The following is a 56122-nucleotide window of genomic DNA, read 5'->3' as shown; positions in this document are numbered from 1 at the left end:
CCAAGTGGGAGAAGACGAAGGCGCAGATGGAGGTGGCAGGGGGGAAGGCCATCAGGAAGTCCGCGCACGCGGTGGGCAAGGAGAAGCTGGCGGCCAAGGGCGGAGCCCTCGAAGCGAGGGGAAAGGCCCGGCACCTGAAAGAGCAGGCGAAGGACAAACTCACCTGACCTGCGGAACGAGCCGGAGTCCGCACAACCCATGCGGCGGACACGCCGCATCGAACGACATTCCACGACACGGGACAAGAAGGAATCATGGGCATACTTGCTTGGATTCTCCTCGGGCTCCTCGCGGGCATCATCGCCAAGATGCTGATGCCCGGGAAAGACCCGGGCGGGATCATCATCACCACGCTCATAGGCATAGCGGGCGGCCTGCTCGGCGGGTGGCTCGGCAAGGTCATCTTCGACGTCGACTCCGTTGACGGGTTCTTCGAACTGTCCACCTGGATAGCCGCCATCGTCGGGTCGGTCATCCTCCTCGCGGTCTACCGCCTCTTCGCACGGCGCAAGTGACGGGCGGAACACGCCCCGCCCTCGCGTCCGGCCCAGCGGGTCGCTCCGACGGCTCCCCTGCAGGGGAGCCGTCGGAGCGACAGGTTCAGGGCGGCGCAGGCCCGGTTCAGGGCGCGGGGGGAAGCAGGTGTCCGAGCGGTCCGAGGTCGATGTCCAGGTCTTCGAGGCGGTAGCCGTGCTCGGCACACAGCTCGCTCATACGATCGTGCAGGGCGAGGAGGGTGGCTCCGAGCTCCTCTTCCTGCGCGTCGGTGAGATCGCCCGAGTCGACGCGCCGCAGGGCCTGGCGTTCGATGAGCTGGCGCAGGAGCTCGACCACGGTGAGGACGAGCTTGAGCAGGTCCTCTCCGACGGTCTCGTGGTCGGTGCGCATGCGGTGGGCGGGAAGGTGAGGGGCGCCGGGAGCCTCCGGTGGGGCCTGGAGCAGCCGGAATGCCTGCGTGAGGGAGTCGCCGAGGGCGTCCAGGTCGGGACGCCGCGGAGGTGGACCCAGATCGCCGTTCACGGCTGATCCCCCGAGACGAAGGGGGCGTCGTCGGCCGTGACGGAGGTGATGAGGGCGCGCAGGGAGATGCGTACGAGATCGATGTCGGCGATGGTCAGGACGATGTCTCCCGTGATGACGACGCCGCCGGCGAGGAGCCGGTCGAGGAGGTCCACGAGGGCGACCTGCCGACCAGGCAGGGCTTCGCTGCGTTCCGTGGGAGTCATGGTCTGGTGCCGGGGAAGTCGGTCTCCGCGGACCGGTCGGAGGGCGTGGCGAAGGAGTAGGGAGCCCAGGGGCCGGTGACCTCGATGCGGATGCCGGGCAGGTCCCGGCCGACCTGCTGGAGGGCGGCGCGGAAGCCGTCGGCCTGGTCGTCGGGGACGAGATAGGAGTCGTTGAGGACGTTCTCGCCGTTCTCGCGGCGGGTGAGCGGTCCGGTCTGCGGAGGGTGGCGGACGCTCTGGGTCGCGAACCGGGCGGCCCTGGCGGCGATACGGTCCGCCGCCTGTCCGGCTTGCAGGTAGCGCTCCTCCCGGGCGTGGCGTTGGGCCCGCCGGGCGTGCAGATATGCCTTACCGGGGCTCGGGCTCGCGCTCGGGCTGGGGCTGGGGCTCGGGCTCGCGCTCGGCGGAGCAGCGGCCGGCGAGGCGGGCTCGCCATGGCCTTCGTCAGGGGAGCCGGATGACCCGACCTCTTCCGGGACGACGTACACCTTGACTCCGTACTCGGCCTGGTGGAGGAGCGTCGCGAGCTGGGCCGCGAAGGCGTCCTGTTCCGCGAGCAGGGCTTCCAGGGCACGGTCGCTGTCCTGGTACAGGGTCGCGAGCCGCAGCGGCAGGACGCTGGTGTGTTCCATGAGGACCTGAATGACGTGGTGGTGGGCTCGGGCGGTGTCCTCGAGCCAGGAGAGGTCCTCGAAGCGGAGCCTGAGGGCGTCCTCCGCCCACTGGTCGGCGGGGACCCGGCTGACGACGAACGCGGGGCCGGACGGGGTGGTGCCGGGGGAGAGGAGGGTGACCGGCGCATCGCCCACGCCACGCAGGTGGGCCAGCGGGCCGTCGAGCCGCGGTGTGAGGGCGGCCACGGCGTAGACGTAGGTGAGGCTCGGCTCGCCGGTCATGGTGCGGGCCTTTCCCGCCCGGCGTCGCCGCGGCGCCTGGCGTCGTGCCGCTCGGAGCCCTCCTCCACGTGGGGTGGGGCTTCGAGGCGGTCGCGGCGCAAGGCGTCCAGCTCGGCGCGCAGACGGCGGTTCTCCTCCGCCAGCGGGTCGCCGCTGTGGCGGGAGGACAGCGAGGGGTCGTGCTCCCACCAGTCGATGCCCATCTCCTTTGCCTTGTCCACGGACGCGATCAGAATGCGCAGTTTGATCGTCAGAAGCTCGATGTCGAGAAGGTTGATGCGGATGTCGCCGGCGATCACGATGCCCTTGTCCAGGACGCGTTCGAGGATGTCCGCCAGGCTGGCCGACGAGGACGGCGGGTACGACGCCGGTGCCGCCCGGGACGGCAACGGGGCGATCCGGTGGTCGAGCGGGTCAGTCACGGTTCCCGGCCTCCTCGGTCACGTCCGGCCTTGCCGGAAGGATGCGATCTCGTCGAGTCGGTCGAGGAGTTCGTCCTCCTGGCGGTCGAAGTCGGCCTGGTCGATCTCCCCGCTTCGCAGCCGGGCTTCGAGCTCCGCCAGGGCCGCGTAGACGGGGGCGGGGTCGTAGTACTCCTCCTCGGCCTGGTCCAGGACCCGCTGCGCCGCCCACGTCACCAGTCGCATGGGGAGCAGCGGCGCGGTCAGCAGCTTGGTCAGCATCCCCATCTCTCCTCTCCTCCTCGTCGCCGCCCGGGCCGAGCCCCGCCGGCCAGAGGCCGGCTACACGAAGCTGTAGGGGGGCAGCGGCCCGCTGAAGCGGAATTCGAGGTCCTCGGCCTGCTCGGCGAGGCGGTCCTCCGCCTGCAGGAAGTCGTGCTTGTGGTCGTCTCGGACCAGGAGGGAGAGGTTGAGGACGTCACCGTCGGCCGGTGTGCGGGCACTGTGGTCCTCCGCGTAGGAGGCCAGCGTCCGGATCAGCCCGGCGGCCAGGGCTTCCTGCCTCTCCCGCACCTCGCCGGCGACGATCTCCCCCAACTCCAGCGGCAGCCGTGGGTCGGGGTCGCCGGAACGGATCCGGTCGTTGAGCGCCCGGGCCCGGTCCGAGTCCCGGAGGATCTCCCGCAGGAGGGCATCCTGGTCCTGGGAGGCCCGCACGTGGTACTCGGCACAGCCCCGCAGCCGCGCCAGGGCCGCCAGGTAGTCGTCGGCGCGCTCCTGGAGCACGTCGGCGACCGCCTGGTCGTCCGGGGCGGTGTAGCCGAACTGCAGCGGAAGGACCGGCCCGTCGGCCATGAGTCGTTCCTGCACCGCCTGGTGGGCGGCCAGGTCGCGGCGCTTGGGCCGTATCTCCTCCTCGATGTCCGAGACGACCGCGCGCAGCCGGCCCATGGTGATGGTGGACACCGGAGCGGGCTCGGCCCCGACGCCGGCCAGCCCGTCCAGGCGGCACGGATGCGTGGCAGCCGTGATGGCGTACACGTAGCGGGGCATCGTCTACTCCCTCTCTCGCCGCGTGGGGCGCCGTGCGGGACGCCGACGGCGGGGGGCCTCTTCCTCTTCCGGCTCTTCCTCCGGCTCCTCCTCCGGCTCCTCCTCCGGCTCCTCCTCCTCGTCGGACCTGCCGGTGAGGGACTGCGTCACGGCGTCCACCACGCCGCCGATGGCACCCTTGGACTTGCCGCGGGCCCCGCTCTCCACCGCGTCGCCGACCACATCGGTCAACTGGGCGGGGGCCTTGCGCCCGGATTCGAGATCAAGGCGGTTGCACGCTTCGGCGAAGCGCAGATACGTGTCGACACTGGCGACGACGATCCGCGCGTCGATCTTCAGGATCTCGATGCCGACGAGAGAGACCCGTACGAACACGTCGATCACGAGACCGCGGTCGAGGATCAACTCCAGGACGTCGTAGAGACTCGTGCCTCCGCCGGCACTTCTGGTGACGTTGCTTCCGCCCTGCGGCACCACGGTCATGGCCGCTTCCCTTCATGGGGTCGAACCGGTCAGGTCGGCCGGTCGATCATGCTCCTGCTGTAGCGCCGGGTTCGCTCGTATGAGATCAACTCACCCTCCTCGCCGAGGACGACCTTGTAGCTCGCCAGGATGCTGGTGCTGTCAGGGATCCGCTCCAGTTCGAGTACCTCGACCTGGGCCTCCCAGCCGCCCTCGCTCGGCCGGAGGGAGGAAACCGACTCCGGTACCCGGCCCAGCAGCGCCGACAGCTGCTCCACCGCCGCGCGCACCGCCTGTGCCGTGCCCGTCACCCCGCGATGCGCCGACCGAGCCTTCTCCCGGTCTGCCGGAGGACGCCGGCTGCGTGCCGGTTTCTCTGCGGCCATGGGCCTGCTCCCCTCGCGGACTGATCCGTGCGCCTGCCCCGCGAGATCTACAGCAAACGCCCCAATTCACACAATACTTTGACTTTTCGGGCACATCATGCATATCCGGCACAGAGCGGAGCAGTCCCGTAGTGACGTGCAAGCGCTGTATGGCTGCCGCTGGCCATCGGCGAGCCCACCGGGTGAAAGGAAGGGCTCATGGAGGACACGACCAAGCTGGCCCTGGCGGCCGCCCTGGCCGGGGGCTACGTGCTGGGGCGGACGAAGAAGGGGCGCCTCGCTTTCAGCCTGATCACCTACGCCGCAGGCCGCCGTCTCGGTCTCGATCCCAAGGAGATCGCGACGCAGGGCCTGAAGAAGCTGAGTGAGATGCCGCAGGTGGCCGAGCTCGGCGAGCAGATCAGGGGCGAGGCGCTCGATGCGGGGCGCAAGGCCCTCGTGGCCACTGCGAACCGCCGCATGGGCGACCTCGCGGACTCGCTGCGCGAGCGCACTCTCACACTGGGACGGAGCGACGAGGACGAGGCCGAGGAGTACGAGGACGAGGACGAGTACGAGGAAGGCGGCTACGAGGAGGAGCCCGAGGAGGAGCCCGAGGAGGAGCCCGAGGAAGAGCCCGAGGAAGAGCCCGAGGAGGACGAGGAGCTCGGTCCAGAAGAGCCCGCGGCGGAGGAAGGCCCGGAGGAAGAGGAAGAGGCGGAGGAAGAGGAGGAAGAGCCGCCCTCTCGCCGTCGTCCTGCCCGCCGGTCCGCCCCGGCCGCGTCGTCCAAGGCCGGCCAGCGCCGCTCCGCGACCCGCAAGGCTGCCCCGGCCAAGAAGGCGCCCCCAGCCAAGAAGACCTCGGGCGCAGCGAAGAGCTCCCCGTCAAGGAAGGCGGCCGCCGGGTCGACGGGCACGCGCACAGCGAGCTCCACGAAGCGCCGCACCTCGGCCAAGGAGACCGCCCCCGCGAAGAAGACGGCTTCGAAGCCGGCCGCGAAGAAGCCGGCCGCGAAGAAAGCGGCGGCGACGAAGACGGCCGCGAGGAAGCCGGCCGCGAAGAAGCCGGCCGCGAAGAAGACGACGTCGGCAGCAGGACGCACCCCCGCCTCCAAGCGGGCGGCGAAGAAGACCACCGCGACCAAGACGGCCCGCGGCAAGTCGACCACGGGGAGGTAGACCATGGCCACCCAACGTGCGCGCGACGGTGCCCGCTCCGGGTTCGACCAGCTGATGGACGAAGCATCGGCGTATCTTGCGGCGCAGGCGGACCGCGTCGCCGACAAGGCAGTGGACAAGCTGGGCGAAGTGACCGACGGACTCCACGACGTCGCCGAGAACGGCGGCAGCCTCGGGGACCTCGGCGGGCGCCTGCTCAAGGGAGACTCTCCCGTGAAAGCCGTGCTCGGCAACGCGGTCAGCGGGCTCAAGGACAAGGTGACGCAGTCCGGGCTGCTCGGCGGCGGCAAGAAGGGCGGCCGCAAGTCCAGCGCCAAGGCCATCAACATCATCGAGGCCATCGACGTGGGCGTCCCGCTGCGCAACGCCTACGACCACTGGACCCAGTACGAGAACTTCAGCAGCTTCGCCAAGGGGGTCCGGCACGTCTCGCAGGGCGATGACACGACCAGCGACTGGAAGGTCAAGGTCGGCCCGTCCACCCGCAGCTGGAAAGCCACCGTCCAGGAACAGATACCGGACGAGAGAATCGTCTGGACGTCGGACGGGCCCAAGGGGTCCACACGCGGATGCGTCAGCTTCCACGAACTCGCCCCCTCCCTGACCCGCATCCTCCTGGTCGTCGAGTACTACCCGGCCGGGCTCTTCGAGAAGACCGGCAACCTGTGGCGCGCCCAGGGCCGGCGGATGCGCCTGGACCTGAAGAACTTCGACCGCTTCGTCACGCTCACCGACGAGGAGCCGGAGGGCTGGCGCGGCGAGATCGCGGACGGCGAGGTCGTCGTCACCCACGAGGAGGCTCTCGACCAGGAGGCGTCCGAAGACGGCGAGGAGCCGTCCGAGGACGGCTGGGAAGAGGAGGGCGAAGAGCCCGAGGACGAGTACTCCGACGAGGAGGACGGAGAAGGCGAGGACGGAGAGGGCGAGGAGGACGAGGAGGACGAGTACGAGGAGGACGCCTACGACGAAGAGGAGCCCGCTCCGGCGGGGCGACGCCGAGGCTGAGCCGACGGACCGTCGTCCCCGTGGCCGCGCTCATCTGCGCGGCCACAGGCATGCGTGGAGAGGCCGGCGAACCGAGCCGCCGGCCTTCTCACCCGCCGTCGATCAGTGCTTGAGGGTGTCCTTCGCCTTCTGCGCGGTCTGCTTCGCATCCCCTGCGATCTGCTCTGCGCGGCCCTTCGCCTCAAGACTCTCGTTGCCGACGGCCTTGCCGGTGGCCTCCTTCGCCTTGCCCTTGACGGTCTTACCCATGTTCTTGGCCTTTTTTCCCGTGGCCATCCCAGTCACCTCCAGGAGGATCTATCGATGCGCTACCCGCAGATAAAGGAAAAACACATGGAAAACGCCTTACGTGCATCCTTCCGCCGCTCCGGTGTCGCCGCGTCCGGCTCGGCCACACCGGCGGTCTGCCCACGCTGAGGGGTGTCGGGGCCTCGAGCAATGACGACCTCGCGGATGGCCTGGCGGCATGACGGAATCGGCCGCTGTCCAGCACTCTTCGCCGGCGTGGGACCAGGTGGCGCACTGCGGAGAGCTTCATCCACGGACGGACATACGCTGTTGCGGTTCCGACCGTCCGTCTCAGCAGGCAGCCGCCTCACGCACAGGGTTCCGGGTCGGCGCGCGGGCGCCCGCGGTGGTTGCCGTTCAGCAGGTCTGCCGGTAGGGGATCCTCGGCGCGTAGGTCTTCCAGTCCGCCGGGGAGAGCCCGGTGCCCAGGCGGGCGCAGAGTGATGCGGCGGTGCGGTCGGGATCGATGTCGTACGCCTGGACGAGTACGTGCGCGCCCGCCGCCCGGAGGGTGGTCCCGTTCGGGGCGAAGGCGAGGGCGCGGAGGGTGTCGCCGGGCGTCGGCAGCGGGGCGCCGAGGAGGTGGTGGGACGTCGTGTCCCACAGCTGCAGCGTGCCGGAGTTCCCCGCGACGGCGAGGACCGTGGCGTCGGGCGAGAAGGCGAGCGCCGAGACGGCCTCGTCCTCGACGTGGCGGGCTCCCGTGTGGGTCCCGGCGAGTGAGCCGAGGCGTGTGCGCAGGTTGCCGTCCCAGATGGTGACGCGGCCCAGCAGGTCGCCCGCCGCCAGACGGGTGCCGTCCGGGCTGAAGGCGAGGGCGGTGGTGTCGTCACTGCCCAGCACGCGCTGCCGGACCCGGCCGGAGGGCAGATCGGCGACCGAGTCCGCCCAGGAGACGGCCGTGCCGCCGTCGGGGCGCAGGACGAGTTCCTCCCCGCTGAAGCCGGCCAGTGTGCGCAGGCGCTTGCGGGCCGGGACGTCCCACAGTTCGAGTACGTCGCGTTCACCCGCGCGGGAGACGGCGAGCGTCCGGCCGTCGGCGCCGAGGGCGATCCCGGAGATGCCGAGGGGCAGCTCGTCCTCGGCCCGGGGCGTAGCGCCTTCGTCGAGGTTCAGCCTGGCGAGCACCCGGCGCGCGTGTACGTCCCACACGGTGATGATCGGGGGTTCGGCGGTGTCGGGGTCGATGTCCTGCAGGGCGCGGCCGTAGGCGAGGTATCCGCCGTCGGGGCTGAACGCCAGGCGGTCGGAACAGCTGCTCTCGGGCGGCGCCGTGCCGGCGGCCGGCGCAGGGCCGGCTTCCTCCGGTTCCCCGCCGGCCGCGGTGCCCTCCGGGCCCGCGGTGCCCTTCGCGCCCGGGGCGGTCCCACCGTCCGGGGCGGCCCCAGCGTCCGTCGGCCCCTCCGCAGCCGCTGGCCCTTCCGCAGCCCCCGGCCCTTCCGCGTCCGCCGGTCCTTCCGCAGCCGCCGGCCCTTCCGCGGCCGCCGTCCATTCACCGCTCGCCGCCCACTCACCGCTCGCCGTGCCCTCCCCGGCTGCCGTGCCGTCGCCGTCCGCGTCCGCGGGGGAGTCCTCCGACGGCTTGTCCGCGGGGAGCGGTGGGCAGGGGACGCCCGGAAGCTCGTCGAGGAGCCGGCCGCGGTCGTCCAGCAGCCGGTATCCGGCCCGGTCACCGGCGCCGCCCACGGTGGCCAGCAGCCGGCCGTCCGGGCTCCACTCGGCCTCGCCGGTCGCCCGGTCGCGCCAGCCGCCGGTCACGGCGCGGCCCAGGGCCAGCGACCGGACGATCGCTCCGCTGCTGGAGGCGTACCGTATGGCGCCCCCGGCGACGTCCAGGCGCAGGGCGTGGGGGGTCTCGTTGACGAGCGTGTAGCGGAACACCGGGGCTGCGGGGGCCGCGACGCGCCACAGCAGGATCTCGTTGGCGAGGGTGGCCGCCACGGCGAACCGGCCGTCGGAACTGAACCCGAAGTGCTGGACCCCGGGGGCCGCCAGCCGGAACGCGGTACGGCCGCTGCGCAGGTCCCAGGCGCGGATGCCGCTGCCGGTGACCAGCGCGATGCCGCGGCTGTCGGCGGTGAACGTGAAGCCGCCCTCGAAGCAGTGGTCCTTGCCCGCGCCGGGCAGCCACGGCAGTGCCGGCTTCCCGCCGGGGCCGCGCCCGAGGCTGCGGATCTCCAGCGGCCGCTCGTCCGTGCACAGGGCCAGCCAGCGGCCGTCGGGGCTGATGACGCTGTCCTGGACGGTTTCCCTGGCCCCCAGGGGGAAGGCCAGCAGTTGACGTCGCCGCGCGACGTCCCAGACCTGTACGTCGGCCGGGTCGTCGAACCGCTCCCCCCAGCTCTGCACCAGCAGGGTCCGCCCGTCAGGGCCGAACTTCGCACTCATGGCCGACGGGACGGGGAGACGGCCCGCCCCACGACCGGTGCGCACGTCCAGGAGTCGTACGCCGTCCTCCTCCAGCAGCGCCAGCGTGCGCCCGTCCGGGCTGAGCGCCGTCCAGGGCGCGCTGTCCTGCTCGCCTGGGCGCGCCTCGGCTCGGGTGGGGGAGTGGGCGTGCGTGTGAGTGCGACGGTGCGTGCGTACGTCCCAGGTGTCCACGCGGTCCGGTCCGACGGACACCAGCGAGCGGCCGTCGGCCGTCAGATAGCGGTCGGCGGCACCGGGAGCGGCGTCCGGAAGGGTGAAGACGTCCTGCTCCTTCTGCCCGAGGACGCCCAGCAGGGCGGACCGGGTCTGAGGGGTGGGTGCGAGGCGCCAGGCGGCGACGCTCAGGCGCATCGCCTTGAGCGGGTCGGTCAGGCGCAGTCCCTCGGCGACGGCGGCCAGACGCCCGGCCTCCGCCTCGACCCGCCTGCGGTCGCTCGTACGGCTCTCCTGCCACGCGACACCGACGGCGAGCAGGGCCAGCACCAGCAGGCAGGACAGCGCTCCGGTCAGGGCGCGTCGGCGCCGGCGCTCCCGGGTGCGGCCGGCGAGGGAGGCGGTCAGGAAGGCGTCCTCGACCGCGGTGAGCGCCGCGGGCCGCCCCGGCCCGGTGCGGAAGTGCTCCTCGGCGGCGACCAGACGGGCGCCCCGGTACAGGGCGCCGTTCTCGCGGCCGAGGTCGTCCCAGGCGCGAGCGGCCTCCGTCAGCCGGCGGTGGGCGCGCAGGCGTTCGCGGTCCTCCTCGATCCAGGCACCGAGCCGGGGCCAGGCGGTGATCAGTGCCTCGTGGGCCAGGCTGACCGTGTCGTCGTCGAGCGTGACCAGCCGGGCGCCGGCCAGCCGGTCCAGCACATGGGCGACGTCCCCGGGGGCCGCGATGTCGAGCTCGGCGCGGGGTGCGGGACGGCGGGTGTCCTGGGAGCCCTCGCCCGGTGCGATCAGCCGCAGCATCAGCAGCCTGGCGAGGTCGGCCTGCGCGGGCGAGAAGCGGGAGTGGACGTCCTCGGCGCTCTGCGCGATGGCGCCTTCCAGCCCGCCCGCGGCGTGGTACGCCTCCTCCGTGAGCGCCCGGCCGCGGCGCCGCCGCCAGGTCTCGCGCAGGACGTGCGACAGCAGCGGCAGGCCGCCGGGGCGGCCCTGCACCTCCCGCACGAGCCGGGCGGTGAGGGAGCGTTCGACGATCAACCCGGCCGCCTGGGCCGGCCTGACGACGACCTCACGGAGCTCCGCCTGGCTCATGGGGCCCACGAGCACGCTCGTCTCGCGCAGCGCCCCGGCCAGGCCGCGGTGCTCGGCGCAGCGGGCGTAGAAGTCCGCCCGTACCGCGATGACGACCCGCAGGCGGCTGTCCGGACGGCGGGCGGCCAGCAGCAGGTCGATGAACGCGGCACGTTCGGCCTGGTCACGGCAGAGCGTGTACACCTCCTCGAACTGGTCCACCACGACGAGCGTGTCCCCGGCCGCGCCGTCGCCGTCGCGGGCGCGCAGCGCCGCGGCATGCGTGGCCAGCGGATGCTCGCCCGGGGTCAGGACGCGGATGGCCGCGAGGCGGACCGGCACGGCGGCGGTGACCTCGCCTGCGTGGCCGTCGCGCCGCAGCGCGGGGATGAGCCCCGCCCGCAGCAGGGAGGACTTGCCGCTGCCGGAGGGCCCGAACACGGCGGTGAAGCGGTGCTCGGCGACCGACTGCCGCAGCACGGCGGTCAGTTCGTCCCGTCCGAAGAACCTGTCGTGGTCGGCGGGTTCGAACCGGGCGAGCCCCTGGTACGGCGGAGCCTCTGAGGCGTCCTCCTCCCGGACCCTCGCGGCCAGCACCTCCGCCTCCGTCTCACGCCAGCGCCGCTCCCACGCGTGTGGATCGCCCCCGCAGGCCGCGACATAGGCGAGGGTGACCGCCAGCGAGGGCAGCTGCTCGCCGGCCGCCGCCTGCGAGAGGGACGTCACGGAATAGTGCGCGCGCCGGGCCATCTCGCGGTAGGTGAGGCCGTCGGCCTCCTGACGCAGCTTGCGCAGCTCGTACGCGAACCGCTGGACCGGTCCCGCGTTCGGATCGACCGGTGTCTCGCGACGCCCCATGGTGTGTCCCCCCGTCCCCCCGTGCGCGAGGAGGTCTGCGCACGACGGGCCAGGCTAAGGAGCCCGCCAGGGGTGCGGCAAGCGCCCATCCGGTCGCCGACCGGCGGTTTCTTCTTTGTTCGGTCCGGCGAAGGGGGCCTGCTGAACAACCGCCGGCGCTGGTGAACTCGGTGTCGCCGGCCCGGTCGGGGCCGGAGACAGCCCCGGTCACGGGGCACTCGACGGGGAGGAACCCTTCATGATCACGACACGCTCGACCAGGCCCGCGCACCGGTCCCTGAAGGCCCTGGCGACCGCGGGAGCGGCAGCCGTGGTGGTGGGGCTGGTCCCGGCGGCGGCAGGGGCGCAGGCGTCGGCGGCGGCTGCGCAGCCGGCGGCGGTGGTGTCCACGGCCAAGGCGCCCGCGGCCGCCGCCGCGAGGAGCTACACCTACCTCCAGTTCAAGAAGAACAAGAAGGACCCTTCGAACTCGCGCCTCTCGCTGATCCACGTCCGGCAGATCAGCCCCGACAAGACGCGCTCGTACGTGCTCGACAGCTGGCGCGCGGGGTCGGGCCTGGGCGACGCGAAGAACGCCAAGCGCAAGGTCGGGCAGAACCCCTGCCAGACGAACGTGGGCTGGCTGCCCAGCGGCGACTACAAGATCGAGTACTTCAAGAACAACTTCGCCGGCACCATCAACGGAATCGTCTGGAAGCTCCAGGACAAGCGGTGCAAGGCGAACGGGAAGAAGGGCACCAAGCGCGACGCGCTGTTCATCCACAGCGAGATGAAGTCCAACGGCAGGCAGGGCAGCAGCGAGCGGACGCGCTGGGACGGCAACGGCGACTACAAGTCGGCCGGCTGCATCAAGCTCAAGCCGTCCGACATCCGTGAGCTGAAGGGCTACCGGAGCAACTTCCCGAAGCCCACGCGCCTCTACGTCTCCTGACGTCACACCAGCCCGGCTCCGGCCCCGCCCCCACCCCGGGGGCGGGGCCGGACCCGTGCCGGGGCCGCACCACCCCAGCGGGCGGCCGGTCCCGCGGCAGGGGCCCCGGCGCGGACGGCAACCGCCCGCACCCTCGTCCACGCTGTCCACGTGGAAGTACGTCTCCCAGTACGGCGGGACGTCAGGCGGCAACGTGCCCAGGTGCGTCATCCCGCCCCCGCCCGCCCGCGACCTGGAACTCGACGTAGTCGCCATCGCCATCGCCATCACCACCACCGCCCACGTGACGTCGGTCCGCTGGACGATGGGCGACGGCACCACCGTCACTCGCACCAGTCCCGGCACCCCTTACACAGCCCGGTACGGCGCGCGGGACCCACCCACGTGCGGCCACCGCCACACCCGCCCCGCCGAATACTCCGGCACCGCGACCGCGACCGCGACCGGGACCGCGACGCGGACGGACCAGTGGGAGGCGCCCGCCCTCGCGGATGCCGGCCCAACCACCGAGAGCCGCAGCACGCCGTTCACGACACGGCTGGGCAAGGTGCAGGCCGTCGACACCAGTCAACCGCGGTGGCGGAAAGCGGCGGACTTACCCCGATAGGGAGAACGATCTCGATCCCGCTCACCACCAGACTCACCACCGCAGGTCACGGCGCCCCACCGTCCAGAACTCTGGACGGCCCGTCAGGACAGCTGGCCCCTCAGCGACCCGCCCGCAATGGAGATGGTGGCCACGGCGTCATCACCTGCCGCCCGCAGAGGCACCGCCCAGGCAACGTCCTCCGCCTGACGCCGGGCCCTCGACTCCGGCCCCGGCCCCCGCACCCCGAAGCGGGACTCGGGGTGCACTCGGGGGCGGTTCAGGGGGATCACCGATAGCCCAAACGCTTGGTGAGGAAAGAAGGTTGGTCCAGCGCGGATACGGATCCGAGCACCCACCTTGTTCCCAGGAGCCACCGATGACCACTCGCCCCCGCGCCGCCCGCCGTCTCACCGTCACCTGTGTGGCGCTGGCGGCACTCGCCACCGGTCTGGCTGCCGCCCCCACGGCCATGGCCACGGCCGCACCCGGCGCACCCGCCTCCCACGACTCGCGCGACACCCGTGACGCGACCGCCGTCCGGGCGTTGCTGGCCACCCTGCCGGACGGGGTGACGGACGCGGCCGTGGTGCGGGTGTCCGGCCGGGGCATGCACGGCCCGTACACCGGGACGGCCGGAGAGGTGCAGGCCAACGGGCGCGTCCCGGTGGGCAGCGTGACCAAGGTCTTCACCGATGCCATGGTGCTCCAACTGGTCGCCGAGCACCGGATCGGCATCGACGAGCCCGTCCGCCGTTACCTGCCCGAGGTGCTCCCGGCGGCCTACGGCGACGTGACGGTACGCCAGCTCCTGGACCACACGAGCGACCTGCCCCGGCCGGCCCGGGTGCCGCTCGACCCCCGTGGAGTCGTGGCCGCCTCCTTCGCGGCGGACGCGGCGGACCGCCCCGGCCGCGTCCCGGCCCCGGGAACCGTCCAGCAGTACAACGGGCTGAACAGCTTCGTCGCCGGGCTGCTCGTGGAGGAGGTCACCGGTCGCTCCTACGCCCATGAGCTCGACCGGCGGATACTCCGCCCGCTGGCCCTGCGCCACACCGGGCTCTCCGATGAGCCGGCCATCGCCTGGGCCTGGTCGGAGGGCGGGCTGACGTCCACCCCCGGCGACCTCGACGCGTTCCTGAAAGCCCTGCTGGGAGGACGGCTCCTCGCTCCGGCCCAGCAGCGGCACCTCTTCGAGGTTCCCGCGGTTCCCGGCGCCCCCGAGAACACCAGCTGCCCCACCGGCACGGCCTGCTTCAGCGCCGGCGGGCTGATGGGAATCGAGCTGAACGGAACGAAGATCTGGGGCAAGACCGGCTCCAGCGGCGGCTGGACGAGCGGCGTCTTCGCGACCACCGACCACCGCCGCCGGACCGTCTACACCCTGCGGCCCAATCCCCTGGCCACCCCCCAGCAGCAGCGCACCCGCATCGAGGCAGTGGTCGAGGCAGCCCTCACGAACTAGACCATCTCCTTGGGAGCATCCGCTCGTTGGTTGGTGTGTCGTCGACCGCTGCCCGGGAGAAATCCAGGCCGTTCGCGCCGCGCAGCTTGGCCAGGAGCTCCTGGTGCGGCGTCTGGGCCGCGCCGTCTTGGACGGCCTGGAGTCGGCGTACGGGGAGGCATGGTTCAGCGGCCGCCGGCCCCTCGTACCAGTCCTCTCTGTCGAGGCCGTCAGCCTGGGTGAACGCCAGGTGAGCAGCTCGTCCAGAAGACGACGCGCGCCCCTGCCGGTGCGGATTCTCGGAAGTTGTCCGGTGCGCTGGGGCCGTACGGGGGTGTCCGCTGAGGTGCGGCAGCAGACACCCACGTAGGTTCCGCTCCGCGTGTTCAGGCTGCCGTGGCGGCTTTCTGAATCCGGGGGACGAAGACCTGTGCCAGAGAATGGGCGGTGGCAGGGTCCAGGGAGCTGCCTTCCCCTTCGAGCAGTACTTCCGCGACGACCGTACCGAGGCACATGGTGAGGTACAGACCGTCCAGGCCGCCGCCGTTGCGGTAGTAGGCGTGGCTCTCGGTACCTGGAACAGGTGGCACCTCTGCCTTGGTGTACTTGGCCGACCAGCTCTTCTCCTTCTGGCAGGCGTCCTGGGCCGCCTTGCTGTCCGCGAAAGCGGTGAGGTCGAACTGGGCTTGCTCGCCGGCCGCCTCGAAGTTCGCCTCGCCACGCGCGATCCTGGCGCAGTACCAGTCGCCATCGGCACCGCAACTTTGGGCAGGGGTGGGCTCCTGCTCGATCTCCGCGCCCGCGTTCCGCGGTGTCCACCCCGCCATCGACGCCGGGTCGGGCATCGCCTGCTTGAACCTCTCCTCGGTCTTGAAGACGGTGTCGAAGTCCACCTCGCTGCCCGCCGCACCACTTGATCCTGACTCAGCTCCGGCACTGGTGCCGGTGGACGGCTTCGCCGGCGCCGCGTCGGAGCCGGCGCCCCCACAGCCGGTGACGAGGGCTGCCAATGCAACCAGTGCTGCCGTGCTCCGACCTATGCGATGCTTCAAAACTGCACTCCCCGTGAGTCGTTGCCTTCCAGATCACCGACCGGCGATCTGCCGCTACAACAGATCATCTTGCATCGCGGTGGCCTCGGGCACGCAACGCACCCGCCGTCCACGGCTCTCCAGGGCTCGGAAGCGCCGGCATCAGGACGAGGCTGCCGTTCGATTCTGTGCGGTCAGACTGCCTCCCGAGGTGGTGTGAAAACGCTGCTCAAACTGTGTGAACCAAGCCGACCTCGCAGCGTCCGTCTGCCTTTCCGCGTCAGAGGGGACGGCCCCCAGCGCACCGAACGGACGCTCCCGCAGCAGCTGTTCCCCGCTCGTGCGGGGGTTGCGGTCGAGTCTGGCGTCGACTGTGGACGTGTAGGAGGGGTGCTGAGGCGGGGGACGTTGCTGCCAAGATCGGCAGTATCAAGGCTTGCTGGGGGGATGAGGCACGTTGGGCTACGACCTCCGGTGAGTGCGACAAGTCCGTCTGGCTAATAGAGGTGCAGGCCGCCCGGAAGTTCCTCTTCAATGATATCGACCAGCCAGTCGAAGGCGGTCGGGCCACGGCCGGCGCGGGCCTCCGCCAGTCTTGCGGCCATGCGTTCCTTGTTCGTCGGATGACAGCGGGCGAGCCGCATTTCGAGCTGCCGGGCAGTCTCGGGGTGCCCGAGATGCTGGCGAGAGGCTTCGTGATCACGCCACTCGATCACAAAGTCGCCGTCGTCCGGTGTTCCGAAGCCGCCGCGGAGACAGTCAGCGAAGGCGTCGAGGTTCCGGCCGAAGTAGCCGCCGCAGCCGATGCTCTCGCCGGCGACCCGCCAGAAGTCCTCCAGCGTCCTGACTTGGCTGCCGTCCAGCACATATCTCACCGTCACAGCCCACAGACTACGTCCGGCCGCGGAACGTGTGCGCTATGGAGAAGGACTCGTTGGAGGCGGTGGCGAGGCTGTTCTGCTCCTCGCGTCCGGTCATGACCAGGAGGGGTTCGGCGCCGCGGCGGGCGAGTTCCATGGAGCGGAGCTCGTCGATGCCGAGCAGGTCGTCGCGGCCGTAGCGGGCGATGGTCTGGTTCAGCTGCTTGTCTTCGGCGGCTTCGACCAGCTCGTTGAACAGCTTTGTGGCCGGCGTTCAGCGGACTCGGTAGCCCTTCACGGCCGCCTCCGTCCCGAGGGCGTTAGCATGTGGGACTTGCCGGTGCCACAGTCGTCGCCGACAGGCAGAGCGGCTGCCCCAGGTTCCGTCGCAAGCCCGCCACGCGGGCCTTTCACCACCGGCCGCCGGCCGCACCGTTGTCTGAGGATCCTCTTGTCGCCATGGGACACGCCACTCATCATGCCTAGATGGCTGCCTTAGAAGTGATCGTCGGAGTGGTCGGTGTTATCGGAGGCGCCGCCATCACCGCCGTGGGTGGCGCTCTCGTACAACGCTCCATCCGAAGGTCGAACGAACAGAAAGCGTCCCTGGACCGGCAGGCCCAGACAAGGACGCAGGCTCTCGACGCAGCGGCAGCCGCACGTACCGCCTCCAGGTCTTGCGCGCTCTTCCTGGAGCATGTCATTCAGGATCTGGAGGCCAGCCGGCCGATTGACATCGGAGTCTTCGACAGCACGCTTCGCGAACTGCTGGCTGAAGTGAATGCTGCCTTCTTCCGGATGGCCGCCGCTGAAGTGGAACTCGTCGACATCCAACCCCTGGCGAGCTCCCGTACATCTCTCACGGAGAGCGGCACTCTGATACGGAAGGTGCTCCTGCAGAAGGAGGCAGGCCAGCCGCTCGACAGGACCCCGGCAGAACTTGCTGAGCTTGTCGACAGAGCAGCATCCGACCTCAACTTGCTGATGCATGGACAGATCGTCCATCTGCGGGGTTCGGCCACGCCCGAGGTGTTCAGCGAGGCGTACGGATTTCCGGGTCCGCAGTCACTGACCCCGGAGGCCCACGGCCCCCGGGCATATGCGGGGCAGCCGGTCCCCAGTCTTCCGGTGCCTCCTCTGCAGGAAGCATCGGATCCGGCCTCGTTGCAGGTCCCCTTCTGGTTCGCCGTACCCGTGCAACGTGTGGCCACCGTGGACCGTGGCGAGCCCATCATCCTCGAACCCGGGATCTGGTATCTCGCTCTGACGCAGCAGGGAGACGTGCTGGAGGTCCAGACCAACGACGGGCGTCGCGGGACCCTACAGGGCACCAGCGGAATTCAGCGGGCCTGACCCGTTCCTCGGCGGGACGAGTTGTCCGGACAGCGCTCGCCGGCCAAGGCCCAAGGGGGCGGTCCAAGCGTGGGCGTCAGGCGTCCGCAGGCAGGCGAACCTTTGCCGGAGCGCCGCGGCGTCGACGAGCAGCGGCTCAAGGTCAGGCCGGTGTGGCCTGTTTCGCCGCCGCGGCGAGTGCCGGTCCTCCCTCACCACACGCAGAGGGGAGCGAGGCCAGGCGCTCACGTTCAGCCATCCGGGCAGGGAGCCCCTGGCATGCGGACACGAGCGGAGAAGCGCACTCTGAGGTAGTGGACGGGTCTGGAGAGCCTCCTCCTGCAGCGGCGTCGCGGGAACCGGCGCGTGAACGCTGGAACCTGCTGCTGGCCCTCGTGGCAGGGATCGTCATCGGTGCGGGCGGGGCCGGCGCCGTCTGGGCTCTGACAGACAGTGGTGGGCCGTCTCCCGAGGCCGTCAGCCCTCCGCCGTCGCCGGCCACACAGACACCCAGCCCCTCGCCGACACCGACCGTCTTTCAGCTGACCGGCACCTTCCTGCTCACCAGGAACGTGGTCAGCGACGGCGAGGGCGGCTGCGAGGGAAGCGAAGGGTTCGACGACATCGCCGAAGGCGCGGCGGTCACGGTCTACGACGCGGCCGGCACGGTCATCGCCACCGGCGCCCTGGGCGAGTCGACCAGGGCGGGGACCGCGTGCAGCTTCGAGGTGATCGTTCCGGACGTGCCCGCGGGCGAAGGTTTTCACAAAGTGGAGATCACCCACCGGGGAACCCTGCAGATCAGTGAGCCCGAGGCGATGAGCGGGTCCTTCGGAGGCAGCCTGGGATGAAAGAGCCGTCCTTCTGAGGACAACGACGGCGACGCCGGGCGACCGGCAGCGACACCGAGCAGTAGACGAAGCGTGATGTGCCATGAGTAATGCACAACCTCAGCCCCAGTGGGGGACCCCTGCGCCGCCTGCGGCGGGACATCCGCGCAGGCGCAGGCCGCGGATGTTCCTCTGGGTCTTCCTTGCCATCCAGGTGATCTTCCTGATCTGGATCATCGTCGGGGTCGCCTCAGGATCCGGGACCCCCGACGACTGCGGAACGCTCGACCGCCAGACGTGCAACGACGCCGAGAGCGTCGGTACCGCGATCGGGGTCGGAGCGATCATCTTCCTCTGGGCCGCCGTGGACATCGTCCTCGGCGTCACTTACGCGATCTACCGCTTCGCGCGACGCCCATGACCAACCGGCTTCCCTGAAGGGTCCTTTCCGCGTCCGCCGACATTCCTGCGGGGCTGCCTGACGTGCGGCCCGGCGGGCGGAACAGACGCCGCAGTCCCCGTGCCACCGCGCGGGACGGAGCGGGCCCACCAGACGGTCGCAGGCCGGAGGAGGCCCTGCACAGACCGTATGAGACGCAGCCGAGAAGAGAAGCGCACCCCATGATCTGCCGGGCGACCTGTGGCCACGCTCGGCAGGCGGCAGGAGCTCCCGATGCACGAGGCGCTCACCACAGCGGGCAGGCCACCTACCAGCACGCTCAGCATCGCAGGTCAGAGCCCTGCGCGAAGCGTCCGGAGCGGCTTACCACGCACCCGGCGGACGAGGCGGACATACCCGGCCCCCGGGCGGCCGACAGGCGAAGCACCAGGGTGCCCGCGTGCCGGCCCCGCCTCGCCGCGGGTGATCACGCCCCGGCCGTGCCGTGTGGACGACGGCTCGGCCCGTGTGTACGAGCCGCAGGACGGGGCGGCGCGGGCAGGGGCCCGGAAGGGCGCTCATGCCGTCATCGTGAGCGCGGGAGCAAACGTCCTCGGAGGGCGGACCGCAGCCGACAGGCCCGCCGGGCGGGGGGTGCGGCAGCACAGGCAGACGTTCCGGAAACCAAGATGAGTGCGGCTCATCATGGTGCATACGGATTTGAACCTGACAGGTGACACCCCCGTCGTTCCAGGTGGATGGGCCTGCTGACAGGGAACCCGAGAGGTGGTGGGGCCGTACGCGCCACGGGGTGGGGGAGCGGAGGGCGGCTGGCGGACCTGCCCGGTGTTGCCTCGCCCGTGAGGTCCTCCAGCCGCAGCCCGGCACTGCCCAGAGCGAACGGGACGAACGGCTCGCGAGAAGGCGGTTCGTCTCCCGCCGTATCTGGCGCGGCGGCCCCCGTACCGGCCGGGAGCGCCCCGGGGCCGGACTGCACTGTCCCCGTCGGCTGGGGAGGGACGGGTGGTCTATCTGTTTCGGTGAAGGCTGGTTGTGAGAGCGGGCCGCGTCGGGGTGGAACTGCTGGTCAGGAAGTCTGCTCCCCGCGTGCGGGGAGGGGTCCCACGGGTACGGGAAGGAGGAGCCCGGCAGACGACTGCTCCCCGCGCGTGCGGGGAGGGTCCGGGCGTGTCCATGCCCGACAGCGCCCGCCGCCCTGCTCCCCGGGGTGCGGGGGAGGGTCCCGCTGCGACGTTCGCGGCCCGGGTGGCCCGTTCTGTTCCTGCTCCTCTGCGTCCGCGGGGATGGTTCCGACGGTCGGCGAAGCCGGTGCCGGGCGACTCCACGGGAAGTTCACCCGGGCCGGCCCGCGGCGTAGTCCTGCGCGTGACCGAGGACGCTGGGGCCGGTGAAGATCACCGGCCCGGCAGCCGCTTCGCCTGGACGGTTCAAGGCACCCCACTCGTCGCCGTGCCCGATCGATTCACGATCAAGCTGAAGGTGAGGGGCCTCGGGTTGGCGCTGGCTGCCGTGCGCCGAGGCCGGACCGGATTCAGACTCGGTTGTGAGGCTGAGGCGGCGGAAGGGCAGGTGCGATGACGGAGGACCCGGGGGCCGCGCTGGCCGTGTTCCTGGAGCGTTCGCACACCGCGGCTCCGCTGGAGGTGTCGCAGCTGGTCGAGGAGGCGGCCCGCCGCCTGGGGATGGTGTCGGCGACCGTCTACCTGGCGGACGTGCAGGAGGACGAGCTGGTGCCGCTGCCCCGCCCAGGCGAGGCCGACGGCGGCGAGTCGCTGGCGATCGACGGCACGGTGGCCGGCTGGGCGTACCGGACGATGTCGCTGCGTTTGTCGCACTCTCGGCCGCTGGCGGTGTGGCTGCCGTTGGTCGACGGGATCGCGCGGATCGGTGTGCTGCAGGTGGTCGCCGAGCAGATCACGCCCGCGACACTGGACGGCGCCCAGCAGCTGGCGGCGGTGACCGCGCTGACGGTGGTGTCCAAGAGCGGGTTCAGCGACGTGTTCAGCCGTACCGCCCGCCAGCGTCCGATGACCACCGCGGCCGAGATGGTGTGGGCGTTCCTGCCGCCCCGTACGCTCGGCACCGGCAAGGTCACCTCCACGGCCGCGCTGGAGCCGGCCTACGAGATCGGCGGGGACGCCTTCGATCACGGCTTGGACGACGGGCGCCTGCACGTGACGGTGGTCGACGCGATGGGCCACGACCTGGCAGCGGGATTGTCCTCCGCCGTCGCACTGGCCGGCTGCCGCTCCGCCCGCCGCGCGGGGGGCTCCCTGACCGACATCACCGACCGGATCGACGAGGACCTGCACCGTTGGCAGCCCGACGGACTGCTGACGGGTGTCTTCGCGCACCTGGATCTGGAGACCGGGCAGCTGTCCTGGGTGAACGCCGGCCACCCGCCCCCGTTGCTGATCCGCGCCCACCGCGTCGTGCCGGGGGCCCTGGAAGCCCACGGCGAGCTGCCTCTGGGACTCGGCCCGGACCACGCGCACCCCCGCACCGTGCACAAGGCCCCGCTGGAACCCGGCGACCGCGTCCTGTTCCACACCGACGGCGTCACCGAGGCCCGCTCGGCCGCCGATGTGCTGTTCGGCGAGGAGCGGCTCGTCGACTTCATCAGCCGGGCGCTGGCTGCGGGCGAGCCCGCCCCCGAAGCCCTGCGCCGCCTCATCCACGCCATCCTCGACCACCACGACGGCCGGCTACAGGACGACGCCACCATCGTCCTGGTCGAGTGGCATCCCGAGACCGACGGCACCCGGCCGTGAGCGAGTCGCGCGAGGCCGCCCGGATGCTCGCCCGCGCACCCCGGTGGGAGCAGGCGCGGTGGGGAAGTGCGCGCGGGGACCGGACGCAGAGCTCCAGGACCGACTGTGCCCCGCGCCCGCGGGGATGGTGGGTTCAGGCCGGGTGCGAGAACCACGTCACGCCGGTCTGCTTCCCGCGGCTGGCGGGGCTGGTTCTCGGTGCGCGTCGCTGGCCTCGCCCAAGTCGTCGTGCTCTCCGCGTTCGTGGGTCGTCTTGGGGCGTCAGGCCGTTTCTTGCGGATCGTCTGCCGTAGCGTCGGTGAACCAGGGGTGGCCCTGGTGCCAGTGGGTCGCCCACCCGGTGAATCCGGGTGTGCCCGGCATCGGGGAGGTGCCGAAGGGGATTGCGCCGATCTCGTCGATCAGCCAGACGTGACCGCGTTGCGGGCCGGTGACGATCAAGTGCCAGTCCATGCCGCAGCCGTCGGTGCCGAGCAGCAGCGAGCCGTGGATCATCGCAGCTTCCCACAGGGCCTCGAACTCCTGCTCCGACAGCTCCTCCCCGTCCTCCTCCCACTTGCAGGACCCCGTAAGAGGAAAGGGCTCGGCGAGCTGACGCCGGGGGAGGCCCGAGTGCGGGTCGACGGGGTTGTGCGCGAAGGGCAGCAAGCCGTAAAAGGGCGGCCCGGCGCGCAGCCCGTCGCAGATCTCCGCCACGAAGGTGCGGTACGGCTCCGGGAGCAGAATGTCGTGCTCCTTCTCGAAGAACCGCACGGCCTCCCAGCCGGCCGGCGCCGCAGCCTCGGGGCGGGAGGTGACGATCTCACGGAGTGCGGCCAACTCGGCGGGGTCGCAGGTTTCCGTGTGCATGCCGATCATCATGCAAGATCCGAAAGAGACGGCCTAGCCGCCCCCTGAGCCGGCCGAGGCCGAACCTCCCGAGGTCCAGGGGGAGTTCGGCTGGGGTCGGTCGCGCGTGCTGCGCTCGGTGCGCAGCACCACCACGACCCCGGCCGGGCCGAGCAGAGCCTTCAACGCGTCAGCGAGCCGCCGCGGGTCGCCGCTGAAGGGGAGCGCGAGGCGCTCCCGGGCGTCCCGTAGGACGAGTTCCAGCGCGAGCGTGGAGACGGCCGGCTTGTGGTCCCCCTGGTACGGCTCCACCACCTTGTGCGTCAGCCGCACCTCGCGCAGGGCGTTGACGGGCAGCCAGACGTCCGGCCCGGCGGCCCGGACCAACCGCAGAGACGTGGGCACCCCGGCCGGCGCGAACTCCACCCGCAGGATGTCCCGGGCCCGGGAAAGGGCCAGTATCGGCCAGCCGATCAGGTACTCCAGCCCGGCGATCACCCCCACCACCACGAACACGGTCGACGCCCGCGCCCCGGCCAGCGCCATCCAGAAGGCGACGATCAGGGTCGGCACGCCCAGGGCGAGCGGAGTGAACAGCGCCGGCCCCGCCGAGGTCAGCGCGTTCCACACCGGCCCGGTCGGGCCGGCGCGCAGGACCAGATCCGTCGAGTCGGGGCCTTGTCTCAGCGAGGCATCGGTGGCCATGCCTCCAGCGTAGGACCGCTCCGCAAGAGCGCCTCGACCTTATCCGGCCGATGGGACACGGCTTCTGACGGCCCGTATCCCTCAGCCGGCAGGCGCGGTCGGCTCCCAGGGCCCGAATGGTGAAGTCCGTCGCCTCTCTGCCGGCAGTCGCGCGGGATTCTCCGGTTCTTCATCCGGGCGAAGGCGTGCTCGACACGGGCTCGCACCCGTCGATGCTCGGCGTTGTCCTCCTCCTGCCCGCGCAGGAGGGGACGACCGGCTCTTTTGCGGTGCGGGACGATCCGGCCGGTGCCGAGGTAGGCGCCGTCCGCGATCACCGGTGTGCCGGACGCCAGGGCGGGCAGGTCCGACTCCCGCCAGGCACGCGCGTCGGCCTTGTCACCCGGCGCCGGTTCGGGCCGCCGCGATGGCAGGCCGTTTTGCCATTCCCTGATCCGCCAGCCGGACTTGGCAGGCAGTGCCTGTCAGATGGTGCCCGGAGGTAAGGTCGAGTGCTGGTACCTCTTGGCGCAACCCCCGCCGTACGCGACGACCCTGCAGGTCGAAACCGCCCGTTGACACCGGCCGGATCGTACGGGCCCCTGGAGCAGTCGAGAGACCGATGTCCGTGGCTGGGCGAGCCGTTCGTCTCTGCATGGCCTGTGAGCCGGTCCCTGTCCGTGCCGAGGGCGGCTTTACTCCCTCAGACTGGCGCCGTCCCCCCCGGCCGCTCCGATTGGGCGTACGCGAGTGAGTCCGGTGCCGGCGGCGCTCTGGGAGCAGTACCGTTGGCCGCCGCTGCGCCGGGCAGAGCCCCTCCGTCCCGTGCGGGTGTCGTGGGCGGGACGGAGTCTGTTCGGACTGGGCGCGTCCTTGGCCCGCGGCGGCGATGCCCTTGAGCCCTGCCCCGGCCCCCCTCGGCCCGCCCCGCCCCCGGCCGGCGCTGGCCGGCGCCGCTCGTCGTCAGGGGTTCGACGGGCAGCTCGCTGCCCGTGACTGCTGTACGCGCGGTCCTCCAGGTCGGCTCGCCTTCCCCGGTCCTCGTCGTGATCCGGGCCCGGGGGGCCCGCCGCCGCGGAAGGTTGCCGGAATGGCAAGTCTGATCGCGTTGGGCAGATGCCGCGCCGCATGATCGATGGACCGCCGCGTCGCCGCGAACCGAGGAGAAGCCCATGCAGCCCGAGCCGACCACCGAGCTCCGCCATCGCATCGTCGAGGCCCCGGCCGGACGCCTCCACCTGGTCGAGCAGGGCACCGGCCCGATGGTCCTGCTCGTGCACGGCTTCCCTGAGTCCTGGTACTCCTGGCGCCACCAGCTCCCGGCCCTGGCCGCGGCCGGCTACCGGGCGGTGGCGATCGACGTACGTGGCTACGGCCGTTCCTCCAAGCCTGCGGCGACGGAGGGCTACCGGATCCTTGACCTGGTGGAGGACAACATCGCGGTCGTGCGCGCCCTCGGCGAGGTGAGCGCGGTGGTCGTCGGCCACGACTGGGGCTCCAACATCGCCTCCGCCTCCGCCCTGCTCCATCCCGAGCTCTTCCGCGCCGTCGGCCTGCTGAGTGTCCCCTATGCGCCGCCCGGCGGTCCCCGCCCCACCGACGTCTTCGGCCGGATCGGTGGCCCCGAGCAGGAGTTCTACGTCTCCTATTTCCAGGAGCCCGGCCGCGCCGAGGCAGAGATCGAGCCCGACGTCAGGGGCTGGCTCGCGGGCTTCTACGCGGCCCTGTCCGCCGACACCATGCCCGCCGAGGGTGAGCCCGACCCGCACTTCGTCACCCGGGGCGGCGGCCGGCTGCGCGACCGCTTTCCCACGGGGGCTCTCCCGGCCTGGCTGAGCGAGGGCGATCTCGACGTGTACGCCGGGGAGTTCGAGCGGACGGGTCTGACCGGCGCACTCAACCGTTACCGCAACATGGACCGCGACTGGGCAGACCTCGCCCCCTATCGTGGAGCCCCGATCAAGCAGCCGTCCCTGTTCGTCGGCGGCGCTCTGGACGCCTCCACCACCTGGATGTCCGACGCCATCGACGCCTACCCCACCACCCTCCCCGGCCTGTCGGCCTCCCATCTTCTGGACGGCTGCGGTCACTGGATCCAGCAGGAGCGCCCCGACGAGGTCAACCGTCTGCTGACCGACTGGCTTGCCACCCTCCAGAGCTGAAGCAGGCGCCCCTGGGGCAGCAGCGGCCCGTATCGGCTCGGTGCCACGTAGGGCAGGGCCGGCCGACCGGGCTGCACCCACGTATCAGCTGCCCTCCCGACCGGAACCAGCCGGTGCCCGTGTCGTCACCATGCCGATCGTCCTGCCCCACACTCCCTGCCGTCCCCGAACCAGGGCGCCCGGTGAAGGGACACGGCCGGCAGGCCCGTAAAGCGCCGCCCACGCTCCAGGGGAGCGGTGCCGGGTTCTCCACGCCGGCGCCCAGGACCGTCGTCAGGGAGGCGGTTGCTCAGTCACGGCATCGCTGTCCGGTCCGGTGGCCGGGAAACGGAAACGGGGAAACGGGGATACAGGGATACGGGGATACGAAGAATCGGGGAATCGGGGAATCGGGGAATCGGGGAAACGCGGGGCGTGCCACGGCCTCCCGTCGCCCTCCAGGGCAGGGATCAGCGCAGCAGCAGTTCGCGGATCGCCTCGGTGATCTCCTCGGGCGCCTCCTCCGCCATGAAGTGCCCCGCGCCGGTCAGCCGGTGGTCCAGGTCCGGCGCCCACGCGCGCCAGACCGATGAGGCGTCGTAGCCCAGCCGCGCGCCCCAGTCCTGCTGGACGACCGTCACGGGCATGGCCAGCTGGGAATCCGCGTCCCGGTCCGCCTGGTCGTGTGCGACGTCGATGCCCGCCGAGGCCCGGTAGTCCGCGACGATCGACGGTACGGCCGCGGCGCTGGCCCGCAGGTACGCGGCCCGGACCGATTCCGGAAGGGCCGCCGGGGTACGAGCCCAGGCGTCGAGGAAGGAGCCGAAGAAGGCGTCGGCGCTGTTGGCGATCAGCGTCTCGGGCAGGCCCGGCGGCTGTGCCATGAGAAACAGGTGGTAGCCGACCGCCGCGGGGACGCCGTGCAGGACGTTCCACATGTCCAGGGTGGGTACGACGTCGAGGATGCCCAGATGGGTGAGGGTCTCGGGATGGTCCAGTCCCGCCCGGAAGGCGACCAGGGCGCCCCGGTCGTGGCCGATCAGAGCGAAGCGCTCATGGCCGAGCGCCGCCGCCAGCGCGACGACGTCGGCGGCCATGGTGCGCTTGGAGTACACCTCAGGGCCGACGGCCGCAGGCTTGTCACTGGCGCCGTACCCGCGCAGGTCCGGGCAGATCACGGTGTGCTCGCCGGCGAGCCGCTCGGCGACGTGCCGCCACATCAGGTGGGTCTGGGGGAAGCCGTGCAGCAGCACGACCGGGCTGCCATGGCCGCCGACGGCCGCGGCCAGCTCCACTCCGTCGGCACCGGGCAGACGGACGTGGTCGAAACCGGGGAGGGTGGGAGTCATGAAGGGTCCGTTTCTCGGGTCGGGGGGACCGGCGAAAGCTCGGTCCGGGGAGCGACGCAGTCAGCGTGGACGACAGCGATCAGCAGCCGATCAGTACGCTGCGACGCCCCGGCCCCGCGGCGCGGAAGATGGAGGACATGCGAATCGACGTACTCGGTGCCGTCCGGGCGACCCACGACGACGGCACCCCGGTCGACCTGGGCGGCCCCCGCCACCGCGAGGTACTCGCCCGGCTCGTCGCCGCCGGCGGACGGATGGTCACCACCGACACCCTCGTCGCGGACCTGTGGGCCGAGCCGCCGGTCCGTGCCGTGGGCGCGCTGCGTACGTTCGTCGCCGCCCTGCGCCGCGCCCTCGAACCCGGCCGGCCGCCCCGCACCCCGCCGCGCATCCTCGTCACGGAAGGGCCCGGCTACGCTCTGCGCCTGCCGCGCCACACCGTGGACGTCCACCGATTCGAGGACGCCCTGGACCGCGCCCGGCGTACCCCCGATGCCCTGACCGACCTCGACGAGGCTCTCGCGGCGTGGCGCGGCCCCGCCTACGCCGACGTCACCGGCTCCCTGTGGGCCCAGCGCGAACGGACGCGGTTGGAGGAGCTGAGGCTGGAGGGGGTGGAGCTGCGCGCCCGCCTGCTCCTCGATTCCGGTTCGGGAGCCGAGCTGGTCGCCGAACTGGGCTCCCACGTGACCGAACACCCCTGGCGTGAACCGGCCTGGGGGCTGCTGGCCCGCGCACTGCACCGGGCGGGCCGCCAAGCGGACGCACTGGCCACTCTTCGCCGCGCCCGCACGATGCTCGCGGACCGGCTCGGGCTCGACCCCGGCGCCGACCTACGGCAGCTGGAGACGGACATCCTCCGCGGAGCGGCGACCCTCCAGCCCCAGCCGTCCGTGTGGACCGCAGGCGTACGACTCGGCCCGCGTACCACCGCCGAACTGGCCCGCACGCTGGCCCTGGCGGGTGGAGACGCCCTCATCCACTCGCGGCGCGACCGCCTCGCCGCCGCCCAGGCGGCGGAGCGCACGGGAGACATCGCGCTGACCGCCCGCGTCATCGGCGCCTACGACGTGCCCGCCCTGTGGAGCCGCGCCGACGACCCCGAGCAGTCCCGCGCCGTCGTCGCGGTGGCCGAGCGTACGCTCACCGCACTCGGCACCGACGGCCCCGCCGCACTACGCGCCCGCCTGCTGGCCACCGTCGCGGTCGAGAGCCGCAGCGCCGATCTGCCCGCAACCGAGCAGAGGCGCGCCGGCGAGGCGGCGCGCGAGGCCGAGGCGCTGGCCCGCAAGCTGGGCGATCCGGCCCTGCTGGCTTTCGCCCTCAACGGTCTGTTCCTCCAGTCCTTCACCCGGCCCGGCCTCGCGCTCGTACGGGACGCGATCGGCAGCGAGATCCTCGACCTGGCCACACGACACGAGCTGCCCGACTTCGCCGTGCTCGGCCGGCTCATCCGCCTGCAGTCCGCCTCGGCCCTCGGCGACCTCGCCTCCGCGGCCGCACACGCCGAGGCCGCCGAGCAGCTCGCCGTCAGCACCGAGGCATCCCTCGTCCCCGTGCTCACCGGCTGGTTCCGGGCCCGGGCGACCGCCGCCCACAGCGCCGAACCAGGCGGCCCGACCGCCGCCACGGCCGCGGCCCGGTACCGCGCCGCCGAAAACGCCCTCGCCGAGACGGCAGGCATGCCCGGGCTGCACCGGGGCCTCTTCGCCCTCGCCCTCCTGGGACTACGTCTCCTGCACCGCCGTCCGGCGCCCACCGATCCCGCCCTCGACTGGGGGCCGTACCGCCCCTGGACGCGCCCCCTGGTGCTCCTCGCCCACCACCGTGACGAAGAAGCCCGCACCGCCCTCGCCCTCACGCCCGACCCGCCGCTCGACCACATGCAGGAGGCACTCTGGTGCCTGACCGCCCACGCCGCCGCCCGCCTCGACGAGCGCCCCCTCGCCGCCCGCGCGGCAACAGCCCTGCACGCCGCCCGCTTCGAACACGCGGGCGGGGCGAGCGGGATGCTGACCCTGGGGCCGGTGGCGCGATACCTGACGGAGGCGGAGACGTGCGCCGACAGAGGATGACCGACACGGACCACATGCCCATGCCGCTGCCAGCACATCAGGGTCCCTGCGCGACGCATGGGGGCGACGATGAGGGCTTGACGTGCGACGCGCGTGCGGCGGCGGACGAGGTTCCGCTCGTCGGCCGGTCCGCCGAGGTGCGCCACCGCGTGGAAGCCCGCCGAAGGCCGGTCACCGCGGCGTCGGGGGCGTGTTCGGCGAGCGCTGCCACCAAGGCGGTCCTACGTGCCGCACAGGCCGTCCGCATCCGGCGCACGTGCCGATGGGAGCGGCCGGACCCGATCAGTCGCGCGAGGGCGCGCTGATCGAGCGTGGGGGACCCGCGATCGTTCAACTGCTTCTGCTCGATGCTCAGTTCGGTGAGCGCGGGCGGGAAGCATCAACGGGGGCGCAGCGGTAGCCCGTGCCGGTGACGCTCCCCGCCCGGCCTGCCGCGTCCACCCCGTCCACCCCGTCCACCCCGTCCACCTCGAAGGTGATGCCAGTGCCCCGAGCCCGACGGGCCAGGCCGGTACGCGAGGCGGGAAGGGGCGTGCCGACGTCAATCCATACGTGGCTGCGTACGCCGCGCCCCGCGCAGGCAGTGCATGGGGCAGGCAGGCCCACGAAGGGCCATTCGGCCCATGCCTGGCTCACCCCGGCCAGCCTGCGAGCCGCCCGCGTGGCAAGGTGGTCGTGACCGACGAGGACCGCAACCGTGCGGCAGGTGACAGCGTGAACGGACCCGGCATCGACTACCGCGCCGTCTTCCAGGCCCTGCCCGTCGGTGCGGCGCTGCTGACGCCCGAGCTCATGTACGTGGACGTCAACCAGGCGTACCTCGACCTGTCCGGGCGCTCCCGGAGCCGGCTCATCGGCCGTTTCCTGTTCGACGTCTTCCCTGACAGCCCGGACGATCCTGCCGCGACCGGCATGCGCAACCTGCACGCCTCGCTACGGCGGGTGGCGACCACCGGCGAACGCGACACGATGGCCCTGCAGCGCTACGACGTGGAGGATCCCGAGCGGCCCGGGGTGTGGCAGGAGCGGTACTGGAGCCCGGTCAACGTCCCCGTCCTCGCCCCCGACGGGAGCGTGGCCCTGCTGCTCCACCGGGTCGAAGAAGTCACCGAACTCATCCGCGCCCGCGGCGGCCGCTCAGGCGGGGACCGCGCGCGGGTCCTGGAAGCCGAGCTCTACACCCGCGCCCGCGAACTGCAGGAGGTCAACGAACGCCTGCGCAAGGCCCACGCCCGCGAACGCGAAGTCGCCCTCCACCTGCAAGCGGCGATGCTGCCCGCCCCCCGGCCGCTCGGCCACCACCGCGCCGCCGTACGCTACCGGCCCGCCGTGGGGGCGCTGAACGTGTGCGGCGACTGGTACGACGTCGCCGACCTGCCCGACAGCGGCCGCACCGCGGTCGCTGTCGGCGATGTCGTCGGCCACGGTCTGCGCGCCGCCGGCGTCATGGGCCAGCTCCGCAGCGCCCTGTCCGCAGCCTCCCGCGTCGCCACCGGGCCCGCCCAGGCCCTGGAGGTCCTGGGCCTGTACGCCCGCTCGGTCGACGGCGCCGAATCCACCACCGCCGCCTCCGTCTTCATCGACTGGAACGCCCACACCCTCACCTACAGCAGCGCCGGCCACCCCCCGCCCGCCCTGTGCCGCCCCGACGGCACCGTCGCCTTCCTCGACCGGGCCACCGACCCGCCGCTCGGCGCCCGCCCCGACCCCGTCCCCCGCCCCCAGGCCCAGACCACGTTCACCGACGGCTGCGTCCTCCTGCTCTACACGGACGGACTCGTCGAACGCCGCCACGAGGACATCGACACCGGACTCGCCCGCCTGGCCGACTCGCTGACCCGCCACCGCACCGCCGACCCTGAGACCCTCGGCGACGCCCTCCTGGCCGACCTCATTCCCCCGGCCGGACTCACCGACGACACTGCCCTGATCGTCATGCGGCTGTGACAGGCCGAGAGGAAGGCGACGCCCGGCCACGGGGAGCGGCTCGTCTCCTTCACCGTCCGGTTCACGACTCGTCGTCCTCGACCGCGTCCAGGCCGCGCGACACCTGTGTCCCGGATGCCGGGCTCACGCCCTTCGGCGGGCAGCGCCGCATCGCCGCCGCGTACGCCGTCGACCCTCCTCCGACGGCCGACCTCGCCGCAGCCCGCGTTGGCACCTCCGAGGACGACGCCGCACTCCTCGCCACACGCCGTACGCGGCTTCGAGGCGAGCGGCTGACCGGCGGATGCGCAGCCGTTCACGGCCCGAGAGCCCGTGGACGGGCCGCGGTGGGCGGGGCCGCCAGGGTGCGCCGCCGCGCAGGGGACGCATGAGCTGCGCCGGTGTGGAAACCCGCCAGGTATGGCCACCTCACCGAAGCCAGAGCGCGACGCAGACCACGACCACCTCGACGCGGACAGAGGCGAGGGCGCGGGACCGGATGAGCGGGTGGAGGACCGGGCGCCGGACAAGCCCACCGATCTGCCCAGACGGTCCTGGCGGGCGGTGCTGCGCGGCACCTTCAAGGAGTTCAAGGACGACGAGCTCGCCGATCGGGCGGCGGCGCTGACCTACTACGGGGTGCTGGCACTGTTCCCGGCCCTGCTGGTTCTCGTCTCCTTCTTCGGCATCGCCGGGGAGTCCGCGACCAAGCAGGTCCTGGACAACCTCCAGAAGCTCGCCCCCGGCCCGGCCCGTGATGTGCTCACCAGCGCGGTGGAGCAGTTGCAGGGCAACGCCGGCGCCGGGTCGCTCGCGGCCCTGGTGGGCCTGGCTCTCGCGGTGTGGGCCGCCTCCGGGTACGTGGCCGCTTTCATCCGTACCTCCAACACCGTCTACGACATGCCCGAAGGCCGGCCGATGTGGAAGGTCCTGCCGCTGCGCCTCGGCCTGACCGTGGTGCTGATGATCCTCGCCGTCGCCAGCGCGCTGATCGTGGTCTTCACCGGGGATCTGGCCCGGCAGGTCGGCACCGCCCTGGGAGCCGAGGACACCGCGCTGACGGTGTGGTCGATCGCCAAGTGGCCGGTCCTGGTCCTCCTCGTCACGGTCATGATCGCCCTGCTGTACTGGGCTGCTCCGAACGCCAAGGGCCGCGGGTTCAAGTGGATCACCCCGGGCAGCTTCCTGGCGCTGCTGATCTGGATGCTCGCCTCGGCCGGCTTCGCGTTCTTCGTCGCGAACTTCGCCTCCTACAACAGGACGTACGGCACTCTCGCCGGCGTGATCATCTTCCTGGTGTGGTTGTGGATCACCAACATCGCCATCCTCCTGGGACTGGAGTTCGACGCGGAGCTGGCCCGACAGCGCGCGGTCGCCGGCGGGCACCCCGAGGACGAGGAGCCCTACGTCCCGCCGCGGGACACGCGGAAATGGAGCGACGAAGACCGCCGCCGGATGAAATGACCACAGCCTGAACGCCTCCGGAGGGGAACGCTGCCGGCATGAAGCCGCGGACGTGCTCACCGCGGCTGCGGGCCGGCGCATCGCGGTGTCGCGCGATGATCCCCCTTCGTCACGCACGCGACGCAGTGTCTGCCGAACTCGTGCCGACCGCCGGGACCGCCGCCGTCGGCAGACGAGAGAACGCGTGGTGCTCAGCTGTCGCGCCACCAGCGGGGGCTGTCCAGGTGGTAGTCGACTCGCTCGCGGTCGTCGACGGCCGTCTCGGGCAGGGCGGCGACGTCGTCGATCCACTGCCGGGCCTTGGCCTCGAAGTCCACCTGCCCGATCTCGTGGTGGGCGGCGACATACCGGAGGGCCGGGGGCTTCGCCCACCAGTCCTTCTCCGTGAGGGACGCCTTTCGCAGGTAGATCTCGGCGCCGACCGCGTTGGAGTGGAGGTACAGCTCCAGGCTCCGGGGAAGGTCCGCGTCGGTCCCGGCGAGAGGGAACCCCTGTCGGCTGTAGAGGATCTCCCGCTCCGTGCGCGGGATGTACTCGGGGTCGACCCACGCACCGCGGCAGGCGTATCCGGCGGCGGCGAACGCGTCGAGGAGGGTCTCGTGCAGGGGCGTCGCCTCGATGCGGACCGGGTCGCTGTCCGTGCGGTCCGCGATGCCGTCGGCGTCGACTTCCGTGTACAGCCCGATGTGCGTCCCGGCCAACGGCAGCCCGCGCACCTCGGAGACCGGGGTCTCCCACTTCAGCCGGTATCGGAGCGGCACTCGGCGTTCCTCGCCCTTCGGGATGGTGAAGAGGCTCGTCACCTGGAAGTGCGCGAGGGTGACGCCGGTGTCCGTGTCGGCGTCCGCGGTCGTGCTCTTGGTGACGGAGGCATGAGCCGCGTTGGCGACGAGGCGCGCGTTGACCGTCCGGATGCGCACGTCCCGGTCGAGCGCGCGCAGGACGACCTCGCCGCGCAGGATCTCCCCGGGGCGCACCGGTTCGTCCGGGAGGATCGTGTCGACCTCCAGCGGTATGCCGCCTGCTGCCTTGCCGCCGCTTCCACCGCCGAGCAGTCGCTTGAGCACCATGATCCGCAGAGTAGCCCCGGCCGGGCACCCAGGGCTCGCCGCCGGACACTTTCGGGCATCCCCTGCCTGCGCCGGCCCGAGGCCGCGCGTCCCGCTGATCGAACGCCGACCATACGGGCGAGCGTCCTTCGCTCTGCTGCGGACGCTGGTCCCTGCCCAGCAGCCGTGATGTCCCGCTTCTGCCGAACCGGTGGGGCCTTCGCTGAACCGATCGTCGCGGCCACGCGATTGCCCAGGGCAACGTCACGCAATTCCCCAGGCGTCCGGTGGAGGCAGGGGCCGATGGGTGCCCGGGCCGTGCGGCGTGCTCGTGATCGGCGCGGCTTCAGGGCGCCGGGCAGTGCCTGTCCGCCGCCCGCCGCCTCTAAGCGGATAGTTCATCCGATTGTCTGCTACGGTTCCCGGGAAGCGGATGAAGTATCCGCATGGCTGGGTGGAGGAGCAGATGACGAAGACGGCTGTGGTCACGGCGGGGACGGCCGGCATCGGGCTGGAGACGGCCCTGGGGCTGGCCGGCGCCGGGTTCTCGGTCACCGTGGTCGGACGCAACGCCGACCGGGGTGCCCGGGCGGTCGACCGGATCAACGCAACGAACCCGGCGCATCCCGGACGGTTCCTGCCCGCCGACCTCGGCTCGCTCAGCCAGGTGCGCGCGCTCGCCGACCGGATCGCCGCTGAGCACGCTGCATCCGGCGACCCACTGACCGTGCTGGTCAACAACGTCGGGGCGATGTTCCCGCAGCGGCAGACCCTGGATGGCGTCGAGGCATCGTTCGTCGTCAACCACCTCTCGCCGTACCTGCTGACGGAACTGCTGCTGCCCACGCTGACAGGCGGGGCGCCGAGCAGGATCGTGAACGTGACCTCGGGCGCGGTCGGGCTCGCGAAGAGGGCCTTCGACGCCGTCGAGCCGCCCGGCGGCTACTACGGCTTCCACTGGTACGGCCGCGCCAAGCTCGCCAACCTCGCCTACACGCTCGACCTGGCGAACCGGCTGAAGGGCACGGCCGCCTCCGTCTTCGCCGCCGACCCGGGAGGCGCCGCGACCGACATGACCAACGGCACCCTGGCCGACCCGAAGGTCGTCTCACCGGCCCTGCGGCTGCTGTGGCCGCTGGTACGTCGCAAGTTCGAACGCTCCACCTCAGGTCCGGCGTCCGTGGCTGCCCGCCCCTCGATCGTCGCCGCCACCGACGAAGCCCTCGCGGGCCGGACCGGCATCGTCATCGGGGCCCAGGCGCACCCGGTGACGCCGCTGCGCGCAGCGACCGACCCCCGCATCGCCCAGGACGTGCGTCGGCTCAGTGAGCGGTACGCACCTCTCACGGTCTCCTGACCCGCCTGGAGGGTGCGGGTGCGGTCGGCAACATCATCCGGATGGAGAATCCGGTTAGCATGTCACCCATGACGACGCCCCTGCGCAAGGACGCGGCCCGCAACTGGGACCGGATCGTCGCGGTCGCCCGTGCCCTGGTCGACCAGGGCATACCCCTGCAGCTGAACGACGTCGCCGGCCGCGCCGGACTCGGAGTCGGCACCGTCTACCGGCACTTCGCCACCCCCGAGGCGCTACTGGAGACCGTCGCCACTCCCTGCCTGGAAGCCCTGGCCGACCACGGCCGGCAGGCTCTGACCGACACCGACCCCTGGCACGCGCTCGAAGGTTTCCTCTTCCGCACCGTCGAAGCGCAGGTCACCGACGCGTCCCTGGCCCCGGTCGCCGCCGCAGCCACCGACACCCTGCCGCGCACCACGGAACTCAAAGAGACGCTTCGGTCGGTCGGCACCGCACTCCTCGGCCGGGCTCGCGATGCCGGAGCGGTCCGACGTGACGTGGCCGCAGCCGACCTCGTGCCGCTCATGTGCGGCATCGCCTACGCCGTCAACGTCCACGGCGGCACACCCGCCGACCGGATCGACACCGCACACCGCTACCTGGCCACACTCCTCGAAGGACTGCACGCCACGCCGCAGCACGCGTGAGAACACCGCCCGCGCACCAACCGGGGGTGATCCACACCTGCCGTCACGACCCGTATGGCGCACCGGTCCGCGGTCGCCGTCCCCCTGGGGAATCGTGACCGTGAGGGTGGGGAATTCCGTGACCGCTGACACCGATCTCTCAGGCGGGCTGCCCTGCGAGACGACGACGCGTTCACCCGGACCGCAAGCCCCCGAAGTCGACCGCATGCTGTCGGCAGCTTCGACGTCGCACCTCACACGTCGGCATCAACGCCATAGGTATGTACGGCCAGTACAGCGCCGATGGGTCTCACCAGCTCCTGGTGAGCGACAGCCAGGAGCTGTGCCGGCACGTCGCCCGCGAGAAGCCCGGTGACATAGGCGAGGGCCTGCGTAGGGGACAGCCCGGTCACCTTCCGGCGGAGCGCGCGGACGGCCGCCATGCGCCCGCCCGCTGCTTCGGCTGCCGTCCGCAGCTCGTCGTGGAGCTCATCCATCGGAGTGCGCACCGGCAGCCCTCGGATACGGCCGCGGTAGTCGTCCTCCCATGCCCCCTCGATCTCGGAGAGGGCTCCGATCGAGTGGAGCCCGCCGTCGGCGCGGTCGACCAGATACGGACCGTGTCCCACCCGCATCGCGGCTGCCTTGGGCGTTCGTGCATACTCCTCGGACTGGACATAGACCTTCCAGACCAGCTCGTGCTCCACCACACTGACGATCACGGTGCGCGGGAACTGCTCGGCCGCGGCTGCGGCCCACGCCTGATGGCCACGCTCCAGATGATCCTCGACGATGCGTATCGCGTCATCCCGTGCGATCACAACGGCAGCATCACCCAGTGCCTCGGCTCGCCACCAGCGGATTTCCCCACATCGACCACTTCCGTCCGCAGGTGCCGAGAACGCGTCCGCGCGGGTCGACCAGGCTGCGTTCGTTCGGGAGCGACCCCGGCCCCCACCAGGCGCCGAGGTCCAACTACCCTTCCGCCCATGGCTTTGCGACCTGACGAGTTCTACGACCACGCGCTCGCCGCCGCGAACGGCGAGCGCCGCCTCCCGCTCGCGCGCATGACCGGGTGGGACATCAGCCCGTTCGAACCGGACGGACTGCGGGTCGCACCGCTGCGCCCTCCGGTGGTGCCCGAACCGCCACGCCACGGCGAGGACCCGTCGAACTGCGAAGCGTGCCGTGCCCGGGACGAGGGAATCTGGTTCAACGACAACTGGCGGCTCACCCGCATCACGGGGGTCGGTGTGCCGCTGGTGCTCATGCTGCACCCGCGTGACCACTACGACATGGCCGACCTGCCCGACGCACTGGCGGCCGAACTGGGCGTCCTGTCCGTGCACATCGTCCGCCACATGCAGGCACTGCCGCACATTTCACGGGCCCACGTCTACCGCATCGGAGACGGTGGAGCCCACCTGCACATCTGGTTCTTCGCCCGGCCCGAGGGACAGACCCAGTTGTACGGATCGTGGATGCCCGTCTGGGACGACCTGCTGCCGGAGTACCCGGCGGACGTCGCGGAGGCGGATGCGGCGATCGTGGCGGAGGCGTTGGTCGCCTCCGCCGGAGGCACCCGCCGGTCCGGCGACGAACCGTCGCAGGGCTGACCCGCCGACCACCGTCGCGGACGTCGCCGACCAGGCGAAGGAAGCCGGCCGGCAGGCTGCCAAGAGACCGGAACACTCCCGAGCGGCCGACATCACGGCACTCGCCACAGGGGGGGGCTTGTCACCAAGCTCACCGTGACGCGCGACGCGGTGAGGGCGCTTCGGGCAGGTGCGGTGCTGGGTGGGCCAGAAACCCCTCGGCGAGAATTCCTTCGCCCCCCCGCTGTACTGCCGCATGGGGTGATGTCGGCGCCTGCGGGCCGTGTCCTGCGGGTGCGGTCGGCCCCGGGACCCGGTGCGCGCTCGTGGTCAGCGGGCCCCGCACTCGATCAGGTAGAAGGGGACCGCTTCCGGCAGCGGGTTCACCGACACGACGGACAGCCCCGCGCGGTGGCACACCTCGGCGAACTCCTGGCGGGTACGTTCCCTCCCGCCCAGGTTCACCAGCATGTTGAGGTCGCTGAGGTACGTGATCCCGCCGTCTGCGGCGTGCGTGGCGGTGCCGGTCCCGACGACCTTGGGAAGGACCGGTTCCACGATCAGGACGCGGCCGCCGGGCGGCAGAACCTCGCGGCAGTGGCCGAGGATCGTGACCGCTTGGTCGTCTGACCAGTCGTGCAGGACGCTCTTGATCAGGTACAGGTCCGAGCCGCCGGGCACGGAGCGGAAGAAGTCGCCTGCGGCCAGGGAACAGCGGCCCGCCACTCCGTGCCGGGCCAGCGTCTCCGGTGCCTGGGCCAGGCCGTCCTGGGTGTCGTGGAGGACGCCGTGGAGAGCCGGGTACGCGGCGAGTATCCGGGCCAGGACGCTCCCGTCGCCGCCGCCGACGTCGGTGACCGAGGTGAAGCGGCCGAAGTCGTAGGCATGCGGCAGTACGGCGGCCGTCTCCGCGGAAGCCTGGCTCATTGCCGCGTTGAAGTCGGCGGACAGCTCGGGGTGTCGGCCGAGGTGGCTGAAGAAGTCGGTGCCGAAGATGGCGTCGAACGCGATGTCGCCGGTGCGGACGCTGCTGTCCAGTCCGTCCCAGGCCCGTACGATCGCCGGGTCGGTGAACATCCGGACGAACGAGACGAGCGAATCGGGGCGGCCGGAATCGAGAAGGGCGCCGGCGGCAGTGACCGAGAACGTGTCGGGTTCGTGCTCCTCCATCAGGCCCAGGCCGGCGAGCGCGCGCAGCAGCCTCGTCATGGGCTGGTGCTCGGCTCCCGCGTCGGCGGCCACCTCGATGGCCGGCCGCCGGCCGTCGCCGATCAGGTCGAAGACCTTGAGCCGCACCGCGGCGCGCAAGGTCTGCGAGGCCATGCTGCCGAAGGCGAGCTGGACGATCAGACCTCGGTCGGCCATGGCCGTTTGGGTAGCGGCGGTGTCTATGGTGCTCACGGATGACTTCCTTCGTCGTCAGGATGGGTGGCTGTGATGTCCGGGGTGCGGGTCAGAGGCCGGGCAGGGCAGCGGGGGTGCACCCGGCGAAGGCGAGGACGTCGCGGTGGAGGTGGGACTGGTCGGCGTATCCGTGCGCCAAGGCGATGTCCGCGGGGTTGCCGCCCGCGCGCAGGGCCCGGGCGGCCTGGTCGAAGCGGACGAGCATGGCCGCGCGCTTGGGGGTGAGGCCGATCTGGGCACGGAACCGGGACCACAGCCGCTTGCGGCTCCACCCGCAGGAAGCGGCGAGGTCGTCGACCCGTACCCGGCCCCCGTGCGCCACGATCGTGTCCCACACGCCGGCGACCTCGGGTGTCATCGCCGGGCCGCTCGCAGCCCGGCGGGCGAGGAACTCGCTGACCAGCGTGAAACGTTCCTGCCATGCGGTGGCGGCGGCCACCCGCTCCCGGAGCTGCCGTGCCTGCCGCCCCCACAGGTCCTCCAGGCCGACGACCCCCTCCAGTTCGTGCGGCGACACCCCCAGCAGCGCGTAGGCGGCTCCGGGCGACAGGCACATCTCGATGCACTCGACGTCCCGGCCGCGGATCCACGCGGGACCGGGCGACAACGGCGCGACCAGGCTCGGATGAGGGTCCCGGCTCGCCGAGGGGCGTTGCGCAGTGCCGCCTTCGACCGTGAACGGGTCGTCCCCCAGACCGATGACAACGACCAGGGCAGGCTGCGGCAGCACCCGCAGGTCCAGCGCCCGGCCGTCGCGATCCCGAAAGCCGGCCATTCTCAGACCGGCAACGGGAGGCGCGCCGCAGGGCCGTGCTACTTCCCACCCGTCCGCGTCTGCACGGTCGCCGTCGGAACCACGGTCCGCGGCCACGGCTCCGGCCTTGGCATCCACTTCGTCGTTGCGCATGCCCCCACCTTGACGGACCCGGACCGCCCCGTCTTGGAAAAAAGTTCCGGGGCCGGCCGACGCGTTGAGCCGACGGGCGGCCACCCGGACCGCACTTAGGCTCATGGAAGGGCGTCCACAACCCGCTGAGGAATCGGGCCGCCGACGGCACCGGGGAGAAGGTCACCACCGCGAGGCTCGCCCAGGCCGACACCGAGGTCGCCCCGACTGTGTCATCGCGCTCGACTCCACCATCCTCCGCACTCACGAGCACGCTGAGATGCCGACTTTTCGTCGGGCAGAACGGCAGGTCAGGAAGTCTGCTCCCCGCGCTCCGCGGGGGACGGTCCCGTCGTGCCCAGAGCCGGACCGAGAATCTGTCACGGGTGGGGTTCGCGCGATCGAGCCTCAAGAACCGCGTTCGGATCGAATGGCCGATACACGCCACGAAAAGCGTCTTCCTGGGCGAAGAGAGGTCGCTCGTTCGAAGTCGAGTGATCGTTTTTGCGGTCCGGCGGTGGCGGCGATCACGACATGATCACGGCATTCGGCTTCCGTATGCAGCAGGAAGACACCCGTTCGCCCGTTTCCCGGAGGTGGCCTCTCGTGGTCCTCGTCATCGTCGTCGCCGTCGTGGCCCTGCTCGCGGGTCTCGCCGCCAACCGGTGGCTGCGGCCCCGGTTGGTCGGTGACGACGACGACTCGGGCATGGGCGTGAAGGACCTGGTCGGGCCGCTGCTGACGATGACCGTGCTGCTGCTGTCGTTCGTCCTCGTCACCGCCAACAGCTCGTACGGGAAGGCCGAGGTCGCCTCGCGCGGGGAGGCCCGGGCGGTGGACCAGCTCGTGGAGGCCGCCGAGTACGCGCCTGCGGCGCAGCGGTCCCGTATCCAGGCCGACGCCGTCTGCTACGCCCGCGCCGTACGCGAGCAGGAGTGGCCGGCCATGTCCGACGGCAAGGGGTCGGCGGCGCCGAGCGTGTGGTCGACGGACTTCCGGCGGACCTTCCGTTCGCTGGAGGGCAAGCCGGCCTTCGGCATGCTGGTCGCCGCCGACAACAAGCGCTCCGACGAGCGCGAGGAACGGCTCACCCAGGCCACCGCGAGCATCCCGAGTGCCATCTTCTGGTTCCTGCTCGCCACGCTGATCATCACCGTGACGGCGCTCGGTATCTGCCTTCCCCGCCGCAACAACCGCGGACAGATCATCACTCTCGTCGTCATCACGGCCCTCCTGACGACGGCGCTGTGCATCATCCGGGACGTCGACCGCCCCTTCGGCGGCATCGTCAACGTCGAGCCGACCGCGATCGCCGAGGCCGAGCGCCAGGCCACCCGTGACTTCACCATCAACCACCCCGCCGCCGACCTCCCCTGCGACGACCAGGGCAACCGCCGCGCCGGCTGACCCGGCTGACCCGGCTGACCCGGCGGCCCGGTCAGGGGCGCCGTCCGTCCGGGAGCGTCCGTCAGGGGGGGCGAGTCATGCAGCGGGGCCCGCCGCGGCTCCTAGCCGATGACGCTCCGGTCGCCGAGGCAGAGGCAGTTGCACGCCTGCTGAGCCACGACGGGGCCTGGCTGACGTCACGATTCTGTTGCCGGATGCGGCGAGGAGGCCGAAGAGGTCCACCGGCCGACTTCCCCTCCGGTCGTACAGGGCGGCGGAGAGCACGCCGGGCGGGTGGGCGACGACGACGTCCTCGGCGACCGGCACCAGCCCGCCGTCGAGGCTCATGCCCGCCGGCCCGCCTCGGCCCACTCCACGCAGGTCAGCCCCAGCGCCTCCAGCGCCCGCGACATCACTGCCGTCCCCGGCCGGCGCAGGGGTCTGACCATGCGGGCGGGAAGGCAGCCACCGGGCGCCCAGGGGAGGACCGACACCCTCAACAGGGTGATCCGCGACGAGTTCGCCCAGCACAACGGCTTCGTCTACGAAGACGTCGCCGAGCGCTTCACGGGTCACCAGCTGTGCGACAGCAGCCCGTGGCTCCAAGCCCTCAACTGGCCCATCGGCCAGTCCTTCCACCCCAACGCCTACCTGACCGCCCTCCAGGCAGCCGTCCGACCCGAACGGCCATCACCGAACACGCAACGCCGACGGCCGATGCCCCTGATCCTGCGCGACCCCGGCCGGCGGTCTCCACCCGCTGCCAGGGCGGCGGTTCGACGTACCGGAGGTCCACCAGCCGGCCGCGGAACCGTTCCGAGGGAGGAGTCCTCGAACGGTTCCGCAGGTCCCCTCCAGCGTCTGCGCAGAGCAACGCCACCGATCCGGCTCCGCGTACGGCCGGGGACACCGGCTAGGCCAAGCGAGGTCAGCCTGGTGGAAGCATGCTGCGCCTCATCGCAGGCGAGGCCGGTAACCGCATCCCGCCAGGCCGGGCCGGTCCGGAAATGCCCGACGAGAACAGGTCAGCCGCGATCACCCGGTTGCCGTCTTCCTGTTCGAACCGCTCGGCGGCCTCCAGCCGCACCCGCTTCCGACGCTGTTGCTCCTGGGCAGTGAACCCGCCCCCAGCGCGTATCGCACTCCATGGTCATACCGCGGTGATCAAGGCCCGTCAGTACCTACGACAACACGAGTTCAACCTGAGGAAGACATCGCTGCTTCACGCGAACTCGACCTACAGGATTCAGAATTCGGCGGGTACCGGTCCGTGGCGGTCCGTACGCTGAGCAGCATCGGGCACAACGACGTGCAACGGCTGGCCACGCTCGCTCACCTCCAGGGAAAGGACCGCCATGAGCCCCGGTACCGCCAAGCCTGTTCCCACCCGCCCGGCCCGCTTCACCCTCGACCCCTCCTTCACCGTCGGCGGGGTGGACCCCCGCCTCTTCGGCTCCTTCGTCGAACACCTCGGCCGCTGTGTCTACACCGGAATCTTCGAGCCGGACCACCCCGCGGCCGACGAGGCGGGCATCCGCACCGACGTACTGGAGCTGATCCGCGAGCTCGGCGTCACCACGATCCGCTACCCCGGCGGCAACTACGTCTCCGGCTACAAGTGGGAGGACTCCGTCGGCCCTGTCGAGGACCGCCCGCACCGACTCGACCTCGCCTGGCGCTCGACCGAGACGAACCGCTTCGGCCTGTCCGAGTACATCGCCTTCCTGAAGAAGATCGGGCCCCAGGCCACACCCATGATGGCGATCAACCTCGGCACGCGCGGCGTCGCCGAGGCCCTGGAACTCCAGGAGTACGCCAACCACCCGCAGGGCACCGCCCTGTCGGACCTGCGCCGTGCGCACGGCGACAAGGACCCCTTCGGCATCCGGCTGTGGTGCCTGGGCAACGAGATGGACGGCCACTGGCAGACCGGCCACAAGACCGCCGCGGAATACGGTCGCATCGCCGCCGAGACGGCGCGCGCCATGCGCCAGATCGACCCGTCCGTGGAACTGGTCGCCTGCGGCTCCTCCGCCCAGTGGCTGCCCACCTTCGCGGAGTGGGAGGCGACGGTGCTGCAGGAGACCTACGACCTCGTCGACTACATCTCCCTGCACGCCTACTACGAACCCCACGACGGCGACATCGACTCCTTCCTCGCCTCCGCCGTCGACATGGAGTCCGTCATCGACACCGTCGTCGCCACCTGCGACCACGTAGGCGCCAGGCTCAAGTCGAAGAAGAAGATCAACCTGTCCTTCGACGAGTGGAACGTCTGCTACGGCTTGGACTTGACCGGGGCAGAGAACTCCGACTCGCAGGACTGGCCGCAGGCGCCCCGTGTGCTGGAGAACAGCTACAGCGTCCTGGACGCCGTCGTCGTCGGCTCGCTGCTGATCGCACTGACGCGCCACGCTGACCGGGTGAGGGTCGCGTGCCTGGCCCAGCTCGTCAACGCCATCGCGCCGATCATGACCGAGCCGGGCGGCCCGGCCTGGCGGCAGACGACGTTCTTCCCCTTCGCGCAGGCATCGAAGTACGGCCGCGGGCAGGTCCTCGACGTGCGGGTGGACTCGCCGACGTACGAGACGCAGAAACACGGCGAGGTCGACCTGCTGCACGCCACCGCCGTGCGCGCCGAGGACGGCTCGGTCACCGTCTTCGCCGTCAACCGCAGCCGCGCGCGATCCCTTCCCCTGCACGTCACCCTGAACGGCCTCGGGCTGACGTCGGTCGTCGGGCACAGCGCGCTCGCGGACGCCGACCCCGACGCCCGCAACACCCTCACCGATCACGATCGCGTGACCCCGCGCCAGGTCTCCGGCACCACCCTGGGCGACGGCACCCTCAGCGCCGTCCTCGAACCGCTGTCCTGGAACGTGATCCGGCTCGCCTAGGACTTGTCCGGCCCATCATGGTTCCGGTTGCTGGGGCGCGGCGGGGCTTCAGTCTGTCGAGGTCGTAGTCGGCCCGCGATGTCGTGTGCCAGGGTGACGGTATGGACTGGCAGTCGGAGAGCCCGGAACTCTGGGCGTTTTTGGAGACCTTGCACCGCGGCGACATCTTGTCTGGCACCGTTACGGCGATCGAGCGGTTCGGGGTCTTCGTGGCCCTGGACGACGGACCTGCCCATCCACTCTTCCCCGGTGTCGGGTTCATCGTCATCCCCGAACTGTCCTGGCGGCACATCGACGCCCCCACCGATGTCGTTCACGTAGGCCAGCGGGTCTCGTGCGAGTTCCTCCAGTTCGACACCTACAACGCGGAGGCCAGACTGTCCTTGAAGGCGCTGGAGCCCGACCCCCTGCGGGCTTTCGCCGACCGCGCGGTGGGTCAGGAATTCCGCGGGACGGTGGAGAAGACCGTTCCCATCGGCGTCTTCGTCGAGCTCGGAGACGGGTTCGTCGGGCTGGTCCCCTCCAGAGAGATCGACGGTCGGCCCGCAATGAGTCCGGTGGAGGAGTTGGAGGCCGGAGAGGAGATCACCGTCATCGTCACGGAAATCGACCTGCCGACCCGCCGGATCTTTCTTTCCAGGCCGAATAACGCCCAGCGCGAAGGTGTCGTGCCGGCCACGTGACGGCCAGCGTGCTCCAGCCGTTGAATGGAGCATGGGGCGGGGTGATCTGAGTGATGCCGAGTGGGAACGGCTGCGGCCGTTCCTGCCGGTCAGCAGCGGGCGTTGTGGCAGGTGGCGGGATCACCGGCAGGTGATCGACGGGATCCTGCCCCGAGTGCGGACCGGAGTGCAGTGGCGTGACCTGCGCGAACGGTTCGGTCCGTGGAAGACCGTCTATGAACGCCACCGCCTGTGGTCGGCGGACGGTACCTGGGAACGTCTCCTCCAGCAGGTCCAGGCCGTAGCCGATGCAGCGGGTGAGATCGACTGGGACATCTCGGTCGACTCCACCATCGTGCGGGCGCACCAGCACGCGGCGGGCGCTCGCACCGACCCACCGCCGGCGCCCGGCTCAAAGGGGGCCGAGGAGCCAGACCATCAGGACGAAGCGCTGTGGCAGAGTCTGCACGCCCGCCCTGGTGGAGGTGGTGCTGGAGACGAGGACCTGGGCCGCTCGCGCGGCGGGTTCACCAGCAAACTTCACCTGAGCGCGGGCGGCCGCTGCCGCCCGATGTCCTTCATCGTCACACCAGGTCAGCGAGCCGACTGCACCCAGTTCATCGCGGTGCTGGAGAAGATCCGAGTCCCCAGACCGGGCCTGGGACGACCACGCAAGAAGCCCGACAGCCTTGCGGCCGACAGGGCCTACAGCAACGGCCCCGTCCGCGATTACCTGCGACGGCGGGGCGTCCGCCACACGATTCCGGAGAAGAGTGACAGCCAGGCCGCCCGCCGACGCAAAGGCGCACGCGGTGGACGGTCGCCCGGCTTCGACGAGGACCGTTACAAGAAGCGCGACACCGTCGAGCGGGCGATCAACCGCATGAAGCAGTTCCGGGCGGTCGCCACTCGATACGACAAGCGCGGTTACGTCTTCCTCGGCACCGCCACCGCGGCGGCCGTCGCGATCTGGCTCCGCACATGACCGGCCGGACAAGTCCTAGGCGGTGTCTTCATATGATCACTGTTGGTGGATCATGGTGGCGTGATTCGTCGTCATGAACTGCCGGACGCCGAGTGGAAGTTCGTCCGGCCGCTGCTGCCGGTGTCGTTGCGGGGGCAGAAGCGGCTGGACGACCGCCGGGTCCTGCCCGGGATCGTGTGGAAGTTCCGGACGGGGACGGCCTGGCGGGACGTGCCCGAGGACTACGGTCCGTGGGCTACGCTCCTACGCGTTTTCGCAGGTGTGCGGCGGACGGGACGTTCGACCGGATGCTGCGGGCCGCCCAGGCCAGGGCGGACGCGGCGGGCGACATCGACTGGCTCGTCTCGGTCGACTCCACCATCGTCCGAGCTCACCAGCATGCCGCAGGGGCCCGAAAAGGGGGCTCCGCAACCCCGCCCTCGGCCGGCCCAGAGGCGGACTGACCAGCAAGATGCACCTGGCCTGCGACGGCAGAGGCCGTCCCCTGGCCTTCATCGTGACGGGCGGCAACACCAACCCCTGCACCTGGTTCACCACCGTGATGGAAGCGATCCGGGTGCCACGGACCGGCCCCGGCGGACCCGGGTCCGGCCCGATCACGTCCTAGGCGACAAGGGCTACAGCTCGCAGGCGATCCGCACCTGGCTCCGCCGCTGGAACATCCCACACACGATTCCCGAGCGGGCCGACCAGGCCCGCAACCGGGCTCGGCGGGGCAGCCGCGGAGGCCGCCCGGCGGCCTTCGACCGCGAGGTCTACAAGCACCGCAACGTCGTGGAACGGTGCTTCAACCGCCTCAAGCAGGGGCGCGGCATCGCCACCCGCTACGACTAGACCGCCGAGTCCTACGAAGCAGCCGTCACCCTCGCGTCATACGTGTCTGGTGCTGTCGGCACACTCGCGTAGTGAACCGAAGCCGCCTTGTGGCTCGTGTAGGTGGAGAGCGACGACCGTGGGGCGAGACCACGGCGCGGAAAGGGCGGCCCGCTGTGTCCGAGACGTTGAGGAAATCCTTCGAAGTCCGCTGGGACGATGTGGACATCAACGGCCATCTGCGCAACACGCGGTACCTGGAGTACGCGTCCACGGCCCGGCTCGCCTTCCTCGTGGGCGCCGGGTGGGCGCCGAAGGACTTCGTGAAGGCGGGGGTGGCCGCGGTGTCGCTGGGGGAGGAAGTGCGTTACCTGCGCGAGGTGCTCCCCCTTCAGACGGTCACCGTGAGCTCCCGGGTCGTCGGGCTGAGCCCGGACGGGGCGAGGTGGAGGTTCGAGCACGGTTTCACCCGGGAGAGCGGGGAGGAAGCCGCCGTCGTACGCACACTGGGTGCCTGGATCGACATCGGCGCCCGCAGGATCGCCGCCCCGCCGCCCGGTGTGCTGGCCGCTCTCGCAGCGGTCCGGGCGGCCGACTGCGAGGTCCTCGGGCCGGCGAGGGCCTGAGTCGCCGTGCCCCCGGGTGCCGACGGGGGCGAGAGGAGACGGGAAGGTGCGGGCGCCGGAGCGTCGGGGTCGGAGAACCGCCGCTCCCCGGCTACAGACAACACACCCCGACTGTGGCAACATATGTGTGAGTCAGCGCCACACATGTTTCGCGTAGACGCCGCTTCGGAGCCCGCATGTCCACACCGTCCTCCAGGATGCCGAGCCGTGCCCCGTGCCGGCCGCTTCCCCGGACCGATGCATGCGGGCCGGGCGACGGCGCGGTGGTCCGCAGGATGAACGGCGTCCTACGCACGGCGGCGGGCGGGCGGCAGATCGGCGGCGACGCCCCATTCCACCCCGGTCAGCTCACGACCCGCGGGGACCAGCTCGTAGGTGCGCTCCAGCCAGTCCGCCAGCGGCGGCGCGGGCAGCTCGAACAGGGCCGCCATGTCACCCGAGCACAGCTGGAGCCACGACGTCGCCCGCTCCTCGAGGTTCGACGGCCACATCTGGATGTCGCCGAGGCCGCTCATCGAGTGCAGCCCCTGCTGGAGCAGCTCCCGCCCGATGCGCCACCGTGCGCGCGGACCGCCTTCCACGAGAAGCTCCACGGACACGATCCAGGGGGCTTCCGGGCTGAACAGGAACTCCGCCTCGACCGCCTGCCGGGCGGAGAGGCCCAGCACGCGCTCGATGCCCAGGGTCAGGACGAGACCGCCGTCCTGTGCCGTGCGGCGCTGGACATCGGAGTGGTTGCGGTTCATGGCGGGGCGGTCCTTCCCGGTGGCATGCGGTGGCGGGTTCCACTCTCGTCGCCGCGCCGGTGACGTACATAAGTAACTTGACCGTCGGTCTTCGCCTGTCATGACGGTGACCGTCGGGCGCTCCGTACGGTATGCCTGCTTCTGCCCGTCTTTGCGGCGCCCTTGCGGTGTTCCTGCCATGTCCCTCCGCCCAGGCCCGCGGGCGGAGCGCACCCTTCCGTGCCGCCGTGGACCGGCGAACATTCAGTCATTCGACTGTCGTCCGCGGCCCGTGGCTGAACGACCCTGGAACAGTCGCCCGCGTGCCGGTGCCGGGTGATCGTCGTGCTCGGAGGAACCAGCCGTGAACCGTACTCCCGTCGTCTTCATCCATGGCGCGTGGCTGCACGCGCTTTCCTGGGAGGCGTGGGCGGAACGCTTCGCCGGCCGGGGGTTCCTCGTGCTCACACCGGGGTGGCCGGGGGAAGCGGCCACCGCCCGGGACACGCGCCTGTCTCCCGGGCCGCTCGCGGACCTCGACCTGGACGCGCTGACGAACCACTACGCCGACATCGTGCGGTCGCTCGGCGTGCCGCCGGTGATCATCGGGCACTCCGTCGGCGGACTCATCGCGCAGCGCCTCGTCGCCGACGAGGCCGGACGGGCGGCCGTGGCCATCGCCCCGGCCCCGATCAACCAGGTGCCGCTGCCCCGGGCGCAGGTCACCGCGCGGACGTCCGGCGGCGACGGCGCCGACGAGCGCCTCGTGGCCCTGTCACCTGAGCAGTTCCACCAGGCGCTCGCGAACACCGTGACCGCGGAGGAGTCCGCCCGGCTCTTCGAGCGCTACGCCGTGCCCGTACCACGCCGTCTGCTGACCGACCTCGGCTGCGACGGCGCGGCACGCAGCCCGCTCGCCCGGGTGGACACCGGCAACGCGGTCCGCGGGCCGCTCCTGCTGATCTCCGGGCAGGAGGACCTGCTGGTCCCCGACGCCGTCACCCGCGCCGTCTACAAGGAGTACGGCGACTCGACGGCCGTGACCGATCTGAAGCAGTTCGCGGACCGCGCCCACTCCCTGGTCGTCGACTCCGGATGGCGCTTCGTCGCCGACTACGTGCTCGGATGGCTGGACGAGCACGGCGTGCGCCCGCTGACCGAGACGGGCTGACACTCCCGGGGCGCTCAGGCGTCCTGGTCGCTGGGGAGCCTGCCCAACGCGTCGCGCAGCGCCGCTCGGGAGGTGATGCCCAGCTTCGGGAAGACCCGGTACAGATGGGAGCTGACCGTGCGCGGCGACAGGTGCATGCGCTCGCCGATCTCCTTGTTGGTCAGTCCGCCGGCGGCGAGGTCCGCGATCCGGCGTTCCTGCCAGGTGAGCGCCGTCAGGAACGCCGAGGGAGTGGCCTGGGCGCCGGCGGTGCGCAGTTCGGCCTGGGCGCGTTCGGCCCAGGTGCGGGCGCCGAGCCGGCGGAAGGTGTCGTAGGCGAGGGTGAGGGGATGGCGGGCGGCCTTGCGCCCGCTGGTGTGCCGGAGGCGGATGCCGTGCGCGAGGTGGATGCGGGCGAGTTCGAAGGGGAAGTGGGTGGCGGCGGGGTGGGTCTCGGCCTGGCGGTACATCTGGTCCGCCTCGGCCTGGTCGGTTGCGGTCATGGCGAGGGCGCCGTAGGTGGTGAGGGCGAGGCGGGGGGAGATGTCGGGGAGGCCGGCGTCCCGTGCGGCGAGGGCGTGGGTCCGGGCTTGCCGGGCGCGGCCGGTGTGGACGGCGGCTTCGACGAGGTCGAGGAGGGTGCGGCTGGCTTGGTGGGCGTAGGGGTGGAAGGTGCCGGGGGGCGTGATGCCGATGGCGTGGAGGTAGGCGGCTTCGTAGTCGCCTTCGGCAAGGGCGGCGGTGGTGCCGATGGCGTCGGTGATCTGGGTGAGGAAGCCGACGCCGCGGGGGCGGGCCCAGGAGTCGACGGAAGCCTGGAGCTCCCGGGCACGCTCGACCTGGCCGCGCATCGCGGCCAGGAGGCCCAGGTACGCCCGGGTGTGCTGGACGAACAGTCCGTGCCCGTGCGCCGCCGTCAGCTCCAGGCTGAGCTGCCCGGTCCGCTCGGCCTCGTCCCACTCGCCGACCGCCATCTGGTCCAGCATGACCAGGTGCTGCATCGTCATGGCGTCGGCCAGGGCGCCCGTCTCCATCTCGCGGTCCATGGTGCGCTGGATGAGCGGCCGGTACTGGCTGAGCATGTCCACGTGGTACGAGGCGGCACCCAGCCGTGTGATGTCCCACGGTTCGAGCCGGCGGAGGTCGGAGAACGCCTGCTCCACACGCCGGCGCACGCCCGCGCCGCGGCGCACCACGTCGCCCCACGCGTCCTGGTAGATGCGGGAGTACGGGGACACCAGGTCGCCCAGGGGAGCCAGCAGCTCGTGGGTCCGCTCCCAGGCGGTGGCGTCACTGGCGTACTGGTTGATGGCCAGCAGCAGGTCGATCAACCGGGTGAGGTTCTCGTCCGGCTCGCGCACCCCCTCGTCGCGCAGGTTCTCGATCGTCGCGAACACCTGGCGCTGCGAGGAGCGGACGTCCCCGTCCTCGAAGAACGCGACGTAGCCCGAGGCGATCACCGACGCGGGGGACTCGTGGCCGCCCGGCCCGGTGTCCGAGTGGATCAGTTGCCGGGCCTGACCGAGCAGGCCGGAGTGTCCGGCGACGTAGGCGGCGCTGCCCAGCCGCCTGGACCGCTCCGTGGGGCTCTCGCTGAGCTCGGCGGCCCGGGTCAGCCAGGCCACGGCGGCCATCGCGCCGCCCTGGAGGGTGGCCGAGTCCGCCGCCGCCTCCAGCGTCGCCGCGACCTCCTCGTCGGGGTCGACCGTCGACGCCGCCAGGTGGGTGGCGCGCCGTTCCAGGTCGTCGTGGTGGACGCGGGCCAGCACGGCGTGTGCCGCGCGCCGTTCGTTGGGGGTCGCCATCTGGACGACCGTCGAGCGCACCAGAGGGTGCCGGAAGACGAAGGTGCCGCCGGCCGGGTCGATGTCCAGGAGCCCCGCGGCCGCCGCCTCGTCGACGTCCGACATGCGGTAGCGGGTGCCCCTGGTGTGACCGGAGGCGGAGCCCGCCTCGACGCCGTCCAGTGCGCCGCGCAGCAACTCCGCGCGCACGCCGTCCCCGAGGCCCTTGATGCGCGAGCCGTACACCTGCTGGAGGCGCTGGGGCAGGGTGACGCCGCGGATGCCGAGTGCCGCCTCGGGTCCGCGTGCCTGCGGGGCGCCGCGTACGTAGGGCGGCAGTTCCAGCAGGGCCAGCGCGTTGCCCTGGGCCTCGTCCAGCACCAGGCGGCGGATGCGGGGAGCGAGGCCCGGGTAGCGGGTGTTCAGGAGTTCCTCGGAGGCACGCGCCGACAGTGTGGTCACGGTCAGCTCGGACAGCGCGGCGGTGTCGAAGCCCGACGGCACGTCCGAGCGCAGTCCGACGACGAGCCTCACGGAGCTGCCGGTGAGCCGGCGTCCCACGAAACCGCACACCTCCGTACTGGAGGCGTCCAGCCACTGACCGTCGTCGAGGACCAGCATGAGGGGCTGCTCCGACGCCGCGAGCGACAGCAGGTCCAGCACCGCGATGCCGAGGGTCATGACGGAGGGCGGCGAGCCCTCGTTCCTGCCGAAGACGACGTCGAACACCCGCCGGTGCACGTCGTCCAGTCGGTCGATGTGCGACAGCAGCGGGTACAGGAACTGGTGCAGGCCGGCGAACGGGAGTTCCGACTCGGCCTCGACACCGGCAGCCCGCACCACCCTGTGCCCGTGGGTGTGCGCGAGGCCGACGACATGTTCCAGCAAGGTGCTCTTGCCCACGCCGGCCTCGCCCCGCAGGACGAGGGCCTGGCCTCCTGGCGCCGTGACGAACTCGGAGAGCACCTTCTGCTCCCGTTCACGGCCGATCATGGTTCCGCCGGTCGACTCCATAGTCCCCCACTCCCTTCACCACCGAGTCGGTACCCGACCCGGACGCCCCATCGGTGTACACGGATCGGCGCCGCCATGGGGAGGGTACGTCGTCGTTCAGCCGCGCGGTGGCGGCGGGTTGCTCCGTGCGAGCCGTGTACGTGGGGCCGTTCCACCACCGCAGCCCACTCGATCAGCAGGGTAAGGGCCAGGGACATTCCCGTCACGTGGAATGACTGAAAACCTTCTTGTTGCGTGTTCCTTCGCGGACATGCCGGAGTACGACGCCAGTCAACACATGTGCACCGTATGGCATACATATATGCTTTGTGTGTGTCCGATGGCGCGGCCGGCGGAGCCCCGTGGGCTGCCGCCAGGAGGAGGCGGAATGAACTGGGTCGAACGCGGACCGTGTCAGACACAGCCCGATCGCATGTTCGCGGAGGGCAGCGCCCAGAACGAGGCCAAGGCCGTGTGCGTGGCGTGTCCGGTACGGATCGAATGCCTGGCCTACGCCCTGGACCACAGCGAGGAGTACGGCGTGTGGGGCATGATGACCGCGCGCGAGCGTCGTGCGCTGCTGCGCCGGCGTCCGGGCGTGACGTCCTGGGCGGCGGAGTTCCGGCGGGTCCGGCACGCGGAGGCGGCCTGACCCCGCCCGGCCGCCGTTGACCGGTGACGCTCGTCGTGACAGGTCACACATGTGAGTCGTGCGTTCCTCCCGTGAACCCGTGTCCGGGACGTACGCGTCCCCTCAAGTGAAACGAACGGCCGTGTGCCGACCGGCGGATTGTGGACACCGTCCGCCGACCGGCACGTGATGAGGCCCCGGCGCGGACCCACCCCTCCGGCGCCCGCGCACACGGCACCGAACCGGAAGAAGTTGATGCACGATGCAGGACGGCGACGGCAAGACCGTCTCGCTTCCCGTGGCGGACGGTCAGGCGGCCTGAGGATGTCGATACCCACACAAGGCTTCTGGTCGCGGACGCTCGGACCCGAGACGGGGCTCGCGCAGGTGCTCGAGTCCGGCGAACGGCAGGGCCACCGGGACCCCGCGGCGGCCTGGCAGGTCTTCACCCGCACCTGGAACTGGGCAGCGCCCCTCACCACGGCCGTACCCGGGACCACGGCCGCATCCCACACCGGGACCACGGCCGTACCCCACACCGGGGCCGCGGCCGCATCCCGCACCGCGACCGCGGCCGTATCCCGCACCGGGTTGCCCCGGCCGCCCGAGGCCCGGCCGGTCACCGGCGGCTTCGCGCTGTCCGGACAGTGGCGGCTTCCCCGGCACGGGACGACGGGGAACTGGGTGGCCCTGCCCCTGATGGACGGCCCGCGGGAGCGCGCTCAGGGCACCGCGGGACCGGACCTCTTCGTGGTGGCCGCCGGGAGCCTCGCCGGCCTGACCACGCCCGACGGCGGGGAGGACCGCTCCGCCCCCTCCGGGCGGCTGCTCCGGCTGGCCGGCGCGCACGTGCCCGCCGGGTTCGCCACCTACACGACCGCCACCCCGCTGTCGGCCGAGGACGCCGCCTTCCTCTGGACGGCGGCCGGCGCCCTGGCGCTCGGCGCGGCCCGGCGCATGACCGACGAACTGCCGGGCGCTACGGGCGCCGGCGGGCTGGGTGAGGCGGGCCCGTCCGGTGCCCTGCGCGCGGAGCTGGCCGGGATGCTGCACGACGAGCGGGTGAGCCTCGCGGCGGTCCTGCACGGTGCCCCGGCCGCGCGGACAGGGCTGCCCGAGGGCCTGGAGGAGCGGCTGGCCGCGCGGGCCGGCCGGGTCGCCCAGGTCGTCCATCACGTCCTGGCGGCGGCGTACCAGCAGGTGCTGGCGGAGGAGGGCGGCGCCGGCGGGCACCCCCTGATGAGCGTCATCGAGGCCGCCACACCGATACTTCAACAGGCGCGGTACGCAACGGAGCTTCTGCCGCCCGACGACAGAACCTCCCGCAAAGAAGGCAGGACACGGTGACGACCGTCGCATACCAGGGTGAGCCCGGTTCCAACTCGGCGACCGCAGCACGCGCTCTTCGCCCCGAGGGCCGCGAACTGCCCTGCACCAACTTCGAGCAGGCGCTGGACGCCGTGACCCTCGGGGACGCCGACGTCGCCGTCATCCCGGTGGACAATTCCGCGGCCGGACGCGTCGCCGACGTCCACCACCTGCTGCCGGAATCGCGGCTGTTCATCGTCGCCGAGTACTTCCTCGCCATCCGCTTCGACCTGATGGGCGTGCCCGGCGCCGCCGAGGAGCAGGTGGAGTGGGTCCGCAGCCATGTGCACGCCCTCGGGCAGTGCCGGAAGGTGCTGCGGGAGGGAGGCTGGCGCACCCTCGTCAGCGACGACACCGCCGGAGCCGCGCGTGAGGTGGCGGAACTCGGCGACCCGCGGCACGCGGCCCTCGCCCCGCCCGCCGCGGCCGCCCTCTACGGCCTCGACGTCCTGCGCGCCGAGGTCGAGGACGACCCGGACAACACCACGCGGTTCGTGGTCCTGTCCCGCGACCCCGCCCCGCTGCCGGACGCGGCGGAGCCCACGATGACGAGTCTGTTCTTCACCGTGCGGAACATCCCCAGCGCGCTGTACAAGGCGCTCGGCGGATTCGCCAGCAGCGGAGTCAACCTCACCAAGATCGAGAGTTACCAGATGGGCGCCGGGCTGGGTGCCAGCCGCTTCTACGTCGAGATCGAGGGGCACCCCGACGACGAGCGCGTCGGCCTGGCCCTGGACGAACTGCGGTTCTTCTCCTCGGAGGTGCGCGTCCTGGGGGTGTACCCCGCGCATCCGCACCGGCGGAGGGGCTGATCCGCGCCGGGGTCACTTCAAGGCTCACCTGCACACGTGTGATGGCGAACATGTCGACCTGATGTGTGACCGGAATCGGACACCTTCTAAGGTGTGATCATGACTCAGTACCGCAAGGGCCTCGTCCTCGACTTCGGCGGTGTGCTGACGACTCCTCTGCTCCCCGCCGCCCTCGCCTTCGAGAAGCGCGAGGGACTGGCCGAGGGGACGCTGCTCACCGGTCTCTACCTGGACCCCGAGGGAGTCCGGCTCACCGAGGAGCTGGAGCGCGGCACACGCACGCAGACCGAGTGGAACGAGGCGGCCGGCCGGCTCCTCGGCATCCCGCCGGACAACCTGATGGGCCGGATCTTCGCCGGCCTGCGGCCCGAGCCCGCCCTGATCTCCGCGGCGGCGGCCGCGCGCAGGGCCGGGGTGAAGGTCGGCATCCTCTCCAACTCCGTCGGCCTGGCCCCGTGGAACCTGTACGACGGGTACGAGCTGGAGCGGCGCTACGACGCCGTGGTGGTGTCGGAGCTCCACGGGACACGCAAGCCCGAACCCGGGATGTACCGGCTGGTGCTGGAGGAACTCGGCCTGCGGGCCGAGGAGTGCGTGTTCGTCGACGACACCGAGCAGTACCTGCCGCCCGCGGCGGACCTGGGGTTCGCCACCGTCCACGCGGTGGACCCGGCCCGGACGGTCACCGCCCTGGAGGCCCTGCTCGGCATCCCGCTGACCGGCGAGGACCCGCGCCGGGGCACGGCCTGAAGGAGAGACACATGAGACTGGGACTGGCCCTGCCGACCTTCGGACCCGACGCCGGCCCGGAAGGCATCCTGCGCGTCTCCCGCACCGCCGAGGACATGGGATACGACTCGCTGTGGACCGGGGACCGGGTCCTCGCCCCGCTGGTGCCCGGAGCGCCCTACCCGAGCGCCGACGGCCTGATGCCGCGCGCCTACGAGAACCACCTGGACCCCCTGGTCGCCCTGACGTTCGCCGCGTCCCACACGACCCGGGTCCACCTGGGCACGAGCACGCTGAACGGACTGTGGCAGCCGCCGATCATGCTGGCCCGTTCGCTGACCACCCTGGAACTGCTCGGCCGGGGACGACTGGTGGTGGGGCTCGGCCTGGGCTGGATGCCCGAGGAGTACACGGCCGTCTCCGTGCCCTGGAAGGGCCGGGGCGCACGGCTCGACGAGACGCTGGAGATCCTGGAGAAGTACTGGGCGAACGACGTCTTCTCCCACGAGGGGCCGCTGTTCACGATCCCGGAGACCGTGGTGGGCCTCAAGCCGAGCCGGCGGCCCGGCCCGCCCGTGCTGCTCGCCGCGTTCACGCCCAGCGGTCTGCGGCGGATCGGGCGCCGGTTCGACGGCTGGCTGCCCGTGGCGCTGCCGCTCCCGCAGCTCCTCGGCATGTGGGACGTCATCCTGAAGGAGGCCGTCGAGGCGGGGCGCGATTCCTCCGCCCTGCGGATGGCGCTGCGCGTCAACCCGGAGCTGACCGACACGAAGACCGGCGCGGGCAGCATGCCGTGGGCGGGCACGCTTGGCCAGTACGTCGACTACGCGCGGACCGCCGCCGAGGCGGGGGTGCACGAGCTCTTCGTGGACTTCGGGCAGACGCCCGTCACCCTGGAGGAGCGGATCGACCTCGCCGGCCGCTTCCTCGAAGGCGTCCGCCGCGGCTGACGGCCCGGGCGCCGGGCCCTGACGGCAGGGTGCCGGAAGACGGAGATCCCCCTGGGGACACACGGACCGTGTGTCCCCAGGGGGATCTCCCGCTTCAGGGGGCCCCGAGGCCGCGCAGCAGGGTGTCGACCACGACGTCCGCCGCCCGGGCGGCGGACAGCTCCGGGAGCTGTCGCGCCACCACGTGCATGAGCTGGGGCAGCAGGGCGCTCGCCCAGCCCTCCGGGAGTCCGGAGCGCAGCAGGCCCTCGTCCGCGGCGCGGTCGAGGAAGACGTCGACCTCGTGCGCCAGGGCGTCTCGGCGGGCCCGCACGGCGTCGTCGGCGAGCATGTGGGTCAGGTCCACGGGCCAGGTGCGGTTGACCCCGATGATGTTCTCCACGTACCGGTGCAGGGCGACGGCGACGGGGGCCTCGCGCAGCCGGGCGTCCTCGATGGCCTCCTCGATGGCGGCGAGACGCGCCGCGTAGACGGCGGCGAGGAGGTCCTCGCGGGAGGCGAAGCGCCGGTAGACGGTGCGCCGGTCCACACCCGCCTCGGCGGCGATGCTCGCGATGCTCACCCCGGGGTCGGTTGCGAGCATGCGTGCCCCGGTGGTCAGTACGGCTTCGAGATTGCGTGCTGCGTCGGCTCTCACCCCACCGATCTTACCCCCGAGGTGTGA

The 56122-nt window shown here is 71.5% G+C and carries 52 protein-coding genes and 2 pseudogenes (1 of these 54 only partly in view); 30 read left to right on the top strand and 24 right to left on the bottom strand.

Going from position 1 to position 56122, the window contains the following annotated elements:
* On the top strand, positions 1–167 hold the 3' portion of the coding sequence (locus tag IF73_RS41490) for a hypothetical protein (RefSeq protein ID WP_199806680.1). It extends 4 nt beyond the left edge of the window; the window shows 167 of its 171 coding nt (coding positions 5–171); its start codon lies off the left edge, out of view; its stop codon occupies positions 165–167.
* A gap of 87 nt (positions 168–254) precedes the next feature.
* Positions 255–515, top strand: a complete 261-nt coding sequence (locus tag IF73_RS0120940) for a GlsB/YeaQ/YmgE family stress response membrane protein (protein WP_031010298.1) — start codon at positions 255–257, stop codon at positions 513–515.
* A gap of 106 nt (positions 516–621) precedes the next feature.
* Here IF73_RS0120940 and IF73_RS0120935 read toward each other — a convergent pair whose 3' ends face one another.
* The 8 genes from IF73_RS0120935 to IF73_RS0120900 are packed head-to-tail and all read right to left on the bottom strand — an operon-like array spanning position 622 to position 4424.
* Positions 622–1020, bottom strand: a complete 399-nt coding sequence (locus IF73_RS0120935; RefSeq protein ID WP_031010296.1) for a gas vesicle protein K — start codon at positions 1018–1020, stop codon at positions 622–624.
* Entirely contained in the window at positions 1017–1226 is a 210-nt protein-coding gene (locus IF73_RS0120930) for a gas vesicle protein (protein WP_031010295.1), read from the bottom strand. The genes IF73_RS0120935 and IF73_RS0120930 overlap by 4 nt, the downstream gene beginning before the upstream one ends.
* Positions 1223–2122, bottom strand: coding sequence for a GvpL/GvpF family gas vesicle protein (locus tag IF73_RS0120925; RefSeq protein ID WP_051717087.1), 900 nt, complete (start codon positions 2120–2122; stop codon positions 1223–1225). The genes IF73_RS0120930 and IF73_RS0120925 overlap by 4 nt, the downstream gene beginning before the upstream one ends.
* The gene (locus IF73_RS0120920) at positions 2119–2544 is read right to left on the bottom strand and encodes a gas vesicle protein (protein ID WP_031010290.1); all 426 of its coding nucleotides are present in this window, start codon (positions 2542–2544) and stop codon (positions 2119–2121) included. The genes IF73_RS0120925 and IF73_RS0120920 overlap by 4 nt, the downstream gene beginning before the upstream one ends.
* Positions 2545–2562: 18 nt before the next feature.
* Entirely contained in the window at positions 2563–2811 is a 249-nt protein-coding gene (locus tag IF73_RS0120915; RefSeq protein ID WP_031010288.1) for a gas vesicle protein GvpG, read from the bottom strand.
* A gap of 54 nt (positions 2812–2865) precedes the next feature.
* On the bottom strand, positions 2866–3576 hold the full coding sequence (locus tag IF73_RS0120910; RefSeq protein WP_031010286.1) for a GvpL/GvpF family gas vesicle protein: 711 nt from the start codon (positions 3574–3576) through the stop codon (positions 2866–2868).
* A 3-nt stretch (positions 3577–3579) separates the two neighbouring features.
* Positions 3580–4059, bottom strand: coding sequence for a gas vesicle protein GvpJ (gvpJ, locus tag IF73_RS0120905; protein WP_031010284.1), 480 nt, complete (start codon positions 4057–4059; stop codon positions 3580–3582).
* 29 nt (positions 4060–4088) lie between these two features.
* Complete coding sequence (locus tag IF73_RS0120900) at positions 4089–4424, bottom strand: gas vesicle protein (protein ID WP_031010282.1); 336 nt, start codon at positions 4422–4424, stop codon at positions 4089–4091.
* 198 nt (positions 4425–4622) lie between these two features.
* Between IF73_RS0120900 and IF73_RS41095 the strand changes: the two genes are divergently transcribed.
* On the top strand, positions 4623–5582 hold the full coding sequence (locus IF73_RS41095) for a hypothetical protein (RefSeq protein ID WP_031010279.1): 960 nt from the start codon (positions 4623–4625) through the stop codon (positions 5580–5582).
* Between the two features lie 3 nt (positions 5583–5585).
* Positions 5586–6587, top strand: coding sequence for an SRPBCC family protein (locus IF73_RS0120890; protein ID WP_031010276.1), 1002 nt, complete (start codon positions 5586–5588; stop codon positions 6585–6587).
* 102 nt (positions 6588–6689) lie between these two features.
* Here IF73_RS0120890 and IF73_RS0120885 read toward each other — a convergent pair whose 3' ends face one another.
* Together IF73_RS0120885 and IF73_RS0120880 are read right to left on the bottom strand one after the other, a co-directional pair.
* Complete coding sequence (locus IF73_RS0120885) at positions 6690–6863, bottom strand: CsbD family protein (protein WP_031010274.1); 174 nt, start codon at positions 6861–6863, stop codon at positions 6690–6692.
* Positions 6864–7232: 369 nt separating this feature from the next.
* Positions 7233–11378, bottom strand: coding sequence for a hypothetical protein (locus tag IF73_RS0120880; protein WP_031010272.1), 4146 nt, complete (start codon positions 11376–11378; stop codon positions 7233–7235).
* Between the two features lie 238 nt (positions 11379–11616).
* Between IF73_RS0120880 and IF73_RS37875 the strand changes: the two genes are divergently transcribed.
* The 3 genes from IF73_RS37875 (at position 11617) to IF73_RS0120860 (ending at position 14360) form a co-directional block, all read left to right on the top strand.
* Entirely contained in the window at positions 11617–12309 is a 693-nt protein-coding gene (locus IF73_RS37875; RefSeq protein ID WP_051717085.1) for a hypothetical protein, read from the top strand.
* Between the two features lie 193 nt (positions 12310–12502).
* A complete protein-coding gene (locus tag IF73_RS41090; protein ID WP_031010268.1) occupies positions 12503–12916 on the top strand; it encodes a hypothetical protein in 414 nt (137 codons plus the stop codon).
* A gap of 358 nt (positions 12917–13274) precedes the next feature.
* Entirely contained in the window at positions 13275–14360 is a 1086-nt protein-coding gene (locus IF73_RS0120860; RefSeq protein WP_051717083.1) for a serine hydrolase domain-containing protein, read from the top strand.
* 365 nt (positions 14361–14725) lie between these two features.
* Here IF73_RS0120860 and IF73_RS0120855 read toward each other — a convergent pair whose 3' ends face one another.
* The 3 genes and pseudogenes from IF73_RS0120855 to IF73_RS37865 form a co-directional block, all read right to left on the bottom strand.
* Positions 14726–15232, bottom strand: a complete 507-nt coding sequence (locus IF73_RS0120855) for a hypothetical protein (protein WP_031010264.1) — start codon at positions 15230–15232, stop codon at positions 14726–14728.
* A gap of 635 nt (positions 15233–15867) precedes the next feature.
* On the bottom strand, positions 15868–16251 hold the full coding sequence (locus tag IF73_RS0120850; RefSeq protein WP_031010261.1) for a barstar family protein: 384 nt from the start codon (positions 16249–16251) through the stop codon (positions 15868–15870).
* Positions 16252–16294: 43 nt separating this feature from the next.
* Positions 16295–16604: pseudogene (locus IF73_RS37865) on the bottom strand (ATP-binding protein); the annotation flags it as partial.
* A 112-nt stretch (positions 16605–16716) separates the two neighbouring features.
* Here IF73_RS37865 and IF73_RS38740 point away from each other — a divergent pair.
* The 4 genes from IF73_RS38740 to IF73_RS0120825 all read left to right on the top strand — a co-directional run bounded on the left by IF73_RS38740 (position 16717) and on the right by IF73_RS0120825 (position 21563).
* Entirely contained in the window at positions 16717–17583 is an 867-nt protein-coding gene (locus IF73_RS38740; RefSeq protein ID WP_158822083.1) for a hypothetical protein, read from the top strand.
* 374 nt (positions 17584–17957) lie between these two features.
* Positions 17958–18413, top strand: a complete 456-nt coding sequence (locus tag IF73_RS0120835; protein ID WP_234338298.1) for a hypothetical protein — start codon at positions 17958–17960, stop codon at positions 18411–18413.
* A gap of 163 nt (positions 18414–18576) precedes the next feature.
* Positions 18577–18813, top strand: coding sequence for a hypothetical protein (locus IF73_RS0120830; RefSeq protein WP_234338297.1), 237 nt, complete (start codon positions 18577–18579; stop codon positions 18811–18813).
* Between the two features lie 1553 nt (positions 18814–20366).
* The gene (locus IF73_RS0120825; RefSeq protein ID WP_031010250.1) at positions 20367–21563 is read left to right on the top strand and encodes a PP2C family protein-serine/threonine phosphatase; all 1197 of its coding nucleotides are present in this window, start codon (positions 20367–20369) and stop codon (positions 21561–21563) included.
* 261 nt (positions 21564–21824) lie between these two features.
* Here IF73_RS0120825 and IF73_RS0120820 read toward each other — a convergent pair whose 3' ends face one another.
* The 3 genes and pseudogenes from IF73_RS0120820 to IF73_RS39695 form a co-directional block, all read right to left on the bottom strand.
* A complete protein-coding gene (locus tag IF73_RS0120820; protein ID WP_031010249.1) occupies positions 21825–22424 on the bottom strand; it encodes an SMI1/KNR4 family protein in 600 nt (199 codons plus the stop codon).
* A 21-nt stretch (positions 22425–22445) separates the two neighbouring features.
* Entirely contained in the window at positions 22446–23096 is a 651-nt protein-coding gene (locus tag IF73_RS0120815; protein ID WP_031010247.1) for a hypothetical protein, read from the bottom strand.
* Between the two features lie 113 nt (positions 23097–23209).
* Positions 23210–23488 (bottom strand): annotated as a pseudogene (locus tag IF73_RS39695) (transposase family protein); the annotation flags it as partial.
* A 759-nt stretch (positions 23489–24247) separates the two neighbouring features.
* Between IF73_RS39695 and IF73_RS0120810 the strand changes: the two are divergent.
* Positions 24248–25237: an alpha/beta fold hydrolase gene (locus IF73_RS0120810; protein WP_031010246.1), complete on the top strand. Its 990-nt coding sequence runs from the start codon at positions 24248–24250 to the stop codon at positions 25235–25237.
* 449 nt (positions 25238–25686) lie between these two features.
* On the opposite strand, the gene IF73_RS0120805 is transcribed toward IF73_RS0120810, so the two are convergent.
* Positions 25687–26565 (bottom strand): alpha/beta fold hydrolase, encoded by an 879-nt coding sequence (locus IF73_RS0120805; RefSeq protein ID WP_031010243.1) that lies wholly within the window; start codon positions 26563–26565, stop codon positions 25687–25689.
* Positions 26566–26702: 137 nt separating this feature from the next.
* Here IF73_RS0120805 and IF73_RS0120800 point away from each other — a divergent pair, with 137 nt between their 5' ends.
* From IF73_RS0120800 to IF73_RS0120785, 3 genes are all read left to right on the top strand, one after another.
* Positions 26703–28640: an AfsR/SARP family transcriptional regulator gene (locus IF73_RS0120800; RefSeq protein WP_031010241.1), complete on the top strand. Its 1938-nt coding sequence runs from the start codon at positions 26703–26705 to the stop codon at positions 28638–28640.
* 714 nt (positions 28641–29354) lie between these two features.
* Positions 29355–30587 carry a PP2C family protein-serine/threonine phosphatase gene (locus tag IF73_RS0120790; RefSeq protein ID WP_031010236.1) on the top strand — a complete coding sequence of 411 codons (1233 nt, stop codon included), beginning with the start codon at positions 29355–29357 and terminating at the stop codon, positions 30585–30587.
* 399 nt (positions 30588–30986) lie between these two features.
* The gene (locus tag IF73_RS0120785; RefSeq protein ID WP_031010234.1) at positions 30987–32030 is read left to right on the top strand and encodes a YihY/virulence factor BrkB family protein; all 1044 of its coding nucleotides are present in this window, start codon (positions 30987–30989) and stop codon (positions 32028–32030) included.
* Between the two features lie 191 nt (positions 32031–32221).
* Here IF73_RS0120785 and IF73_RS0120780 read toward each other — a convergent pair whose 3' ends face one another.
* Positions 32222–33100 (bottom strand): sporulation protein, encoded by an 879-nt coding sequence (locus IF73_RS0120780; RefSeq protein ID WP_031010232.1) that lies wholly within the window; start codon positions 33098–33100, stop codon positions 32222–32224.
* A gap of 445 nt (positions 33101–33545) precedes the next feature.
* On the opposite strand from IF73_RS0120780, the gene IF73_RS0120775 reads away from it, so the two are divergent.
* Both IF73_RS0120775 and IF73_RS0120770 read left to right on the top strand, forming a co-directional pair.
* Positions 33546–34436, top strand: coding sequence for an SDR family NAD(P)-dependent oxidoreductase (locus tag IF73_RS0120775; protein ID WP_031010230.1), 891 nt, complete (start codon positions 33546–33548; stop codon positions 34434–34436).
* A gap of 68 nt (positions 34437–34504) precedes the next feature.
* Entirely contained in the window at positions 34505–35083 is a 579-nt protein-coding gene (locus IF73_RS0120770; RefSeq protein WP_031010228.1) for a TetR/AcrR family transcriptional regulator, read from the top strand.
* Between the two features lie 233 nt (positions 35084–35316).
* Here IF73_RS0120770 and IF73_RS0120765 read toward each other — a convergent pair whose 3' ends face one another.
* Positions 35317–35883: a YrhB domain-containing protein gene (locus tag IF73_RS0120765; protein WP_031010225.1), complete on the bottom strand. Its 567-nt coding sequence runs from the start codon at positions 35881–35883 to the stop codon at positions 35317–35319.
* A gap of 168 nt (positions 35884–36051) precedes the next feature.
* Between IF73_RS0120765 and IF73_RS0120760 the strand changes: the two genes are divergently transcribed.
* Positions 36052–36678, top strand: coding sequence for a hypothetical protein (locus IF73_RS0120760; RefSeq protein WP_031010223.1), 627 nt, complete (start codon positions 36052–36054; stop codon positions 36676–36678).
* Between the two features lie 309 nt (positions 36679–36987).
* Here the strand turns inward: IF73_RS0120760 and IF73_RS0120755 are convergent, their stop codons facing one another.
* Complete coding sequence (locus IF73_RS0120755) at positions 36988–38022, bottom strand: methyltransferase (protein WP_031010222.1); 1035 nt, start codon at positions 38020–38022, stop codon at positions 36988–36990.
* An 88-nt stretch (positions 38023–38110) separates the two neighbouring features.
* A complete protein-coding gene (locus IF73_RS0120750) occupies positions 38111–38668 on the bottom strand; it encodes a helix-turn-helix transcriptional regulator (RefSeq protein ID WP_324616096.1) in 558 nt (185 codons plus the stop codon).
* 885 nt (positions 38669–39553) lie between these two features.
* Here IF73_RS0120750 and IF73_RS0120745 point away from each other — a divergent pair.
* The 6 genes from IF73_RS0120745 to IF73_RS0120715 all read left to right on the top strand — a co-directional run bounded on the left by IF73_RS0120745 (position 39554) and on the right by IF73_RS0120715 (position 46316).
* The gene (locus IF73_RS0120745; RefSeq protein ID WP_031010217.1) at positions 39554–40354 is read left to right on the top strand and encodes a DUF4239 domain-containing protein; all 801 of its coding nucleotides are present in this window, start codon (positions 39554–39556) and stop codon (positions 40352–40354) included.
* 1334 nt (positions 40355–41688) lie between these two features.
* On the top strand, positions 41689–43230 hold the full coding sequence (locus IF73_RS0120740; RefSeq protein WP_031010215.1) for an alpha-N-arabinofuranosidase: 1542 nt from the start codon (positions 41689–41691) through the stop codon (positions 43228–43230).
* Between the two features lie 101 nt (positions 43231–43331).
* Complete coding sequence (locus tag IF73_RS0120735; protein WP_031010213.1) at positions 43332–43913, top strand: S1 RNA-binding domain-containing protein; 582 nt, start codon at positions 43332–43334, stop codon at positions 43911–43913.
* A 31-nt stretch (positions 43914–43944) separates the two neighbouring features.
* Entirely contained in the window at positions 43945–44877 is a 933-nt protein-coding gene (locus IF73_RS0120730) for an IS5 family transposase (RefSeq protein WP_031010211.1), read from the top strand.
* A 45-nt stretch (positions 44878–44922) separates the two neighbouring features.
* The gene (locus IF73_RS39685; protein WP_420706572.1) at positions 44923–45711 is read left to right on the top strand and encodes a transposase; all 789 of its coding nucleotides are present in this window, start codon (positions 44923–44925) and stop codon (positions 45709–45711) included.
* 155 nt (positions 45712–45866) lie between these two features.
* A complete protein-coding gene (locus tag IF73_RS0120715; protein WP_051717081.1) occupies positions 45867–46316 on the top strand; it encodes an acyl-CoA thioesterase in 450 nt (149 codons plus the stop codon).
* A 287-nt stretch (positions 46317–46603) separates the two neighbouring features.
* Here IF73_RS0120715 and IF73_RS0120710 read toward each other — a convergent pair whose 3' ends face one another.
* Positions 46604–47062, bottom strand: a complete 459-nt coding sequence (locus IF73_RS0120710) for an SsgA family sporulation/cell division regulator (protein ID WP_031010206.1) — start codon at positions 47060–47062, stop codon at positions 46604–46606.
* Positions 47063–47405: 343 nt separating this feature from the next.
* Here IF73_RS0120710 and IF73_RS0120705 point away from each other — a divergent pair, with 343 nt between their 5' ends.
* Entirely contained in the window at positions 47406–48212 is an 807-nt protein-coding gene (locus IF73_RS0120705) for an alpha/beta hydrolase (RefSeq protein ID WP_031010204.1), read from the top strand.
* A gap of 14 nt (positions 48213–48226) precedes the next feature.
* Here the strand turns inward: IF73_RS0120705 and IF73_RS0120700 are convergent, their stop codons facing one another.
* Positions 48227–50989, bottom strand: coding sequence for an ATP-binding protein (locus IF73_RS0120700; protein ID WP_031010201.1), 2763 nt, complete (start codon positions 50987–50989; stop codon positions 48227–48229).
* A 367-nt stretch (positions 50990–51356) separates the two neighbouring features.
* Here IF73_RS0120700 and IF73_RS0120695 point away from each other — a divergent pair, with 367 nt between their 5' ends.
* The 5 genes from IF73_RS0120695 to IF73_RS0120675 all read left to right on the top strand — a co-directional run bounded on the left by IF73_RS0120695 (position 51357) and on the right by IF73_RS0120675 (position 55458).
* Positions 51357–51620 (top strand): WhiB family transcriptional regulator, encoded by a 264-nt coding sequence (locus IF73_RS0120695; protein ID WP_063833458.1) that lies wholly within the window; start codon positions 51357–51359, stop codon positions 51618–51620.
* Positions 51621–51923: 303 nt separating this feature from the next.
* On the top strand, positions 51924–52946 hold the full coding sequence (locus IF73_RS0120690) for a hypothetical protein (RefSeq protein WP_031010197.1): 1023 nt from the start codon (positions 51924–51926) through the stop codon (positions 52944–52946).
* Positions 52943–53779: a prephenate dehydratase gene (locus IF73_RS0120685; RefSeq protein ID WP_031010194.1), complete on the top strand. Its 837-nt coding sequence runs from the start codon at positions 52943–52945 to the stop codon at positions 53777–53779. The genes IF73_RS0120690 and IF73_RS0120685 overlap by 4 nt, the downstream gene beginning before the upstream one ends.
* A gap of 99 nt (positions 53780–53878) precedes the next feature.
* On the top strand, positions 53879–54529 hold the full coding sequence (locus IF73_RS0120680) for an HAD-IA family hydrolase (RefSeq protein ID WP_031010192.1): 651 nt from the start codon (positions 53879–53881) through the stop codon (positions 54527–54529).
* An 11-nt stretch (positions 54530–54540) separates the two neighbouring features.
* The gene (locus IF73_RS0120675; protein WP_031010190.1) at positions 54541–55458 is read left to right on the top strand and encodes a TIGR03619 family F420-dependent LLM class oxidoreductase; all 918 of its coding nucleotides are present in this window, start codon (positions 54541–54543) and stop codon (positions 55456–55458) included.
* 94 nt (positions 55459–55552) lie between these two features.
* Here the strand turns inward: IF73_RS0120675 and IF73_RS0120670 are convergent, their stop codons facing one another.
* A complete protein-coding gene (locus tag IF73_RS0120670; RefSeq protein WP_031010189.1) occupies positions 55553–56041 on the bottom strand; it encodes a TetR/AcrR family transcriptional regulator in 489 nt (162 codons plus the stop codon).
* Positions 56042–56122 lie beyond the last annotated feature (81 nt).

Source organism: Streptomyces sp. NRRL F-5727 (genome assembly GCF_000719555.1).
In the GTDB taxonomy this organism is placed as follows: Bacteria; Actinomycetota; Actinomycetes; order Streptomycetales; family Streptomycetaceae; genus Streptomyces.
This window is presented reverse-complemented; position numbering and strand designations above follow the sequence as displayed.

Excerpts from the sequence above, each read along its gene's own strand:
- IF73_RS0120830 (WP_234338297.1), top strand. The coding sequence starts at position 18,577 with ATGTTCCTCTGGGTCTTCCTTGCCATCCAGGTGATCTTCCTGATCTGG.
- IF73_RS0120930 (WP_031010295.1), bottom strand. The coding sequence starts at position 1,226 with ATGACTCCCACGGAACGCAGCGAAGCCCTGCCTGGTCGGCAGGTCGCC.
- IF73_RS41095 (WP_031010279.1), top strand. The coding sequence starts at position 4,623 with ATGGAGGACACGACCAAGCTGGCCCTGGCGGCCGCCCTGGCCGGGGGC.
- gvpJ (WP_031010284.1), bottom strand. The coding sequence starts at position 4,059 with ATGACCGTGGTGCCGCAGGGCGGAAGCAACGTCACCAGAAGTGCCGGC.
- IF73_RS0120690 (WP_031010197.1), top strand. The coding sequence starts at position 51,924 with ATGTCGATACCCACACAAGGCTTCTGGTCGCGGACGCTCGGACCCGAG.
- IF73_RS0120860 (WP_051717083.1), top strand. The coding sequence starts at position 13,275 with ATGACCACTCGCCCCCGCGCCGCCCGCCGTCTCACCGTCACCTGTGTG.
- IF73_RS0120775 (WP_031010230.1), top strand. The coding sequence starts at position 33,546 with ATGACGAAGACGGCTGTGGTCACGGCGGGGACGGCCGGCATCGGGCTG.
- IF73_RS0120800 (WP_031010241.1), top strand. The coding sequence starts at position 26,703 with ATGCGAATCGACGTACTCGGTGCCGTCCGGGCGACCCACGACGACGGC.
- IF73_RS0120810 (WP_031010246.1), top strand. The coding sequence starts at position 24,248 with ATGCAGCCCGAGCCGACCACCGAGCTCCGCCATCGCATCGTCGAGGCC.
- IF73_RS0120805 (WP_031010243.1), bottom strand. The coding sequence starts at position 26,565 with ATGACTCCCACCCTCCCCGGTTTCGACCACGTCCGTCTGCCCGGTGCC.
- IF73_RS0120735 (WP_031010213.1), top strand. The coding sequence starts at position 43,332 with ATGGACTGGCAGTCGGAGAGCCCGGAACTCTGGGCGTTTTTGGAGACC.
- IF73_RS0120770 (WP_031010228.1), top strand. The coding sequence starts at position 34,505 with ATGACGACGCCCCTGCGCAAGGACGCGGCCCGCAACTGGGACCGGATC.
- IF73_RS0120710 (WP_031010206.1), bottom strand. The coding sequence starts at position 47,062 with ATGAACCGCAACCACTCCGATGTCCAGCGCCGCACGGCACAGGACGGC.
- IF73_RS0120925 (WP_051717087.1), bottom strand. The coding sequence starts at position 2,122 with ATGACCGGCGAGCCGAGCCTCACCTACGTCTACGCCGTGGCCGCCCTC.
- IF73_RS0120780 (WP_031010232.1), bottom strand. The coding sequence starts at position 33,100 with ATGGTGCTCAAGCGACTGCTCGGCGGTGGAAGCGGCGGCAAGGCAGCA.
- IF73_RS0120755 (WP_031010222.1), bottom strand. The coding sequence starts at position 38,022 with ATGGCCGACCGAGGTCTGATCGTCCAGCTCGCCTTCGGCAGCATGGCC.
- IF73_RS0120825 (WP_031010250.1), top strand. The coding sequence starts at position 20,367 with ATGACGGAGGACCCGGGGGCCGCGCTGGCCGTGTTCCTGGAGCGTTCG.
- IF73_RS0120700 (WP_031010201.1), bottom strand. The coding sequence starts at position 50,989 with ATGGAGTCGACCGGCGGAACCATGATCGGCCGTGAACGGGAGCAGAAG.
- IF73_RS0120760 (WP_031010223.1), top strand. The coding sequence starts at position 36,052 with ATGGCTTTGCGACCTGACGAGTTCTACGACCACGCGCTCGCCGCCGCG.
- IF73_RS0120730 (WP_031010211.1), top strand. The coding sequence starts at position 43,945 with ATGGGGCGGGGTGATCTGAGTGATGCCGAGTGGGAACGGCTGCGGCCG.
- IF73_RS38740 (WP_158822083.1), top strand. The coding sequence starts at position 16,717 with ATGGCTGCCTTAGAAGTGATCGTCGGAGTGGTCGGTGTTATCGGAGGC.
- IF73_RS0120880 (WP_031010272.1), bottom strand. The coding sequence starts at position 11,378 with ATGGGGCGTCGCGAGACACCGGTCGATCCGAACGCGGGACCGGTCCAG.
- IF73_RS0120900 (WP_031010282.1), bottom strand. The coding sequence starts at position 4,424 with ATGGCCGCAGAGAAACCGGCACGCAGCCGGCGTCCTCCGGCAGACCGG.
- IF73_RS0120910 (WP_031010286.1), bottom strand. The coding sequence starts at position 3,576 with ATGCCCCGCTACGTGTACGCCATCACGGCTGCCACGCATCCGTGCCGC.
- IF73_RS0120785 (WP_031010234.1), top strand. The coding sequence starts at position 30,987 with ATGGCCACCTCACCGAAGCCAGAGCGCGACGCAGACCACGACCACCTC.
- IF73_RS0120890 (WP_031010276.1), top strand. The coding sequence starts at position 5,586 with ATGGCCACCCAACGTGCGCGCGACGGTGCCCGCTCCGGGTTCGACCAG.
- IF73_RS0120815 (WP_031010247.1), bottom strand. The coding sequence starts at position 23,096 with ATGGCCACCGATGCCTCGCTGAGACAAGGCCCCGACTCGACGGATCTG.
- IF73_RS0120675 (WP_031010190.1), top strand. The coding sequence starts at position 54,541 with ATGAGACTGGGACTGGCCCTGCCGACCTTCGGACCCGACGCCGGCCCG.
- IF73_RS0120740 (WP_031010215.1), top strand. The coding sequence starts at position 41,689 with ATGAGCCCCGGTACCGCCAAGCCTGTTCCCACCCGCCCGGCCCGCTTC.
- IF73_RS0120670 (WP_031010189.1), bottom strand. The coding sequence starts at position 56,041 with ATGCTCGCAACCGACCCCGGGGTGAGCATCGCGAGCATCGCCGCCGAG.
- IF73_RS0120915 (WP_031010288.1), bottom strand. The coding sequence starts at position 2,811 with ATGGGGATGCTGACCAAGCTGCTGACCGCGCCGCTGCTCCCCATGCGA.
- IF73_RS0120940 (WP_031010298.1), top strand. The coding sequence starts at position 255 with ATGGGCATACTTGCTTGGATTCTCCTCGGGCTCCTCGCGGGCATCATC.
- IF73_RS0120680 (WP_031010192.1), top strand. The coding sequence starts at position 53,879 with ATGACTCAGTACCGCAAGGGCCTCGTCCTCGACTTCGGCGGTGTGCTG.
- IF73_RS0120885 (WP_031010274.1), bottom strand. The coding sequence starts at position 6,863 with ATGGCCACGGGAAAAAAGGCCAAGAACATGGGTAAGACCGTCAAGGGC.
- IF73_RS0120695 (WP_063833458.1), top strand. The coding sequence starts at position 51,357 with ATGAACTGGGTCGAACGCGGACCGTGTCAGACACAGCCCGATCGCATG.
- IF73_RS0120820 (WP_031010249.1), bottom strand. The coding sequence starts at position 22,424 with ATGATGATCGGCATGCACACGGAAACCTGCGACCCCGCCGAGTTGGCC.
- IF73_RS37875 (WP_051717085.1), top strand. The coding sequence starts at position 11,617 with ATGATCACGACACGCTCGACCAGGCCCGCGCACCGGTCCCTGAAGGCC.